We start from the raw sequence: 53,483 nt of genomic DNA on the forward strand, positions 1-53,483 counted from the left end.
TCAGTTTTATCAGCTCTATCAGCCTTTACTATTCGATGAGATCCTTCAATATTCAATCCCAAATTCTTCAAGTGGTCATAAATAGAATGTTCTAGTACATCCTCATTTATTGGTGCTATCGTAGTTGGCATAATTGTATGTTCGTAAGCAAAAATTTTTCCATCCATATATCGAATTCTTTGAATATCATATACAGGCGCATCAGATTCAATTAGTAACTTTTCCATTTCTTCTTCTGTTGGAAGTCTAGCCGAATAACTTAAAATCTTGCTAGTTACTTTATTAGCTTGATGAGTATAAGTGGCACCTAATGGTTTTTCTAAAGCTGAAACACTTTTATATTTTGTATCTAGATTAAAATCTTTTCTGACAAAAGTTCCAGCACCCCGTTTAGAGTAAATCATTCCTTCAATGACTAATAAATTCAAAGCTTTATGCACCGTACTTCTCGTAGTATTGAAATCTTTAGCAATTTGAGATTGATCAGGTAAGATATCCCCCGCCTTATATTGTCCATTTTTTATTTTTGATTTAATATTTTCAGCAATCTTTTTATATTTGTACTCCATAATTTTTCTCCTATATCTTATAAAAGATTTTATCATCATTTAACATTGACTTCATTTTTATTTTAAAAGACTAGTCTTATTTATAAAATGATGTGGACATATAATTACAGTGATGATATATTGTAAGCGGATACAAGAGAGGTGAATTTAAGGGAAGAATTATTAGTAAATAATCTTCAATTTACTAATTTAAATGATTATTAATACATATTCTGGGGGAATATAAAATGAAAAATGGATTTTCTGAATTTTTAAACAAGAAAATCATGCCATTTGCTAACAAATTAGCCGCGAATAAGGCTTTAATGGCCATTCGTGATGGTGTTGGATTTGCTATCACCTTAATCATTATTGGATCTGTTCCACTTATTATTAATAGTTTACCTTTTGACAATTGGACACAAACTTTACAAGGAATCAAAATTCCATACTTTGATAATTTAAGTAATCTTTTAAATATGATGACCAACATGACTTTCGGAATTATGGTAATTCCAACTGTCTTCGGTATTGCATATAGCTTTACTAAAAGCCATATTCACGATGAATTAAAGTCGATTGGTTCAGGTTTCGTTGCTTTAGGTTCATATTTAACAATTACACCCGTTATCACAAATAAAGCTGGACAAACAGGTGTCGATTTAACTTATTTAGGAAGTAAGGGACTTATCGTTGCTATTATTCTTGGCTTGATTTCTGCTAAGATCTTTTCGATGTTCATTGAACATAATATCGAGATTAAAATGCCTGAAAGTGTTCCACCTGCAATTTCCAAAACTTTCAGTGCTCTATTACCGGGATTCGTAATCATTGCTATGTGGATTTTAGTTGCTATTATTATCGGTATGTTTGGATTTAACAACATACATGAAGTTATTCTGAAATTATTAAATAAACCACTATCATTTTTAGGTGGCACTCTAGCTAGTACCCTGATTGCTGTTGGACTAAACAGTTTAGTTTGGAGTATTGGTGTTCATGGTACTGTTATTAATTCAGCTATGAATCCTATTTGGTTGATGAACTCCGATGCCAATAGGTTGGCTCTACAACATGGTAAAGAAGTACCAAATATTGTAACCAACTCATTTATGGATAACTTTACTTATATGGGTGGATCAGGTGCTACTGCCTGTTTAATTCTTGCTTTATTCATCCTTGTTCTTATGAAAAAGGCAAGTGCCGAAAGTAAGGCCATTACTTCAGTAGGTGCAGCTCCAGCTATCTTTAATATTAATGAACCCGTTATGTTTGGATACCCAGTTGTATTCAACATAGCCATTATCATTCCATTTATTCTTGTACCTATGGTTTTTGCGACAACTACTTACCTAAGTATGAAATGGGGATTGGTAGCTAAGCCAACTGGCACTGTCTTAAATTGGACAATGCCACCCATTATTTCAGGATACTTAGCAACCAATAGTATCAGTGGTGCTGTCATTCAAATTATTAATTTAGTGATTGGTACTCTAATATATTTACCGTTCGTTGCCTCAATCAACAACAAGCAAGTTTTAACTGAAAAATTAGACGAAGAAAAAGCATAGGAGAATTATAAATGTCGACAAGATTAATTAGTGCTACTGCAAGTGAAATATCTAAAATGAATAAAGAGGAACTTTTAACTTCAATTAAGGCTAGCGAAGGACGTGTAGTTTTAAGTGAAAATGTCGTCATGCATGAGCCCGTTGAAGATGGAATAACCATCAGTGAAATGACTAAAGCTTCAGGTGCCGATATGATTCTTTTAAATACCTTTGATACATTAAATCCCATTATTTTAGGAATGCCTGATCAAGAAAACGTTCAAAACGCTATTCCTAGAGACTCTGTTGTTAAGGAATTAAAAGAATATGTTGGAAGACCTTTAGGATTAAACCTTGAACCAGTAGATTTAAAAGCTGAAATGTTAGAAACAAGATTAGAAATCCCCAAGGGTCGACAAGCAAACGAAGAAACTTTAAAGCGTGCTAAAGAATTAGGCTTCGACTTCGTTTGCCTAACCGCTAATCCAGGAGTTGGAACTTCTAATAAAGCTATTACCCATGCGATTGAATTAGCAAAAAAGTATTTTGGTGGTGTTATTATCGCTGGTAAAATGCATAAGGCAGGCGGAAATGAGCCTATCTTTACAGAACAAGTTGTCAAAGATTACATTCAAGCAGGAGCTGACATTCTTCTACTTCCTTCAGTTGGAACCGTTTGGGGTATAAGAAAAGAAGATTTGAAATTGGCTGTTGATTTAGCTCATGATAATGGAATCTTGGCTATGAGCGCCATTGGAACATCTCAAGAATCTAGCCAACCAGATATTATCAAAACAATGGCACTAGAAAATAAAGAAATCGGTTTTGATATTCAACATATTGGCGATGCTCAGAGAAATAGATTTGAAAATATTTCCGAATTGAAGCAAGCTATTTCAGGTTACCGTCACTACATCGCCGGTATATCTAGAAGTGTTAAGAGATAAATATGTACTTAAATCTAATATAAAAGGAGTAACTCTTAGGTACTTAAGGGTTACTCCTTTTTAAAATTAAATTACAATTCCATATTTATTAGTCCCCATGTTATTGCAATGACACGATTCTTTATATAACATATTTAATGATGAAAGCTTCATATTAATAGAAAAGAGTGATTTCGTAATGGAAAAAACGTTGATCGTCAACGCCGGCAGTTCATCATTAAAATGGAAATTGTTTGAAATGCCATCCGAAAAAGTTTTGGCAAGTGGTACTGTAGAAAGAATTAATGCCCCCGCTTCCTTCTTCAAAATGAAATATAATGGTAAGAAGTTCGAAAAAACACAAGATAATTTAACTCAAAATCAAGCTGCTCAAATGGTCTTTGAAGAGTTACAAAACTTAGACATTATCAAAGATCTATCAGAAATTACAGCCGTAGCACATCGTGTCGTTGCGGGAGGTCAAGTTTTCAAGCATGCTGTTGAAATTACACCTGACGTGTTGCAACAAATCAAGGATCTTAGCGATTTTGCTCCCCTTCACAATCCTATGGAAGCTAAGGGAATTGAAACAATGGCCGAAACTTTGCCTAACGTTAAGCAATATGCCGTTTTCGATAGTCAATTCTTCACTGATCTACCAGAGAAAAATGCTATTTACAGTTTGCCATATGAGTTAACTAAGAAATATCAGATTCGTCGTTATGGCGAACACGGCATTTCTCACACTTACTTGACCAAAAGTGCCGCTGAATTGCTCGACAAGCCACAATCAGATGTCAACTTGGTAACCATGCATCTGGGCAGTGGTGCATCACTCGCCGCTGTTAAAAATGGTAAAGCCTTTGATACTTCAATGGGATTCACACCTCTCAATGGTGTAACAATGGGAACACGTTCCGGGGACATCGATCCAGCCTTAGTGCCCTTTTTGATGAAAGAATTAAAGCTTGATGATCCTAATAAAGTTCTAGACATTTTCAACCAAGAATCCGGCCTTTTAGGAATTGCTGAATTCTCTTCCGATATGCGTGATATCAAAGCTAAAGAAGATACTGACAAACAAGCTAAATTGGCTATTGATATTTTCGTTAACCGTGTCATTAAATATGCTGGTAGTTTCTTAACTGAATTGCATCGTGCTGATGCTCTAGTCTTTGCCGGTGGTATTGCCGAAAACAATGCCTGGTTAAGAAAACAAATCATCGATGAACTTTCCATTTTTAACGTAAAATTGGATGATAAGTTAAATGAAGCCGCTCAAGAAGGACTTATCAGTAGCCCTGATTCTGCTATCAAAGTTTTCTTAATTCCTACTGATGAAGAGTTAATGATGGTACGCCAAGTTGCTGAAATTCACAATTAAAATTTACTATAAAAGACGTTAGTCACACGGACTAACGTCTTTTTGTTTCTCAGCCTTGTGAAACATCGTATTGATTGACAATACATTTTGTCTGGTTTATTTTGTAGTTATGGTCAATTGGTGCAAATTAATTATATCAACAATGACTTTTTTTTAAGCATACATATTTTACTAACAGTAAGAATAGTTTGTAACACGAAGGGAAGTTAATTCAATTGAAGAAAATCAGTTCAGAAAAGGTAGAGAGAATCGGAACAGTCGCGAGCGCTATGTCTGTTCTAATGTACGTTTCATATATTCCCCAGATTATATCCAACCTATCTGGTAGTAAGGGAAATCCTATACAACCACTCGTTGCTTTTATCAACTGTACTATTTGGACAGCTTATGGATTACTCAAGAAAGAAAAGGATTGGCCAATTGTTTGGGCTAATATTCCCGGTATTTTTCTCGGAGCAGCAACCTTCATCACTGCAGTATTTAATTTTAGTTAAATCTAAAATTTATGACATACAATAACAATTCAAATAATCAAGTAAAAATTCACAAAATAAAAGCCAGAGCAGAAAATTCTGTTCTGGCTTTTATTACTTATCAATACCTATCTTGATTGCCAGATTCCATATAAATCACTAGCTTGACTAGGATAAGCAAATAGTTGCTGTTGTAAATCATTTGCAGTGACGTGTTGTTGGATTAGCAATGATAAATAATCAACTAATTGATCCGCATCTTGACTCAAAACCTCTGCTCCAACGATTTGTTGACTGCCTTTATTAAAGACTATCTTTAATTCAGCTAAATCATCACCATTACGAGCGTACGTTTGCCAATTCTTTATATCAATTGTTTTAATTTCTAATTCTGGTTTATTAGAAGCCTGCTGCGTACTAATTCCAACTTGTCCCAACTTAGGTATACTAAACACGGTTAAAGCTGGTGTTGGATACTTAATAGGAAATTGCACTGGTTTTTCCAAACTATTACCTAAGCATTTGCCTTGATAGATAGCGTAATTACTTAGTTTAGGAACAGAAGCATCACAGCAATCTCCAAGCGCAAAAATCTGAGGGTTACTAGTTCTTAAATTTTTATCAACCTTAATACCTTTCAAACCAACCTTAACGCCAGCAACAGATAAATTTAAATCTTCCGTATTTGGTATTCTTCCAGCTACACAATAAACTGCACCCGTTTTAAACTGACTCTGATTTGTAGTTACCTGATAAGAACCATTTGACAGTTCAGTAATCTTTTGAATAGTATTATCAAATTTGAATACTACTCCAGCATTCTCCAAACGTTTAATTAAAATTTGGACTAATCCTTGGTCAAGTATTCCTAGGGCACGCTGATTATGTTGGACAATAGTAACTTTTGTTCCTGCTTCAGTAGCTATACTAGTTAACGCAAAAGCAATAATTCCCGCACCAACAATTGTTATATTATCAGGTAAATTCGATGTTTTTAAGAAACTAGCACTATGTTCCATGTACTGACTTCCCGAAAATTCTAATTCTCTGGGACGTGCACCAGTAGCTAGAATAATTCTTTTAGCCTGATATTTTTGCCCATGGACTAAAATTGTATTTGAATTTACAAAAGTCGCATGACCCTCGATAGTAGTTATTCCTGCTTTAACTAAGTTATTGCCATACCGTTGATTAGCAGCCAGAACTATCTTGGCACTGTGATTGGCCATTTCTGACCAACTGAGTGGTGCAACATTTTCAACTAACTGGGCCATTCGGAAATGCGTTTCGGCACTGGCTAATAACGCACGTTTAGGAGTACTTCCACGATTGATTGTTGTTCCGCCCCAATCGCGTTCTTCAACAATTGCTACTTTAAATCCACGAGCTGCCAAATTCAAAGCGGTGGAGCCACCACCTACTCCTCCTCCAACAATTAGAACATCATATTGCATTTAATCACTCCCTATTTGAATACTTGTCCAGCCTTATATTGAAGATCTTGTGGCGTTTCTTCAATGGTACTTTCGTCATTCTTTTTTGAATGACTTTGATCATACCAAACAACTGCAGCTTCTTCTTTAGGGAATTGATCAACTGTTTCAGGACTAATATTCAAATGATCAGAAACCATTTGAGTTGGTAAGGTAGCCAACCACTTGTTTAGAGAAATATCTGAATAAACAGGATTCTTGAAAACTTCTAGGAAAATCAAAGGTTCATCACCGATGTTCTTAATATAGTGTCCTGCAACAATTGGAATTACACCGACATCTCCGGCTTGGAAATTAAATGTTCTTGCAAGTGAAGCTGAATTGAAGACACCAACCTTAGCATGGCCTTGAACAAAATAATCCCATTCTTCTGATTTTGGATGCCAGTGAAGCTCACGCATACCACCTGGTTGAATTTCTACAATTGCAGCCGAAATGGTTTGTGCAACAGGGAAGACTTTTGAATCAACAATCCAAACTTTACCAGCCTCAAATTCATGTGGTTTCAAGTCACTCATATGGAATGTAAATGGTGATGGCACATCCCCATTAGGATTGTTCTTTTTAACTTCAGAAATTGGACCAGGAACCTCACCATTAAAGATATATTTCTCTTTACCTGGCAAGTTAGCTAACACACTTTCGTCAACCTTAAAATTAGCGGCAATAATATCTTTTGGAGTATGTGCCAACCAATCTGTTAATAAGAAAGTATTATTTTCTGAGAAATCAGGTTCACTAAAGACTAGTAAAAATTCACAACCCTGGTCTAAAGCTTGAATTGAGTGAGGAATTCCAGCTTCAAAATTCCAAAGATCACCAGCATTAATATCATCAATAAAACTACGACCTTCAGCATCCAAAGCTGTTACTCTAGCATTTCCAGCAATCATAAAGGCCCATTCTGCCTCTTTGTGCCAATGAAGTTCTCGATATGCTCCTGGTTTCAAGCACATATCAACTCCTGCTAAATCATGTGAAGCTGGTAATTCACGATTAGTAACTTCACGTGTCCAACCGCCCTCTTCAATTCTCATATGCGCATCAGAAAAGCTAAAACGTAAGTTAGATACCGTACCATGATCCGTTATTGGTGGTACAAGTAAATCGGGATTCTGCAAATCACGTTCGTAATTTCTAGGACCTCGATCAATCCAACCTGCGTTATCAACTGTACGTTCCGGTTCAACTTTTCTATTTGACATTTTGTATACCTTCCTTTTTTAATAAATTCATGGTATAGCAAGCGATTACAAAACACAAATATAAACACATAAAGTACAAAATTATTTTATAGTTTTTATTTATTAATAAAAATAAAATAGATAAGAATAATCTATAACAAAAAAATCCCGATATAATAGCAATCAAAGGATAGCTATTATATCGGGATCTCTTTATTTCAATAAACCTTTTTTAACTAAATAATCATGAGCCACTACACTGGCCTTCTTATTCTTAACGCTGACTTGATAATTCATCTTCTGCATATCTTCCGCAGAAATCTTACCAGCTAACTTATTCAAACTCTTAACAACCTCAGGATTCTTCTTAGCAAAACTTTCATTCATCAAAGGAGCCCCTTGATATGGTGGGAAGAAATGCTTATCATCCTTCAAAACTACTAAATGATATTGTTGAACTTGCGGATCTGTCGTATAACCATCTACTAAATTAACACGATCATTAGCAATCGCCTTGTAGCGTAAAGATGGTTCCATTCGTTTAACATTACCAAAATCTAAATTATATTTCTTCTTCAATCCTAGATATCCATCAGCTTGATTGGAAAAATCAGGATCAAATCCGGCAATAACTTTATCACTTACTCGTTGTAAATCACTTAACTTTGTAACGTGATACTTCTTGGAAAATTCCTTGGTTACAGCCAGATCATAACCATTTTCGTATTCCATTGGTTTTAAGAAACTCATATTTTCTTGTTTCGATAATTCTTGTTTAGCAATTTGATAAGTTTTTTCCGGATTCTTAGGCGTCGGTTTATCGTATTTTACTAATGCTTCCAAAACCGTTCCTGTAAATTCTGGATAAATATCAACATCTTGTCGTTTCAAAGCCTTATACAAGAAAGTTGTGGCACCAAAATTAGGTTTCAAAGTAACTTGTGCTTTAGGATTATCTTGCTTGATTAAATCCTTATACATATTAATTAAGATTTCTGGCTCACTACCTAATTTACCGGCAATCGTAATTTGAACTGGTTGTGGCTTTACCATTTGATAAACCTTATTACCACCAAATCCTAGTAGTAACAACAGTATCACCACGCCACCAGTATAAATCCGACGTTTCGATGAACCAATGAATTTCAGGAGACCACTGAAGATAAAGGCTAATAGGGCCGACAAAACACCACCGATAATTAAGTAGTAATTATTATTTTGTTGAATTCCCAACATAATATAATCACCCAAACCACCAGCACCAATGAAAGCGGCTAATGTGGCTGTACCAATAATCATAACTAAAGCAATTCTAATTCCAGAAATAATCATCGGTAAAGCTAAAGGAAATTCCAAACGTTGCAATCTCTTCCACTTAGATAGTCCAAAGGCAACCGCAGCTTCCTCCAAATTAGGATCAATATTGGTCAATCCTGAATAAGTGTTTTGATACAACGGCATAATGGCATACATAGTCAGTGCTACTACTGCTGGTACAGTTCCAATTCCCACGATTGGAATCAACAATCCTAACAAAGCTAGACTGGGAATAGTCTGAATAATCCCGGCAATTTGCAATCCTACTTCACCAAAGCGACGATGGTTTCGTAATAAAATAGCCAACGGAATTGCAATTAACATGGCAATCAACAGTGAAATGAAGGAAATACCAATATGTTCATATAACGATTTTAATATTTCAGCACGTTGATTAATAACAGTCTGTAATAACATTTGCATTATTGATTGTCCCCCTCTTTTTCAAAGTAAGCTAACAATTGCTGAGGGGTCAATGAATAAGCTTTATCCTGATATCTAAATTTTATCTCAGCATGATCTTTTAAACTGTTAACTAATTCGCCAAAATGCTCCACCTCAGGATAATCAGTCGAGTTGGGAATTTCTGTTAAAACTTTAGAACCAATCAAGAAGTCCATGTTCCACCAATGCGGTGTCTTAGTACCAAAGAACTTCTTAACGAAATCATTGGCTGGGTTTTGCATAATCTCATGTGGTGTCCCTACTTGTTGAATTTCGCCTTGATTTAAAATAGCGATCTTTTGGCCCATTCGTAAGGCTTCTTGCATATCATGAGTTACAAAGACAACCGTCATTTTGTATTTATCGTGCAATTTCAAAACTAGATCCTGTGATTTACGTCTCAAAACAGGGTCCAAGGCACTAAAAGATTCATCCATCAATACTAATCTGGGACTAGTTGCCAAGGCACGAATTATAGCAACACGTTGTTGCTGTCCACCGGATAATTCATCTGGCATTCTTTTAGCGTACTTTTTAGGATCAAGTTCAACTGATTCCAATAATTCGGCAGCACGCTGATGACGTTCCTGTTTGGAAACACCTTTTTGTTCCAACTGAATAGCAATATTATCTTCAACATTTAGATTGGGAAATAAACTACTATCTTGCAAAACATAACCCATATCTAATCGTAACTTTTGTACGTCGTAATCCTTAATTCTCTTATCATCGAAATAAACATCCCCATCAGTAGGAACTGTTAATTTGTTCAGCATTCTCAATAAAGTAGTTTTACCACTACCACTGGGACCAACTAAAACAAACAGTTCACCATCATCAATCGTTAAATTGATATCATGTAAAACGACGTTCTTCTCGTATTTCATTCCAACATCTTTATAGGTAATCAATTTATTTCCCCTCTCTAAAATTGACTTACTTTAATAATAAATATCTTCCAACCTTTAGACAAAAAATTAGCATAATAATATTTATTTAAATAGCAATAACTTTCCATTTCTTTACTTTTCACAGAATAAACTATACATACACGTTACAGTCAAGCTTTTCATATATTTATAATTTTTGGGAGACCACCTATAATAGTATTCTTATAAAAAGATAAGTACATTTATTTAATTAAGTCTTCTAATCAAAAAACATTATTTTTTTAAGTGACCAAAAAAGACCAACACCATAATCATTTTTGATTATAGTGCTGGTCTTCATAATTTTTATAGTAGAAACGAGCTACTCAAGCCAGATTCCTGTGCTTTGCCTGATTTCACAAACTGTCTGCTTCGCAGCTGATTCGCAAAATCCTGCAAATTCTCAAAATCTAAACAGTTTGTTCCACTCTCTAAAATTCGGCATTACCTGGTGTTCTTGGGTAAGCAATGACGTCACGAATATTTTCCATACCTGTGATGTACATAACTAATCTTTCAAATCCAATACCGAAACCTGAGTGAACTGTACCACCATACTTACGTAATTCTAAGTACCACTTGTAGTCTTCTTCGTTCATATCAAGCTCTGACATTCTCTCTTCAAGCTTATCAAGACGTTCTTCACGTTGTGAACCACCAATCAATTCACCAATTTCAGGAACTAACAAGTCAGCTGCAGCAACGGTCTTACCGTCTTCGTTAGCACGCATGTAGAAGGCTTTGAATTCCTTAGGATAATCAGTAATAAAGACAGGCTTCTTGTAAACTTTTTCTGATAAGTAACGTTCATGTTCTGATTCAAGGTCAAGTCCCCAGTAAGGTTTAACTTCGAATTCAACATCAGTAGCTTTTTCAAGAATATCGATTGCATCAGTATAAGTAACATGAGCAAATTCTTCGCCAGCAGTAGCTTTCAAACGGTCAATCAATGTATTATCAACGTTTTCGTTCAAGAAATCTAATTCTTCTTTGGCGTTGTCCATTACATAGTTGATAACATATTTAAGCAACTCTTCTGAACAATCCATCTCATCTTTAAGATCAGCAAATGCCATTTCTGGTTCGATCATCCAGAATTCAGAAGCGTGACGTCCAGTATGTGAATTTTCAGCTCTAAAAGTTGGTCCAAAAGTATAAACATTTCTGAAAGCCAAAGCGAATGGTTCAACTTCTAGTTGTCCACTAACAGTTAGGTTAGTTTCTTTCTTAAAGAAGTCTTCATTATAATCAACTTTGCCATCGTCAGTCTTTGGTACGTTATTCATATCCAATGTTGTTACTTGGAACATTTCACCGGCACCTTCAGCATCAGAACTAGTGATGATTGGCGTGTGAACATAAACGAAACCATTGTGTTGTAGATATTCATGAATAGCAAAAGCAGCTAGTGAACGAATTCTAAATACTGAATAGAAAGTATTTGTTCTAGGACGCAAGTGAGCTACAGTTCTCATGAATTCATATGAGTGAGCTTTCTTTTGTAGTGGGTAATCTGAATCTGAAGCACCCTCTTCAACTACTTCAGTAGCATGAATTTCAAATGGTTGTTGTGCCTTAGGAGTAAGAGCAACTTCACCAACAACTTTAATTGTTGTACTGATTGGGAACTTAACAACATCAGCATAGTTGTCCATGTCACTAGTAATAACAACTTGAACATTCTTAAAGAATGAACCATCATTTAATTCAATAAAACCTACTCGTTTTGAACCTCTAATTGTACGGATCCAACCATTAAGTGTTACTTGATCACCGTCAGCAAATTCTTTTTTATATAAATCTTTAACTAAAACGTTTTGCATTGATTTCTCCTTTTCACATTTGGAATACTGTAGACGAAAAAAAGATCCTCCATCCCCAATAAAAGGGACGAAAGATCTTTCCGCGGTACCACCCAAGTTTTTTAAAAAACACCTCAAAAGTACATTAAATACTCTCCAATTATAACGTACTGGGTCACGTCTAAACCTACTCTCTAATGATTTCAGCTAGAATAACAAAGATGTTCTTCCTATATACCGACACGTTAAGTTCTCACTTGCCTTAACTCCCTGTGGATAAAGTATACAGTACTCCTTCTTTTAATATCTTTTGATATATTAATTTTCTTAAATGTAGCATAACTTTGACCAAATTGTAAAGTAGAATATAGATATTGAGGAGGAAGATCATGAAAAATTTTTTTAAATGGTTAATTGGTATCATCATCGCCCTTGTCGTCGTAATGTTGATCTCCGTTGTTGTTGTTAAAAATAAGGAATACCAACCTTCAACAGCAGCAATGTCAGCCAGCAAAGTTAGTACCACAAGTAACAACATAACTGAGTTTTCAGGAAACAGTCAAAATCCTAAAGTCATTTTCTATCCTGGTGCTTTAGTAGAACCCAAGAGTTACAGCATTTGGGCTAAGAAAGTTGCTCAAGCGGGATATTCGGTTTACATCGTAAGATTTCCATTAGACTTAGCTGTTCTAAAGGCCAACATGGCTAATCAAATTTCTAAAAATAACGGATACGTTATCGGAGGCCACTCACTAGGCGGAACTATGGCTAGTCGCTATGCTCATAATAATCCTAAGAATCTAAAGGGAGTCTTTTTCTTAGCCAGTTATCCTGAAAAAAAAGGTGATTTACGGAAAACTAAGGTCCCAGTTTTATCAATTACCGCTTCAAATGATGGAGTTTTGAAATGGAAGAACTACAATAAGGCCAAAAAGTTACTACCAAGTAATACACTTTATGAACAAATTTCTGGTGGTAACCACGCTGGCTTTGGTAGCTATGGCAAACAGAGTGGCGATAAAACGGCTTCCATTAGTAATCAGAAACAACAAAATATTGTAAGTAAATTATTAATAAATTGGCTAAATAAAAAAATTAGCAAATAAATTAAAACGTTTTCATAATTTCCCACAAAAGCGCATACATCTTTGTTATACTGTCACTAGTCGCTACAATTTTTGGGGGAAACATGACTATTTTATTTGATAAGAAATTAACCTTAAACGAGGATTCAACAACTTTTATTGAGAATTATATTAATTATGTAAGAACTATCAATCCCGAAGACCTATATGAAGGTAAAAAGGATAAAAATATTCTAAAAAACAAATTTATTTTTCGAATTCATCAATTAGCTAATCTTGATTCGGCTATTGTCAGCTTAAATATACTTGATAAGAAAATTAATGTCCTAGCCCGTATTCCCGGTTTTGAAACTGTCGTGATCGGCTCCTATCCACTAAATTCTCATCTTAAAAAGATTATGTCTCAAGAAGTTTATCCCACAATAAAAATAACCGGTGGTAGATACAAAAAAGTTGTTCCGACTGATTTTGATAAAGATATTATAAAAAATGGTTTTGAACCATATGGAATAATCCTTCAGCTTCATCAAGTTGAAAATGTTGTATATAAATCAAGAAAAATCGATGTAATTTACAAATATGTCTTTAAAAGTGAACGTAGTCTTGTCAATGTTTCAAAAATCTTAATGTTATGTTTTGCCCTCTTCGGCCTTGCATTAGGATTAGGCTTCATGTTCTTAGGTTTCTTCATGACCGGATTAATGGTAATTGTCGCCTTCTTCGGTGTTAACTCCTATACCTTGATCCTATCCGATACTTATAAACCTAAACAAGAATTGAATCAAACCCAAACAAATTAATATAAAAAGGTGTTCATATTTTGAACGCCTTTTTATTTTCCCAATAGAAGAGTTATATTACTTTTAGGAAGTGAAAAAAATGTTGAAAAGTTATGTCATTGTCATAAGTGGTGTCACTGCCAGTGGAAAAACCACATTAGTTCAAGAACTAAATCATAAACTACCTGATAGTACCGTTATTTCTTTTGACGACTACAGTATAGATGCCTTACCCTCTGCACCACCTATTGACACACCAATTCAGGAAGCTGTTAACCAGTATGATATCAGTATGTTAATGGATGATTTCCTTAAAGTTTACAATAAACATCATTTCATACTAGTCGACTTTCCATTTGGTTATAGGCATGACACATTGAAACCCTATATCGACAAAGTTATCTATGTTAAAACACCCCTAGATGTTTGCTTTGCCCGTCAAATCCTACGTGATTACACAAACAATGATGGTGAACAGATACGTGATTGGGCTAAAACTTATTTAGATTTTGCTAGACCAATCTTTGTTAATCACGACAAATATATTAGTAGCGATGCAGACTTGGTTGTTGACGGTCTCTTGTCACTGGACAAAAAAGTTGAACTAATTCTAAATAAGTTTAAACTGTATAATCTTTTCTAAGCTCTTTAAAAAATAATAACTACAATCAAAATAATTTTCTTCTTCAGAAACTAAAACGGCATCCATTTAGGAGTGTAATTATATACACTTATTCTAAATGGATACCGTTATTTTTTAAAATTCAGAAGGAAATAATAAACAGAACCGTTTACCAGTCTGGAACAAAAGTTGAAAATGCAGTCAGCCGCGCCCACAGCGTTCCACCAGCATTTTCAACTTTTGTGGAAGACGGAATTTCTTACTATTAAAATGTGCTTACTGTTTCTTGATACTTATCATTATGAACATCCTCATTACCAGTTAAACGAACCACGTCCCTTAAAATCATTAACTCCTCATTAGTTGGAATAACTAATACATCACTTTGAGAGTCTTCTGAACTGATTTTACGAGTTCCTTTACTATTTCTATTGGTATCATCATCTAACTTAATACCCATATAACGGAAATGTTCCATAATCATTGATCGAATATCCGGATTATTTTCACCAGTTCCTGCAGTAAAGATAATTGCATCTACACCGTCCATCAAAGAAATATATGAACCGATATACTTAACTATTCGATTTATATACATATCTACAGCTAATTTAGCTCTTGGATTTTCATCTTTAACTGCCATTAAATCTCGAAGATCAGGTGATATACCTGAAATGCCTAATAAGCCGGATTCGTTATTCAAGATGTCTGTCATATCATCAGCGTTAGTAATATTTAGCTTCCTCATAAGGTATGTTACTAGTGATGGATCAATATCCCCTGCACGTGAACTCATCATTAAACCTGACTCTGGAGTAAAGCCCATCGATGTATCTATTGATTTTCCATTTTCAATAGCATCTATAGAAGCTCCACTACCTAAGTGGCAAGAAATAATTCGAAGTTTATCTATTGGCTTTCCTAAAAATTCAGCAGCTTGTGTAGATACATATCGGTGACTAATACCTTGTGCCCCAAACTTACGAACGCCGTACTTCTCGTAATATTCATAAGGAACTCCGTACAAATAGTTTGCCGGTTTTAGTGTTTGATGGAATGAGGTATCAAACGCTGCAACTTGTATAGCATCTGGCAATAATTTTTCAAATGCTTCAATTCCCGCAACTTGACTAGGATTATGTAATGGTGCCAATTCCGATAATTCACTAATTTGCTTTATAACTTTAGAATCAACTACAACAGAATCCTTAAAAATAGTACCACCGGCAACAACTCTGTGTCCGACACGTGTGATCTCATCATAACTTTTAATTGCTTTTATTTTAAGCAAAGTATGCAACGTTTTCGTCACGGCAGATTCATGCGTTGGCACATATTTATTTTCGCTTAATTTCTTTCCATCAAATTTTATTTTAAATACGGAATCTTCTTTACCTAAACGATCGACCATACCCTCAGCGATACATTTCTCATCTTGTAAATTAAATAGCTTCCACTTAAATGTTGAACTTCCTGAATTAACAATTAGTACCTTTGACATTTATATCACCAACCAATTACTAAAATATTATATTTATTCATCAATTAATATATTATATATTGTAACCGTTGTCAACGATTGGAACGTACCATTTAATCATGTGGTTATAACCATAGTTAATTTATACTTATTATTCCAAATATACATTTAATATATATTCTCTTGATAATATTTAAGAATACTAAGCGTTCTTATTAACGAAGGAGCAACATATTGAAAAAAAAGTTTGTTTTGAGTTCCATTCTTTTTATTTTACTTATCACCGGCTTGACTCCTTTTTATATCCACAATAAAACGAATAACAGCGGCCATAGCACTTTAATCAAAAACAAAATAGTCAATAAAACTAAAAATAAAGATGCTAATACTTTAAAGAATGCAAAAGAAATCAATGACAAATTTTATAGTCATAAAAAGATTAATCAAAGTGCCGAAAATGCTTTAGTTGGCTATCCCTCGACATTCTCAAGATTGATTAACATAAGTCAGTTAGTCGTTGTTGGTCAAGTAACTAACCTCCATAGTTTTGTAGACCGAAATATGCCCAATACTATCGCAGATACAAAAATTAAATACGTTTTAAAAGGCGACAAAGATCAAACAAATAAAACTATAAGAGTAATGTTTCCAGGAGGAAATATAACACGTAAGGCTTTATTATCCACCGTTTCTGATAAACCATTTATGAATATTTCACCTGAAGAAGCTAATTCTGAAGAAATTGTAACAGTAAATAATCCTGACATGCCTCTACCAAAAGTTGGTGAAAATTTTGCATTCTTACTTACTAAAGAGCCCTCCGAAGCCGACAATATCCCAGGTGAATTCTGGTCAATTGATTTCGCCAGCAAAGGATTATTTCCTGAAAATGCACAGGGAAAGTATGAAAGAATTGTAAAAGAACCTTCTATCAAGGATTCTTCTGGAAAACCATCTAGAGACCTTTCGCAAGAGGACGATATTAAAATGAACCGTGGAATGAACGAATTGATTAATAAAGTACGTACTGACAAATAACTTATTAGACATAGAAAAAGCTACTCCGAAGAATACGGGGTAGCTTTTTCTATTAACTGAATATTAAATACTTTTTCTATTTATAATCATTTATACCTTTTTGCAGACGATTCAAACCATCCTGAATCATTTCTGTTGGACTTGCAATATTCATACGAATAAAGTGTTGTCCGTCTCCACCATAAACATCCCCAGGCGTAACGATCAAACCAGTATCCTTACGAATGAAGTCAGTCAATTCATCAACATTTTTCGTAATTTTAGAAACATCGAACCAAAGTAAATATGTGGCATCGCCTTGAACCCATTTGATGTCTGGAATATTCTCAGCTAAGAAATCTAAAACTAACTTTCTATTTTCCAAAACTTTTTGTTTCAATTGTTGTAACCACTCATGGCCTTTTGTATAGGCCGCAATTGTTCCAGGAATGGCTACCAAGTTAGGTTCTGCTAGTTCTTCACTATTCAAGCCGCGGCTCACTTGAGCTCTTAAATTAGCATCTGGCACAATTACCGTCGAAGCATGTAAAGCAGCCACGTTGAAAGTCTTACTTGGTGATACAGCGACAATAACATTCTTGAGATACTTTTCTTCTAATCCGAAAACAGGATTATAGCCTTTTTCATTGAAAGTAACATCCCCGTGAATTTCATCACTGAACAATTTAACATCATACTTCAAAGCTAAGGCTGCAATCTTAGTTAATTCATCAACTGTCCAAATTTTTCCTACCGGATTATGAGGATTACATAGAATCATCATATTAGTTAGCGGATCACTCATTTTCTTTTCTAAATCATCGAAATCAATCGAATATTGATGAGTCGCCTGATCATAAACTAAATCATTTGAAACCACATGACGACCGTTATTTACAATCGAATTATAGAAGATATTATAAACCGGTGCTTGTACCAAGACATTGTCACCTAACGAGGTTAACCGACGCACTGCCGAAGAAATAGACGGTACTACTCCGGTTGCAAAAATCATCCAATCCTCTTGTGGACGCACATGGTGCTCTGCTTCGTACCAATCAGCTACAGCTTTACGATATTCATCAGGAATCTCTTCATAACCGAATAATCCCATCGAAATCTTATCTTGCAAAGCTTGAATGATTTCTGGAGCTGTCTTGAAATCCATATCAGCAATTGTCATTGGCAATTCATTTTGTCCGACATCCCACTTAGCCGAATTACCAGCGCGTTTTTTATTCAATGTTTCAAAATCGTAATTCATCAGGCCACTCTCCTTAAACTTTTTGAGTTACTTTGATTGAGGTCTTAGTCTTATCAATTTCAGGGTCATCAAAAATAATATTGTCTACAGATTTAACTTGGATTGAACCACTGATTGGATTCTTAATACTCATAACATCAGTTGTAATTTCAGCATCGATGTTTGAACAATATTCAAAGGCCAGATCAGTTCTGAGCAATTTACAGTTAACCATCTTTAAGCCATCGATATAACAAAGGCCTTGATCACTCTCAATTGTACAATTAATCAAAGTAATATTCTTAGTGTTCCAAGCTAAATATTCACCACTAATTTTTGAATCATAAATTGTAACGTTGTCACAATTCCAGAAGGCATCTTTTGATACAAAACTGGAATTGTGGATTTCAACATTCTTGGCACCATCGAAAACATAGTTACCGACAACATTTAAGTTTTCAGCATATATATTTTCACTATCTTTACCAAAGTAATTACCGTTTACTTCAACGTCTTTCATCTTGATATCTTTACAAGTCCACATTGTTTCCTCAGCATCAGCAAAATGAACATTGTTCAATCTAATATCAGAAGCACGACGGAAAAGCTTTGGTGCTTGCAAAGCTGAATCGTTGATTTCAATATCATCGGTATACCAGATACCCGAACGTGACATTGTTTCAAAAATAGAATCATCAACCTTAACATGTTTAGCATACCAAAGTGGGTACTTCCACTTGAAAACGACATCGTTTAAATCAATATTGCGTGCTTCTTTTAGTGGAGATTCACCTTCACCAAATGTTGTATCTGTTATTTGAGCGTCGTGTTCTTTGAATAAAGGACGTTCACCATCAAAATAACCTTCATTTATTTGTTTCTTCATTTAATTGCCAAACCTTTTTGTAAAAAATTTTTCTAACGATAATAATTATTATCCATCGTCATTGATATGTTAAATACTTATTCTAAATACATAACTATACCTTTTTGTTATGACTAACTATTTTCTACTGATTGTAAGGCATATAGTTCAGCATATTTACCACCTAAAGCCAATAGTTCTTCATGTGTACCTCGTTCAACAATCTTACCTGCACTCAAAACTAAGATTTGATCAGCATCTTGAACCGTCGACAATCTATGAGCAATCGAAATAGTCGTTCGATCATCACGCATTTTTTTCAAACTCTTCGTAATACTTTGTTCAGTTTGAGGGTCAATATTAGCAGTCGCCTCATCCAAAATCAAAACTTTAGGATTTCTAACAATCGTTCTTGCAAAAGAAATCAATTGTCGTTGTCCTGTTGAAAAACTACCACCACGTTCAGTTACTGGCGCATGGTATTTTTCGGGCAATTTCTCAATAAATTCATCTGCATCAACAAACTTGGCTGCTTGTTCAACTTGTTCATCGGTAATTTTGTCATCAAACATTCGAATATTTTTGGCAATATCACCATAGAACAAATATGGTTCCTGAATAACCAAGCCTAATTGTCGACGTAATTCTTTAGTCGAGTAATCACGAATATCATGATCATCAATCAGAATTTGACCTTCGCCGAATTCATAAAAACGCAGCATAATATTGATAATTGAACTTTTACCACTACCAGTGTGGCCAACAAAAGCAATATTTTCACCCGGTTCAACCGTAAAGGAAATATCTTTCAAAATTGGTTCATCTGGATTATAGCCGAAAGTAACATGACGGAACTCGATTTTACCTTCAACAATTTTTTCTTTACTATCCTCATTTTGCTTAGGAGCATAAGAATCATTGTTGAACATTCGCATAATTCGATAACCGGCAACCAAACCATCTTGGAAGAACGACATATAATTCATTACGTTAGACAAAGGATTGAAGAAGTTTTGTTGGTATGACAAGAAGGCATAAATTACACCCGCTGCTACCAAACTATTCATACTCTTCATTCCAAAGCCTAATAACGCAACTAATTCAGCCAAAGTAAACATCAGATTGATCATTGGATTCAATAAAAACGAATTGACATTGATCATCTGCGAACGCATTTGATAATAGGCATTATTCTTATTTTCAAATTCAGCCGTTTTACGTCCCTGTTGACCAAATTGTTGAATAACACTGATACCCATCAAGGATTCATTCAATTTAGTATTGATTTGACTCAAATACTCACGTAAACGTTGATAAATTTTTGAACTAATATGTTGATAAATCCAAACAACTAAGTACAAAAGTACAACGAACAACGCCGTAAAGATTGCTAAAGGTACACTAACTGATGCCATAGCAATAAATGACGATACCATTGAGAATAACGCGATGATGATCATCAAAAACAAAGTCCAAAAGTTGTACAACGTTTTAGTATCATTAGTTACTCGTGAAACGATTGAACCAGCTGGAGTAACATCAAAATACTTCAAACCTAAAGTGTGTAGTTTATGAAAAAGTTGACTTCTAATTTTTTCCAAAGTCCGCTCCGCACCCATTGAGAAGAAAAAATTCTGAATGAATTGCACGATGGCTTGAATAATAGTTCCAATCGCATAAAGAATTGCAAAACCGATAATCAATTGCACACCGGTACTCTGGTTAGTCAAATAATGATCCATGTAATACTGCAACATTCTGGGCAACATAATATTAATAACACTCAAAACAATGGCAAAGCCAATAGCAATCCCAAATTGCATTTTAAATTCCCAAGCAAATTGAAAAAGCCATTTCAGAATCTTATTTCGATCCTTGTGCGACAATGATTGTACAGTTTTTAGGATATTCTCTTGTTCATTATTTTTCATCATTCAGCCTCCCCTCTAACTCGGCTGTCTTTTCTTGTAAATGGAAGGTATCGTAATACCAACCTTTTTGAGCCAACAACTCTTGATGAGTACCCTTTTCAAGAATAGTTCCATGATCCATAACCAATATCTGGTCAGCTGCCTCAACAGAACTCAAACGACTGGCAGCAATAATAGTTGTCGCATTCTTACGATTATGAGCAATTCTTTGTTCAATATTACGTTCAGTTTTAAAATCGACCGCAGACAAAGAGTCATCCAGAATCAACAATTTAGGATCACTCAAAATAGCTCTAGCAATTGCTAAGCGTTGTTTCTGACCACCAGACAAGGACACTCCTAATTCACCGACCTCTGTATCGTAGCCATTCGGCATCTTTTCGATATCAGCATCAAGATCGGCTACCCGACTGGCATCCTCAACTTGAGCTTGATTAGCTTCCATATTGGCAAAACGAACATTGTCTCTAATGTCAGTTGAGAATAAGAAATTAGTTTGTGGCACATAACCAATCGTGTTTAAATAATTATCAATATCATACTTACGAATATCATTTTCGCCCATCTTGATTGAGCCATCATAATGATCAAAATCACGCATCAATAGACTGATAATGGTTGATTTACCACCACCAGTTGGACCCACAATCCCTAAAGTTTGCCCTTCTCTTAATTCAAAATGAACATCATGCAAAGCTGTGGCACTATCATCGTCAGGATAATGGAAAGAGTGAACATTAAAGTCCAAATTACAATCTGTAATTGTTTCAATTGCATGTTTAGGACGAATTAGTGAAGATTTTTCACCTAATAAATCACTAATACGATCATAACTAGCTGAACCACGTTCCAAGACATTGAACAAACTACCAACAGCGTACATTGGCCATGTTAATTGAGTCATATATGTAATGAATGAAACTAATTGACCAATTGTGATCTGCTTATTCAATACTGCTAGACCACCGAAGATGATCGTAATCACGTATGAAATCCCCATGATCAGTGTCGTCAACGGATCAAATAAAGCATCCAAACGATAAGAACGACGATTGGCCTTGATGTTATCATCAACATAATTGTTGAAATCAGCCTCATCTTCACGTTCTTGACCAAGAGCCTTTAAAACTTTAATACCAACAATACTTTCCTGAGTCTTATTATTGATACTAGAAAATTCTGCTTGTGATTTAGAAAAGGCATCATGAACCTTGCCTCCTAAAATATTAGCCATAATTCCCAAAAGAATAAGTGGCAATACCGCTAGAATTGTTAACTTCCAACCAATGAATAACCCCATAGCTAGAATAGTAGAAGTTCCGGTAATTATGGAGTCGGCCAAAGTTAAAATACCTGGTCCTGCAACATCACGTACCGCATCAATATCATTGGTAGCATGCGCCATCAAATCACCAGTACGCCATTTCTTATAAAAAGTAGCATCCATCTTCATAAATTGACGATAAAGTCGACTTCTTAAATCCCTCTCTAAAACGAAAGAACTTCCAAATATCATTTTTCGCCATAAAAATCTTAAAAGATATTGTGCAATCGCTGTCCCCAAAAAGATCAACATACTTACTAATAGAAAATTACCCGTGACGTTACGTTTACTAACCGCGTCAACGACATTTCCGATAATCTTAGGAGGAATAACATTTACAATTGCGACAATGATTAAAGCTATGACTCCGATTAAATATTGTTTCCATTGGTTTTTAAAAAACCATTTGAGTCGTGAAAAAATCCCCATGTCATCTCACCTACAATCTAAAAATTACATTATTAATACCTTACACCCTCAAGTTAACTTTAAAGCAACTCAGAAAACGTTTTCTGGCTATAATTTTAATTTTATTATAAAAAAATAGCGGTATTCTCATAATTAAATAAGAATACCGCTAATTAACATCAAATTAAACTATTATCTACCAAAGCAATTCAGTGTTTTTAACATCGTTAATTGTCTTTGTACCAGCCAATTGCATAGTAATGGATAATTCCATGTTCAAGTGTTCAATTACATCTGTTACACCTTGAGCACCACCGAGGTTCAATCCATAAATGATTGGACGACCAATAGCAACTAAATCAGCACCACTAGCCAAGGCTTTGAAGACATGTTCACCACGACGAACACCACTATCAAAGATAACTGGTACACGTTGATCAACTGCATCAGCAATGTCTGGTAAAACTTCAAATGAAGCTGGACCACCATCTAGTTGACGGCCACCATGGTTAGATACCCAAACACCATCGGCACCAAACTCAATAGCTAATTCAGCGTCGTCAGGTGATTGAATACCTTTAACGATAACTGGTAGACCAGACATATCCTTAATCTTTTGAATGTCTGTAGGTACGATTCCTTGTTTAGCTGAAGCATAAATTTCAGAGATTCCCTTACCTTCACCGTCACCAGCTGAATATCCAGCTAAGTTAGGCATTGGAAGTGGGAATTGGAACTTATTAGCAACATCAGCTTCACGATAACCACCTAAAGTAGAATCAACAGTTAAGACAATAGCTTTAGCACCAGCAGCAACAGCCTTTTTAATTAGGAATTCGTTAAAATTATCATCCTTACTCATATATAATTGGAAAAATTGTGGAGCATCAGGAGCAGCGGCTGCAGCATCTTCAATTGAAGTACTTGCATAAGTACTGATTGAGAAGATAGAACCGGCAGCAGCTACACCTTTAGCTGTGTCAGTTTCACCTTTAGCATGTGCTAATCCTTGAGCAGCTGAAGGTGCTTGAATAATAGGAGTCTTCAAATCAATATCCCATAATTTAGTACTTAGATCTGCATGATCGATACCTTGAAGTACACGTGGTTCAATCTTTCTCTTATTAAAGGATTCAGTATTTTGTTTCTTAGTCCATTCATCCTCAGAACCACCACTGATATAACCAAAGGCGCCCTTTTCATTACTCATATGATCCTTCACACGAGCCTCTAGACCAGCAATATTTAGAATATCTACATGATTTTCAGCAGTACTTGCTTCATACTTCTTTTTCATTAAAAATCCCATCCTTTTTACTTGTATTTGTTCAACAGGATCAGTTTAACCTACATTTGTAAATTTTGCTGATATTTGTTCCGAAAATATCAATTTTTCTTTTAATATTGATGAAATAATTTATTTTATATTAGTGTTAAATGCCGTCTTCCACAACAAGCCCGATTGGTCTGGAACGCTGTGGACACTGATTTGAGCCAATTGAAGATCACAATTGTCTCAAATACAGGTCTTCTACTAAGTGATAAATCACTAAGTAGAATCTCACGGCTGAGACCAATCGGACTTGTTGTTCCAGACTAAATCTCTATTTTTCAATTATCGTGGAATCTAAATAATAAATAAGAACAGTCTCTATTAAGAGATTCAAATTCATTTTGAATTCCTAATGGAGACTGTTCTTTTAATTTAAAATTTCTATTTGATTGTAATCTCAAGTTTACCTATGTCCTAAAACATTACTTAATCGTAGATAAGCCACAAAATGGAAACCAATTCCTGCTAACAGGAAAAACGCTCCTAATGGAACAAAGAATAATGAGCTAATGATAGCCAAGATATAAAGACTAACACTGACTAAAGGATCATATTTATTCTTAGCAAAAGCACTATTTTCCATCCGATTCGATTTTAGTTCGTGATGTTTTCCGATATACGAGTACAAAACGTAAAACATAAACGAAATAATAAGCGCTACTAAGTCATATGTAATGAATGCTACTCTGATATCATTTAAATTTCCACGGCTCAAGGTGTCCGCCACTAATGCCATTGGATAATTAATCAATGTAATTGTGAATAACATCAAGAGATTGATCAAATTCAAATTGCGATTGATGGCTTTGAGTGCATTGAAGTAATCATGATGAAATAACCACAACGTACCCACGTAAAAATATGAAACTATATAGGCTATCAAAATTGGCCATTGATGAAACATGGCGGTTAACAGATGCCCAGATTTAAAACTTGGAACCGTGAATTCCAAAACCAAAATAGTAATCAAAATGGCAAAAACACCATCGCTAAATGCTAATAATCTATCTTTTGTCACTAAAAATTCTCCCTCACTCTATAGCTTCATCGTCTGAACTAAGAATCTTATTAAAGACAATTGGACAGACTAAACAAGTAATAATGGCCGCCAACGTGATTGCTCCTGACTGAGCAGTAGTAATCAATTTCAAATTGCGTCCAACTTGTAGAATGGGCAAAACTAAAGTAATCGTTGTGGACGTAACAATTGCAGCGGCACTGGCATATCGTCTGCCAAATCGTTTACGAAAGACAAAGTAAACAATTGCCTTTGACACGATGAAAGCTACCAAAAATACTGGAATCAACAATAGAGCCTGTTTGTTAGTAAACAAAGTTCTCAAGTTTAGATTTACTCCTGTAGTAATGAAGAAAACTGGTATAAAAAATCCATAACCCATTGAGCTCAATTTTTCTTCAGTGTCAGGCTTTGGCTTCAACAATTTCATCACAGCACCTGCCAAGAAGGAACCCAAAATACTTTCAGCACCAATTTGTTCAGCAAAAGTAACCAAAGTGAAAATCAAGAAGAAAGCTAAACGGATATCTAATTGTGTCGTTGATTTATCGATTTTATCAAAGAAGACATAGATTCGATTGAAACGATGCAACAGAACAATTGCAATAATAAAAATAACCGGCAAGCCTAATACGGAAATGTAATGCTGTTGCTTAACAGCTGAATAAATTGTCAAAGCCACCAAAGGAATAAATTCCCCGAACGCTGATGTTAACAAAATCGTTTGCCCATAATTAGTATTCAGCAATCCAGCCTCTTTTAAGAGTGAAATGATAACACCTAGAGCAATCGTACTGAATAAAATGACTGCCAAAATAAATTCACTGAAAATTCCAGTAACGTACAAAATGCCACTTAAAATCATCGACATAATAAATATCGATATGAAACCAGCAAATGAATTACCCAAAGGCGAATAAACCGATTTATCCTTCTTAGGCTCCAATAGAGAAAAATCAATCTCCATCCCACCTAAAAAGATCAGCATGATCACACCCAAATTAGCAATGTATTGAACACTGACATCTGGATGAACAATATTGAGACCAGTCTTACCAATGATGATCCCCATAATAATTTCTGAAATAGCCGTAGGCATCCGTTGCAAATGAAACCTAGCCGTAATAAGAGGCGTAATCAAAGCAGCGAATAATACGATCAATAAAGCAAATTTTCCCATAACAAAACCTCAAAGAGCGAAGCAGGCCCGCTTAGATTCTGATCATTTGCAGGACTTTGCGAATTGGCTGCGTAGCAGACAGTTCGTGAAGTCAGGCAAAGCACAGGAATCTGGCCTGCGTAGCTCGTTTCCACTATAAAGTATAGAACCATAGTTATTCTAAAACAAAACACAAAATTATCCCAAAATAAAAAATCAATTAACAACAAAAACAATAATTATCTATCAATAAAAAGTCAAAAAAACCAACTTGAAACAGAGCATAGTTTTTCCCATCTAAAAAAGTCCAGCATAGCAACCACAAAAAATGATAACTACACTAGACTTATTTTTTGTTAATTGATTAATTACTCTACTTCAGTATTCAATTTTTCAGGTTCACCAATAACAAAATGATCAACAATAGCGATAACTAAGAATGCTAAGGCTACTAGACAGACACCGATCCAACCGATACGACTCCAAGCCCAAGTTGCGGCTAAAGTTCCGATGGAGCCGCCTAAAAAGTAACTAAACATAAAGATTGAATTATTACGACTACTCTGTTGATGATTCAATGACTGTACAATTGCTTGATTAGAAACTTGACTGAATTGTGTTCCCAAATCAAGCAATACGATACCAACTATTAGACCAATCATCCAGAATCCCACTAGCCAGAAAACTACAAATCCTAAACCAGACAAAATCATACTTAGACCGATTGTTAATTTGGGAGATTTCTGATCAACTAAGTTGCCGACCCATGGTGCTACCAAGATACCAGCAATACCTAGTAACCCTAATAGTCCAGCAATACTACTGCCTAAATGATATTGAGCTGCTAAATAGAATGCCAATGTAGACCATAAAACGTTAGACATCCCAAACATACAAAAACCATTTATAGCTGAACCACGTAATTCCTTTTGTTCAATGAAAAGTTTAGGCAAAGTCTTGATTACAGCAAAGTACTTCAAATCACGATGTCCTCGTTTATCATGAGGCATGAAAAGATGCACTATCAACAAGAAAACCAAATCCACTCCGGCCGCAATTAAATATATGTACTGCCAAGGCATGATACTACCAAGCAAACCACTAAATGAACGTGACAATAGAATACCTGTTAACAAGCCGCTCAACACGATACCCAGAACCTTACCACGTTGCAATACTGGAGCTAAATATCCAGCATATGGAATAATAATCTGTGGTGCCACAGAAGTTATCCCTATCAAGGCTGTTGCCACTGCAAATATCCCAGCATTCGGTGCCCAAAACGCTAATAATAACGAAATAATCGATAAAATCATCATGAATTGAATCAAATGATAACGATCAAAAATATCCCCTAAAGGAACAATCAGTAACAATCCAAAAGCATAACCCAATTGAGTGATCATGGCTAACATCCCCACAACCGATTTAGAAATATTGAAATCAGTCGCAATCAAGTTTTCAATTGGTTGAATAAAATTCAAATTGGCAACAATAACTCCAGTCACCACCGCCATCAATAAAATGGTCTTTTTTGACAAAGTCTCTGTCTCTTCCAAACTAATATCTCCCTATTCTGCAAATTTCTTCAGTGACGAATCAACCCATTGTAAAGCAGCCTTCATCTGTACTTGTTTTAATGAAATCACCCATTGAGCATTCTTTAAATCAGGAGCTGAGATAGGTGTCTCTTTCATATCAACTATCTGTTGAGATAACGATTTCTGATTTTCTAACAAATAATTTTTATATTCATTTAAAATTTCTCGACGCAATTCAGGTTCTATTTGATGAAAATTACGAAATTTAACACTGTAAGTGAATTCCAAATTAGGATTCAAAGGTACCTTTTGTATCATTAATTCCTTAAAACGAATCCGACCGCGATCAGTAATCGTCGCCACTTTTTTCGATCGTTTCCCCACATCGACTTGGTCATTCAAAGTAATATAGCCAGCTTCATTCAAACGTTTAAACAATGGATAAATCATTCCAAAACTGATTTTTCGTTGCCGACCCACAATTTGTTGTAAAATCTGCCGCATCAAATAACCACTCATCGACTCATCCATAAGTTGTCCTAAAACAAACAAGTCATACATTATCTCACTCCCCTTCAATATATCAGTCTGATATATAATCAACTTTTCTAATATATATCAGCTCAATATTGTTGTCAAATTGCAATTTAAGCTTGACCTCAAGTCGACTTTAAGTAATAAGGTTAATTTATCAACTAATTTACTAAGGAGAATAGACATGACTAAACCCTATATTATCTGTCATATGATGACATCAGTTGACGGTCGCATTGATTGCGATATGACCGTCCAACTTCAAGGAACACAGGAATACTACTCAACTCTCAAAGATATCGAAGCTCCCACTACTCTAAGCGGTCGTGTTACTGCTCAATTAGAATTGGCACAAACTGGCGAATTCGAATCAAAAACTAACGAAGCTCTTAATAAAGAAACCTTCAATAAAAACAATGACGCCGCCGGATACGAAGTAATTGTCGATACCAAAGGAGTTTTGCTCTGGGACGAAGATTATAACTACAGTAAGCCACACATCATTATTACTAGCGAACAAGTAAAAAAAGATTATTTAAATTACCTAGATTCTAAACAAATTTCTTGGATTGCAACCGGAAAAACTCAAATTGATTTAGCTAGAGCCGTAGAAATCTTGGCAGAACAATTTAATGTCGAAAGAATGGCAATTGTTGGTGGTGGACATATTGATGGATCATTTTTAGATGCCGGTCTGATTGATGAAATCAGTCTACTAATTGGACCTGGAGTTGATGGACGCCAAGGCATGCCTGCTGTTTTCGATGGTCGTCCCCAAGACCGTAAACCAATGCCATTGAAATTACAGAGTGCCCAAACGTATGAAGACGGTGCTGTTTGGTTACGATATTTAGTTAAAAAATAACGTTGAAAACAAAAAAGAAACGAATAAATAATCGTTTCTTTTTTGTTTTACCTAAAGTTTTAATACATCGGTAATTCAATCGTAATACCACTTTCATCAATAAAAAAATCAAATTTGTTATAGTTCAATTAATCCACTTAATTCCTTTATTGATAGCTTAATTTTTTTCGGCTTTTTGCGTTGCATATCTTTATCTACGTACAACAATCTATTGCTCTCTATCTTAAAATGAATTGTTTTTATTTGATTGGGTTCTAAAGAAACCTTCTTATAGTCCATTAATTGCTTTTGACGTGGGAGTACATCGGTTCCAAAGAAGCTTGAAAATAATAATATTGTTTCCTTACCATCCTGATTAGAGATATTTTTTACATCCACGGATACACGAGCAATATTATCTTTATAATTTACTTTTAAATTTTTATAATCAAAAAATGCATAACTAAGTCCATAACCAAATCTCAAAAGAGGGGATCCGGTTTCATCAAAATAATTCTCATTTTTTAAAACTCGTCTCTGATAATAGTAGACAGGTAATTGTTCTGCATTTCTAGGATAACTGATTGGCAATTTACCATTTGGATTCATTTTTCCAAATAAAATATTCGACACTGCTTTAGGACCTTGCTGTCCAGGATACCACGCTAATAATACGGCATCCGCTAATTGTATTATCTCAGTAATATCATAAGGACGCCCCTGAATCATAACTACAATGATCTGTTTCCCAGTCTTCTTTAATGCTTTTAATAAATCAATTTGATTACCTCCGAGACTAAGACTTGCAACATCTACATTTTCTCCAGTATCTGTGTTTCTCAAAATACTTTCGTCGCTCATAGCACCATTATTTAAAAAACTCATATCAAAGTTTCTCATCGATGAACCACCCATCGTTAGTACCACGGCATCAGCGTTACTGGAAATATTCACTGCATCATTAATCAATTTTTTATCTTGAGTAACTTCTCTAATATTACTTCCTTTAGCATATGTAATATCTGAGGTATATTCACTCAAGGAATCGATGAATGAAGTGTATTGACTATTTAATTGAGGTGCAGTGTAGTCACCTAACCAATGATAAATATTTTTTACATGTGGACCAATTACAGCAAGCTTGGTTCCCTTTTTAAGTGGCAGTACGCTGGAATTTTTATCTGATGGTACTCCATTTTTAACTAAAGTTATACTTTCAGATGAAAGTTCTAAATTTAAATCATTACTTTCATTTATTACTTCTTCTATATTTGTATCATCCTCATCAACGTACGGATCATCAAAAAGTCCCAACAGAAATTTTATTGAAAGCACACGTTTTACTGAATTATTTAAATCTAGTAATAATTGAGGATATTTTTCTATTGCATCCCCGATGTGCGTATATACGTCGTCCCAAAGGCTCAAATCAACTCCAGCATTTAATGCGGCAAATACTGACTCACTATAATTGCCATAAAGATCCACTAATCGGTCCAAAGCAGTACCGTCAGCCATGACAATTCCCTGAAAGCCATTTTTCTTACGTAATAAATTATCTAACAAATTACGATTTGCATGACAAGGTACCCCATCAATATCATTATATGCGGCCATCACTCCGACAGCTTTCTTGAGACTAGAAATAAGTGGACCATACACTTCCAAGAATTCCCTTTGTCCCATTGGAACTGTACCGGAATTATGCCCACCTAATGCTTCACCTTGACCAATAAGATGTTTAATTACAACCCCAACATGTTTACGAGCATTTTTTGATACCTTCTCATCTAAAAAATTGGTATCACTAATGAGATCACCTTGAAAGCCATCAATTATTGCCTTCGTGTAGGATCCCGTTAAGTATGGACTCTCACCAAAAGTCTCTTCCGACCTCCCCCATCTAGGATCCTTCAATAAATCCAGAGAACTTACAAGTGCCAAATTTCCACCTTTAAGTTGAAGCTCTTCAGCCTGTAATTCAGCCGACCTCTGTAGAAGCTCTGGATCGAATGTATTTCCTTTACCAATATTGGTTGGATATGTTACGGAATCCAATGCCTGATGTCCATGAGGCATTTCTTCGACAATTAAAGTTGGTATTCCTAAACGAGATTTACTAATGACATATGACTGAATCATATTTGCTAACTGTGCGCTTTCATTAGCACGAATACCATTATCATAATTCTTTTTAGACCATGGATCAGCTCTAAACAATCCATAAAGAGCACCTAATCCTTGTCCCCAATTGACATGATTTTTGAATTTATTAGTTAAATTAATACCTGATGAATCCTTATAATATGATTGCCATCCATAAAGATGTTGATTAACTTGTCCAATTTTTTCCTGTAATGTCATTCTAGAAATCAAATCATTGACCCGTTCTCTAATAGTTAGATCTTTATTCTGATAAGGAAACAAGAGCGCTACCTCCCTACATTTTCATTAATGAAATCTAATGCTAACTGACAATATGTCATATTCGACCAAGAAAACCACTCTCTTGTATACTTGCTTTGATCATTCATATCAACACTTTCATGGCATTGGGACGTTTTATTATTTGTTTCCGAAATAACATCAAGTTGATGAACCTTTTTATCTAAATTATCTGAAGTCAAACCTTCTATAGCGATACTAATCGGCCAAACATAATTAACTGGTGTATGGTTACTTCCAATTCCTTGCAACACTGTTCCCGAATAATAATAAGGATTTTTCGAGCTTAGAACGAATTCACGCGTATTTTCATATAGCGGGGCATCTTTTGAACAATACTTAATAAACGGAAGCGACAAAAGGCTCGGTACATTCGCATCATCCATTAACTTATAGTTCCCCATTCCATCGACCTCATAAGCATATCCAGTCGTATCATCTGATAATTGTACAATTGCATAACGATTTATTCCTGATTTAATTTCATTCAATAAAGTTAATACTTCATTCTTTAAAGTTGCAAATCTTTCGGGAACCTTATCCAATAATGGCGTTAAAACAGAAACAACAAACATATTAGAAGGAATATGATAACCATAAACACATGCATTGTCACTTGGTCTAAATCCATCCCAAATCATACCTGTGTACTTGACTGGTGTTCCTTTTCCATCATTTGATAAAGTATCATTCGAAGGACAATCCTTGCGTTTGAAATAGTATGGTGAAGTATTATGATGCTGCTCAGTTTTGAATACATCTATAATTATTGAAAGATTATTCCAAAATTCTTCATCAAAAATATCAGTATTTCCTGTTTTTTCATATAAATTATTTGCTAAAAATAATGGTGCACATAACGAATCAATTTCAAATTTTCTTTCCCAAACGTGATCTGAAACAGGAATATTCGAATCATCATCACTCCAATGTGCTCCCGATGAAGTTTGATTAAACGCATTTGCATAAGGATCCATTTTTACAAAACGTAATTCTCTCTTTAATACTCCTGTTAATAAATCATATAAATCTGGTATTTCATTGATTAATGATACATATGGAAGAACTTGAAATGTAGCATCCCTTAACCACATAGCAGGAATATCTCCCGTTTTTACAAAATATGATCCATCGTCTTCATACTTCGTTGCTTTGGTTAAAACATCGGTTAATAGATCTCTAAACAATCTTGTGTTTCTAGTATTGTTTAATTCATGATTAGATGAATATTGATTAAGACTAACAATTACTGATTCAAGCACATTACCTTTTACTTTTTCCCTCATAATTATTCTCCATAACTAACTAAAACACCCTATATGAATAGAGTGTTTTAGTTTTTTTATTCAATTGGATATATTCCAAAAGTTCTTATTTCACCTGGACCAAATGATGATAATTCATATTCTTTGACGTTATCAACGCCATTTTCAATCACTTGATTATTGAGGTCTAAAATTTTGATGTTGCAATTGTCATACAATGAGATACTACCGGGATTTTTAAGCGTGTTTTTAAATGGATTATATAATCTTACAACTAGGCCTGTCCCATCTGTTGTTGATGTAAATGAACTTTCTACCAAATTATCAGCTTTTACATTAACCAATGATTTATGATTTAACGTTTCAATATTCTTATTAATTCTGAAATATTGAACACGCATCGTAAACTTGTCTATATCCTGATTTTGGTAGAACAAATCATCAACACTTAATAAGTTATGTTCTCTTTGTAGTTTGGAAGGATCAAATTTCTTATCAACAATGATTCCGCCTCTGAATGTCATATCTCCTTGAAGTTGACTATCAGGTGTCGGAACATATTTAGTTTGCAGACCAGATGCATCACTCGGTCTCCTTAACAGATCAGGTCTACCTAAGAATCCGACTCCTCTAAATAATGTCACAGCAAGGCTACTGAACGAATCACCAATAACTTGAAAATCCTTTTCTCCCAATCCAATAAATGAAACACTCGATTCAGAATTATGTATGTTAGTAAAATGAAGAAATGGTCTAATTGAGGTTGGCTCTTCATGATAGCCAATATCCTTCCAATCTTTCAAATGTGGATCAATCACCGGACGCTCAATTGTTCCAAATGGTGTATCTGAATAGCTATTCTTAGCATTTATATCAGTATTAATCACCATTCTTAATCGATGATCTAAAACATTATTGGCTAGATTTAATGCCACACCAATTACTGGGTTATTTTTCTCCAAAGTAAGTTGTAAATTATATTTTAACTTCTTACTCTTTTGTTTCTTACTTCTTTCTTCTAAATCCGCTGGTAATGACCAATCTCCCTTAATGGAAAGTGAACTGTAGAGCTCACCTTTAATTCCCTTAGTCTCAGAATCATTGAAATTCAATGACAGAATCCAATCCTTATATGCAGGTGAATAATCGTACGTGTCTCCTTCATCTCCACCATCTTCAACAGTAAGAAAATCATGATAAATTTTTCCGCTATTCTTATCAGTCAATGTAAGACCAGAATGATTCATTGAAATTAGATAATATTCGTTTTCAATTACATCAGAATTTTTAGGTACAATATTTTTATCAACAACATTCTCTTTTATTAAGATTCCAGTCCAATCAGTAGGCTGAATGGTTAGCACTACAGCAATTGTTGTCTTGTAATAATAATCTGGTACCATTTCTTTTTCATTATGACGCAATACTGCTCTATTAATCTTATCTTGCTTAATAACTTGATATTCTACTTTGTCCCCTTTTTCGTTAACAAGTTTGAAATCAGGATTTTGGGTAATAACATATGTTCTATGAACTTTTGTAATAGGCGAAACGGTAGGATTCCAGAAGAACAAATCCATCTTATCGGTAACATTGCTACTCAATTTGCGAAGAAGATAGCCTTTCAATGACAATCCTAGTTGTAAGGCGACTTCTCCTCTATGATAAATGTCACGATTAGTTTCATCACTATTGCATCCCCCCGCGGAATCGTGAGCCTGACCTCTAAAAATGGTCTTCCAAATTTGAGAAATTATTCCTGGCTTTGTTTCAATACCATGATATTGTGCCATAGCCATTAATGGTTCTACCTCATACGTCATTAACCTTTCTAATCTGTCATACAACATCTTAAGATCGGCTCTGGAAGAATAAATTCCTCTATGTATTTTAGAGGTACTAGGATCTACAAACTCACCAGAATAAGTAGGTAACTCCTTTTCCTTAGAAAGTTCTTTAAAGTATTCGGGGTATGTTCCTTCTACCAATTTAAATTCATTTTGTGAATCGTTGGCTTCCTTTATTCTTTGCTTTAAATTAAAATCAACAGGTCTTTGATCGCCACCTACAGGAAGTACTAAATTATTGACGTTAGTATCTGTACTAATCTTATGTAACAAGTCAGAATAGTTTGGAGATTCCATTAAATCAACGCCAACAGGATATCCATTTCTTAGATTGGCAACTAGAACCTTTGAATTATCATCACTTGTCCAATAGAAGTATCTAACCGATTTTTCTTTAGGCATTCCTCTCCAGAAAACAGCATTCTTAATGCCAAACCCATTATAAATTTTTGGTATATCATGATTTTGACCAAATGAATCGGGCAAATATCCAATAGGAACACTTCTACCCAGTTCAGATGAAAGTTTAATTCCTTGCTGTAAATTACGGACCATCGATTCTCCAGACGTAACCATTTCATCGACTTGAGTGTACCAAGGACCTACAAATAGACGACCGGCTTTTATAAACTTTCTTAATTCTGGAGCATTCTCTGGTACACTTTCCAAATAGTCATCGATAATAGACATCTGTCCATCTAATAGATAGTAATCAATAACATTATTTTTCAAGGCTCGAAGTACTTCATCCATGTGATATATGAATTGGATTCGAGCATCTTGTCTGGTGAAATACCATTCGAAGTCCCAATGAGTATGAGCAATAACGAATACTTTTTTCATTGTTGAGTCTTCTTTCTTAGTATTATTTAAGCTGTTTCAGGACCATCACTTGGTTCTTCCTCAGTTTCATTTTTGAAAACCGTTTTATCTTCATCATTTTCTTGTTCGTTTTGTTTTGCAATAGCGGCACGCTCACTACGTTGATTCAAAATTACGAATGGAGCGTATAAGAACGTATCCAAAATAACTAATACAAGTGTTAATACAACCGGACTTGTGTGGAACGCACCGGTTAGCCAAGTACTAAAGAATATCGGTTCACTACCGGAATTCAAAACAACCAGCGGTACAACCCATCCAATCTTAGTAACGACATAACCAATAACAGCATTGATAAGTGGTACAAAAATCCATGGTAAGAACATAATAGGATTTAAAACAATTGGTAAACCAAAAATGATAGGTTCATTAATTCCAAAACATCCAGGGATGAATCCCAATTTTGCAACTTCACGTTCCTTTTCACCTTTGTGAGTAAAGATAAGCATAGCAATCAACAAACCAAATGTAGCACCAGAACCACCAATCATGGCATAAACATTTGTCATTGTATTAGGAGCGATTCCAATACCTGCGAAGCTCTGAGTTCTTGCATATTGTGCACAATTTTGTAGATAAATTGGTAACCAGAATGCTGAAACAACACCCCAAACGATGTTAAATCCATGTAATCCTAGGAACCATAAAATTTGTTCCATCAAAATTACTACGATAATTGCGGGTAAACCAGTACCAACAGATAATAAAGGTTTAACTAAAACAACCGTAATAATCTCAATGATTGAAGTGTAACCTAAACTTTGAATGATAATACGGATGATACCAAAAATCATTAATGCACCGGTGATAGGTACAAGAGATGCGAATGAATCAAAGATATTCTGTGGTACGCTATCAGGCATTTTGATCTTGAACTTAGTTTTACCAAAACGAGCGTAAATCCAAACTGCAATCATACCAACGACCAGGGCTGTAAACATTCCTTGGTAATCAAAGAAATTAGTAGAGAATCCTTGAATAACTTTTGCCTTAGGATCCGCAAAGTTAACATTATTTGGAACCATTACGAAGTATGCAGCCAAAGCTAAAATAACGGCAAGAAATACATTAACTTCTTTATACTTTTTCTTTAGCTCTCTCGCATAGGAATATGAAGAACATAAAACAACAATAATTCCGATAATACCTAATGTTGCTGCATTTAAGTAACCAAATAAATTGCTTATATTGGTTAAAATTTCACTATGAATATGTTGATTTTTAATTAATTGATCAAGTTGCATTTTAATAACATTTGAAAAAGAACCGACAATTGTGAACGGAATAGTCATGATGAAGGCATTCTTGATAGCTTGAAGAATGCTATTACCTTGAACCCATACTGAAGCTTTTAATATAGGCTCTTGAACTTTTTTAACATCAAACTTCATTATATATTCAACCCCTTGATTTATTTGGAAGCGCTTTCTACAACACCAATTATATCTTGATTTATTTTTATGTAAAGACTTTTTAATAAATTTGTATAGATGAATTTTAACTATGTTTCGATAATTTGTATACAAATTATCAGTGAGTGATATAATTGACTATAATAAAGGCAATTGAGGTGAAGAAATTTGTATAGATATAAAGAAGTTTATTCTGATATAAAAAGAGATATTTTACGAAATCATTATCGTGCGGGAACATTAATGCCTACTCAAGACGAACTTGCAAAAAAGTACAATATTAGTCGTATAACGTTGAGAAAATCATTAGACCTACTAATAGACGAAGGCCTAATACACACTCAGCAAGGCAGTGGTACATATGTACGTCCGCAATTAGATGAAAATTCACCTGAATTACTTCCTTTAGACCTTCCTATTGGAGCAACCTACTCTCATCGAGATCAAAAGATAACGAGCAAAATATTATTTTTTGGTGCAAGATTGCCCAATGAAGTTGAACAAAAAAATCTAAAGATAAAAGCTAACGAACCTGTTTATGAAATTAAACGTGTTCGTCTACGTGATGATAAAATCTACAGTTATGAACACACAATTATGCCCACAAGAATCGCTCCACTAGACGAATCCATTTTAAAGGGAACTATTTATGGTTACCTCGGTGGCAAGATGAAAATCTTCATGACAGATGCCAGAAGAGTTGTTTATGCCGAATCCGCAAGTAAGGAAAGCGCTCAAGCTTTAAATGTTGACGAAGGTGCTTCTCTACTGGTTATTGAACAAATTGCATATGATCAGAAAGGTGAAGCTTTTGAATATTCCAAATCTAGATTTGATGAAAATCACTCAAAATTTGTAATTGATGTACATAGAAACGAATTTTGGTAATCAAAATTTTTACAAAAAAAGTGCTTATATTGATCAATCATTGGGAAAGAATCTCAATACAGATCGATATGAACACTTTTTTATTTTACAGATATTTTTAAAAGTTAAAAAGAGATCAGACATAAACATATCCAATCTCATTATAATTAATTAACAATAACAACTTTACCGAAGTTATGCCCGCTTTCCAAATACTCATGAGCATCTTTAACTTGATTCAATTTATAAATTTTAGTTGGTGCAACTTCAACTTGATATTGTTTTATATAATCCAACATCTCATTGAGTTTTTGACTATTAACTTCACCTGATGATAATGATGTCAACAGAGCGCCTTCATGAATATCAACAATCGGATCAAATCCATCCATATACCACTGACCACCTAATTCACCAGTGTTACAGACGATTCCATATGGCAAAACATGATTAAATGTATCTTTCAATGTAGCAGGTCCAACCAATTCTAAGACTTTATTAAATTTTTTATCGGTTTGTAAACGCCCATTCTTATCCTCAATCACTGAATCATAACCAGCTTTCAGAAGAACGTCTTGTTTCTTAAGACTTCTAACTGAGCCAGCAATTTTCATAGTTGGGTATTTAGATTTAAGTAATCGTAAAGCTGAAATACCAACACCGCTGGCACCAGAACGAATTAAAACTGAATCATCTGACTTTATTTGAAGATGTTTCAACGAACCAAACGCGGTATAAAAAGTTTCTGGAACAGCAGCCAAATCAGACCATTTCAAATCAGTCTGAACTGGATAGATCTGTTCGTTTGGTAGTAACACATACTCAGCATATGAACCATCGAAGTCACGTCCCATTTCACCCATAATGGAAATGACTTTTTGTCCGACTTTCAATTCATCCGAAGTACTATCAGTTACGACACCAACACATTCAATACCTAAGATACGTGGAAATTTGACACTTGGTGACAATCCTTGACGCGTAAAAATTTCAGAATGATTGATACCAAAGCCTTTAACCTGAACTAGTGACCAACCTGGTTTTACTTGAGGAGTTGGGACATCCTCATAATTCAAAACTTCTGGCCCACCGGCTTTTCTAACAACAATAGCTTTCATTAACTTTCCCTCCCATTAACATTATTATATGGCTAATCGAACTAATGCTAGGGAAATAATGCCTACAACTACAATCAATAATAATTTTTTAGTTAGAACAGCTGTTAGAACCGTTGGTATTGAGGCTATTAAATTAGCGTAATCAATCTGTGGCAAATGACCAAGGTTTTGATGAAAAAGATTCTCAAACCATAGGGCAGCCATAATGGTGATTGGTACAAAACCAAGGAATTCGACTACTTTTGCAGGTAGATTAAATTTTTTCAATAAAACAAATGGTAGAACTCTGGACAGCCAAGTCGTCAAACCACAAGCAATTAATGTCCATAAAACAAATTTAGTTGATGGCATGTTTCAAAATCACTCCTAACGCACAGCCAATTAAGGTTACAACTAGAATTAACAAATCACTGGAAATAAAAATCAAGCCAAAATATACCAATGGTAACATGATAGCTACAACGATCAACTGTACCTTTAAAGAAATTGACTTGTCACTAATTAATTGTAGATACAATAAACCAATAAACATCGCTACTAAGGCAAAATCCAAGCCTAATTTTTCTGGATTACTGATGACTTTACCCAACATAGCTCCAACCATCGTCGATGCTGCCCAAACTAAATAGGCTAATAAATTAACCGTGTTGAACCACTTAAAAGATAGTTTGCCATCGGTATAATTAAGCTTGTTCATACTCAAAGCAAAACTTTCATCTGTAATCAAACTACCTATAATAATATTTTCAAATATCGAATTCTTTTTAAAAAAATTGGCCGTAGTCATGCTCATCAAGATCATTCGTGAATTGACCAAAAAAACTGACAAAACAATTGAAACAATTGGTGTGCCAATTGCCAGTAAACTAACCAAAATAAATTGTGCTGACCCTGCGTATACGATTACTGACATCAAGGTTGCCATTAATACACTCATCCCCGCAGATGCCGCTACAATACCAAAGGAAATGCCAATTCCAATATAACCAAAAACAGTTGGCAATGTATCCTTTATACCACTCTCGACACTTAAACTGTCATCCATAATAATCCCCCTTTTTATGTATAAGACATTATAATAATTTTAATTTACTTACATGTCAATTAGACTAAAAACTCTATGTATGTTAATAACATACATAAGAACTTTTTTATGCATTAAAATGGAATAAAAGCTTATACAAAAGAGGCATAATTATGAAATTAGGAATGTATCACGGTCGAGCTGCCGTTATCAATGACAATCAACGTTTACAACTTATCAATGGTATCGAAAATGTGCAGTCTATTTTACCCAATCTAAACAAGAAATTATTTTTAAGTCGTGAACGGACTCTACCAGAAATGAACGCTTTTTCTTTACCTATAACTAATCCTAAACAAATTTTTGCAGTTGGTTTTAACTATCGAGATCACTTAAACGAGTTACATACTAAAGAACCTCAGGTTCCTAATATCTTTACTAAATTCATCAGTTCTTTAACTGGACCCAATCCCACTGTCACAATTCCTAGTTCTAAAACAGATTGGGAAACTGAATTAGTTATCGTTATTGGTAAAGGTGGTCGCAATATTGAACAAAGTATCGCCAATGAACACATTGCCGGTTACATGGTTGGACAAGATTTATCTGACCGTCAATTACAATTTGCCAACGATAATCCACAGTTTTCTCTAGCTAAATCTTATGAGAATTTCTCACCCATTGGACCTTGGCTAACTACTCCAGATGAAATCACAAATTTAGAAGATCTAACCATAACCACTGAATTAAATGGCGTCGAAAAACAACACAGCAAATTAGGTAACTTAATTTTTGGACCGGAAAAACTGGTCAGCTACTTATCTTCTATTACCGAACTATATCCGGGAGATCTTATCTTTACTGGTACTCCTGGTGGTGTCGGTACAGGACGAAATCCTCAAGAATTTCTCAAACCGGGAGATCAGTTAATTAGTAAAATCGAACAACTAGGACAACTAACGATTAATTTAGAATAAAGTTTCAATTAACACTAAAATATTTTTTGGAAACGCTATAATTAAATTAGCAAATTAAGGGAGGATTTTTATGAAAAAAGCAATCTTTGAAAAAGTCGGCCAAATGAAGGTCGAAGATGTTGAAATACCAAAAGTTCAAGCACCAGATGACGTTATTATCAAAGTAATTCGTGCTTGTGTCTGCGGTTCAGACCTATGGTCTTATCGTGGTTTAGAGGACAAATCTGAAAATTCTGAAAACTCTGGACATGAAGCAATCGGTATTGTTCAAGATGTCGGTGCCGATATTACAACTGTCAAAGCAGGCGATTTCGTAATTGCTCCATTCACACATGGATGTGGTCACTGTCCCGCTTGCTTAGCTGGTTTTGATGGTGATTGTCAATCCCATACTGATAACTTCAGTAATGGTAATCAAGCTGAATACATCAGATTTCAACATGGACAATGGGCTTTAGTCAAGATTCCTGGAAAACCTAGTGATTACAGTGAGAGCATGCTTAAATCACTTTTGACTTTGGCCGATGTTATGGCTACTGGTTTCCATGCCGCAACTGTTGCCAACATCAAACATGGTGACACGGTAGTTGTTATGGGTGACGGTGCTGTTGGACTTTGTGGAGTTATCTCTGCTAAATTACTTGGTGCTAAGAGAATAATTTCAACTAGTCGTCATCCCGATCGCCAAGCTTTGGCTGCAAAGTTTGGAGCAACTGATAATGTCGCTGAACGTGGCGATGAAGGTGTTAAAAAGATTTTAGCCTTAACTAATGGCTTTGGTGCAGATGCCGTCCTAGAATGTGTCGGTACTGAATTATCTACTGAAACGGCTTTGAAAGTTGGACGTCCCGGTTCTGTTGTTGGTCGTGTCGGCTTACCACATACTGGAAAAATAGACATTGCTCCATCATTTGGTAAAAATATTATCATTGCCGGTGGTCCTGCATCCGTTACTACTTATGACAAGAGTCGTCTATTAAAGGCTGTTCTAGATGGTGAAATCAATCCTGGACTAGTCTTCACCAAGAGTTTCAATCTTGATCAGATCAATGACGCTTATCAAGAAATGACTGATAGAAAAGTTATCAAATCATATGTCGTCGTTAGTGATTAATTGGTAATTAAATAAAGGCATTGCATAGAATTACGTCTATGTAATGCCTTTTTGTTATGTATGAAATATAGAAACTAATCTCTAAAATTTTTTCTTTCTAAAAATTGCGTAACCTAAAACAAAAAATAACAATGAATAAAGAATATTTCCAACTAATAGTTGCGAATTACTTAAATGGCTGACAAAATGATATGAACCGTAGTTATAATACTGCTTTGTTAAGTTAATCATATTTAGTGGATTCCATTTAACCACATCAATATATTTTAAATTTGCCATCATAAGACTAGAAGACGCACTTTGTCCCAAGAAGACAATTGCTAAATTCAAAGTAATTACTATTGAATTTACATTCACAATACATGAAGTAAAAAATATTATACTAATTATCAAAGTGGATGAAACAATATCGACTAAAGTAGTTATTAATAAGTTTGATAATAATGTCTGATGATACTGATTGATCATCAACCAAGAAAGATGCACATTTAGCGGTGTAAGTTGTAATAACACAGTAAAAATAACCGCTAAAATATGCAAAATAACATTATAAATAAAAACAATCATTAACTTTGAACCATACACTTGTAGTTTGTTGTCAGATTTATACAACATTGTCAAAATAGTATTATTTTGAAATTCCAAAGTAAATATCGTAGATGATACAACAACTAATGCAAATAAAATCCATTCACCTGAATCATAACTCGCCATGATCAACAGCTTTTGTTCAGAACCATTCATTGAAATACCCATAATGATCATCAAAACAAGCACAATTAGTGGCGCAATCCAAGTTATTTTCTGATGAATTAATTTATAAACTTCCTTATTTAAATCACTTATCATTTTCCACTACTCCCTTCAGACTCGACGCTTTTTAAAGGCCCAATAACCAATTATTAGAAAGATCATTGCGTAACTAACTGTACCCAACACCAATTCCACATTGGTCAACGAAGTATATTTAAAGTATTTGGAATCAGACAATTGATTAACAATATAAATCATATTCAACGGATTCCATCTTATTAGCTCACTCCAATTGTGAAACAAGGACATGAGAATGTTGGAAAATGTAGCACCTAGAAAACCGAGCATTAACCCTGCGACTATAACAATGGCATCAATTTTAACTAAAGAAATTAACAATAACGATAATGTAACGATAAAAATTGAATACAGGAATGTCCCAAATACATTAAATAATAGTGTCCTTAAAACATTAACGGTCAATAATTGTTGACTAAATGCGACTTCTAAAATAGTGAACATTGCTCCGCAAAAACTAAGTAATACGCTATATAGCACCAGAACAATAATTTTCGAAAAATAAATATTGAATCGATTTGAGCTCTTATAAAGCATAGTAACAATAGTATTGTCACGATATTCCATAGACATAAAGGCCGATGAGATTGTAACTAAAATTATCAGCGTCCATTGACCAGCTCCAAATAATTGGATTACATCCCTTTCATTGTGATGCCCCGTAATCAATGAATAATACATCAAAATAAATAATATTAAGACTCCCCAAAGGGGCTTCTTCTGATACCAAAACTTTTTCATTTCCTGACATAGATTATTCCTCATTATCTGAACCTTCTTTGTCAGTTAATATTTTCACTATTTTTTCCTCTAGATTTAACTTTTCAGGTTCTAATCTAGTTAAGTACAATCCATTTTGAAAAACTAAATTCTCCATTAAATTCACATTCTGAGAGTCTATTTCTAAATAATCTCCAACTCGTTGATTGCAAATATTATTGTGATTAAGTAAGTCTTCTATCAAATTTTCTTTATCTACCTGAACAAAATACTTTTTGCTACTATCTTGATTAAGCGAAGCCATTGATCTGTTTAAAATCACTTTTCCCGATCGTAAAAGCACCACTTGTGTCATAACTTTTTGCAATTCGCCCAGTATGTGACTGGAAATTAGGAACATACATCCCTGTTCAGCATACTTTCTAATAACATCACGAATCATAATAGTCGATTCAATATCTAATCCATTCATAGGTTCATCCAATATCACAAGTTCGGGATCATTTAATAATGCTATCCCTATTCCTAATTTTTGCTTCATTCCCAATGAATAGTCTTTAGATTTTTTATCAATAAAATTTTCCATCTTCAAAGTGCTAACGATTTCTTCCAAGTCATTATTGCTTTCTGAGTACAATAATAAATTTTGCCGCCCCGTTAAAAATGGATATATTGCCGGATGTTCTATTAATGCCCCTACTTTTCTTAAAGCCTGATGATTATCTTCAGTAACATTTTTCTCATCAATCGATATATCTCCTGTAAATTTAGTCAATCCCAATATAGTCTTCATGAAAGTCGTTTTTCCTGCACCATTAGGTCCAATCAGGCCGACAATTTCCCCTGGACTTATATTTAAAGAAACATCATGAATGATTTTCTTACCCTCAATGAACGTAGTTACATTCTTTATCGACAACATTTTTATTCCCCCATTCGTATCCTTGTTAACTTTAATTCTGTACTAATCAATCTAAGCAACAAGCAACTAATTTAAAGAATTAGTCAAAAGTAAATAGATATTTGCGCAACTTAAATGTTCGCAATCACCAATCATTAGTGATTCAGCAATCTTTTAACCGTTGCTTCTGATTTTTAATTCAAAACAATCTTCATCGTTATAACGATTATTAAAATTGCAAAAAAAACACCTCCCACTTTAATGGAAGGTGCCCTTTTATTAATCATCTTTTTTAGTTAAACGACTTAAAACAATAATTCCCATTAACATATAACAAATGGTAAATACTCCTAAAATCAAACTGAAAGAATTAACGATGCATGGTACTGAATAGAGTGCATAGATGAATTGGAAAGGATTGATCACCGTCAGAATATAATTCCATACCCCTTCTGGACGTACATTTAATAGTAATAAACCACCGAATAGAAACAAATTTATAATCATATAGAAGGTTCTTTGCTTACATTTAAATAGTAGTAGTAAGGACATCATCGAAATACTAATGATTGTTGTTAAAAATGAAACCAAGAATCCATATAAGAACGTATATGGTGACACTGGTGTGATAAAACAATCGATCACCAAATTAAAAATAAAAATCTGTATTTGAATAACAAACAATTGGACAAAAAATGCCGTAAACAAAATTGAAAAATTAGAATCAATCAAATTTGACGGCCGTCTAAAAAAGCCGCTTTCTCGAACTCGAATTAGATTCATTAAAAATCCATTCAAGACCGTTGTTACAACAATATACGCCCAATAAACATATAAAACTTCATTTCCCCGAAAATTAAGATTATTGTTCAAAAAAGCTATAATTATCGGCACTATTAAAGTATAAAAGAAAACAATCTTTTCCTGCATAACCATTTTTAATTGCAGTTTAAATAATTTCCAATCTTTCTCAAACAAATTTAGCAATCCCCTATAACAATTAAATATTTACTAACAAAATTAATATAGGTCTCCATTACTGTCAATTAGCTGTTTGATATAACTTTTTATTAGAATTTTTTATAAAAAAAGAGCCGTCCTCTCAGACAGCTCTAAACATTATTCTCCGCCACCAAAGATGTGGTCCAAAATGCCACTAAACTCTTTACGATTCTCTTTTGTATGTGGTTCACTGCTCAATTGCAAACCTGAATGGAAGGCTGTAATCAAGAATTCCCAGAATGTTCCATAAAGACCTAGTTCTTCATGATCCGCTGGAGCAATCGTGTAACGAATAGCATCTTCATCGCCGGCAATAATTTTTTGAACCCAATGTGGTTCACGTAAACTTTCACGACCAATAGCTGCAAAATCTAATCCTTCATCAACAACTTTCTCAGCATCAGCGGGTGTTTGAATATCGCCAACACCAATTAACGGTAAGTCACCAATATGTTTTTTAATAGTTAGGTTCAATGGCGTAGTAACGGATTTATCATTAAGTGATTTTCTCCAAACATCTCCCATTGAAACATGAAGATAATCGAGCGGCTTTTCTTTCAAAGCATCGACTAGTTTCAAAGTATCTTCGAATCTAATACCTGGATCTTCAATCTCTTCTGGAGAAATACGATACCCCATCAAAAATGGTCTGTCAGCATACTTTTCAATAATACTTTCTACTTCATCAACTACTGCCAATGGGAAAGTCATTCTCTTTTCAACTGAACCACCCCATTTGTCAGTCCGACGATTTGAATGTGGTGAGAAAAATTGTTGAATCAAATATGTATTAGCACCATGAATTTCAACACCATCAAAGCCTGCTTCAATTGCACGTCTTGTAGCCTGACCAAAATCATTAATCGTTTGTTCAATTTCCTCTTCCGTCAACTCACGTGGTACTTCTGAATTATTTCTGGTTGCTTTGACAGCACTTGCGCTGACTGGTTGTTGTCCTCGTAAAATAGCAGTCGAAGACATACGGCCGGCACTAAAAATTTGTAAAATAGCTTTGGTACCATCTACATGCATCGCTGAAGCCAATTTTTTTAAACTAGGTATGAACTTATCATCCTCGGCACTAAGCTCACCTTCAAAACCTTTACCCAATGCATTTACGTTGGCAACGGCAGTCACAAACATCCCTGCACCACCGCTGTGCATATGATAATAACGTAATTCATCTGATGTTACTTCACCATTTGAAAAACTCATTTCCTCGGTCATTGGTGGAATAACAATACGATTCTTTACTGTAACCCCCTTCTTCTCAAACGTGTATGGTTTCAAAAATTTATAATCTGCCATTACAATCCCTCGCTTTCTAGTTCAGATTATCACAATATCGACATTTGTAAACCTTTTCATTTATATTGGAATCCACTAAAAAAACTTTTTCTATTTTTAAAAATAATTGGTGTTTTTTTGTTTAAATTCGTGTATGATATTGAAAGAAATTTCGAATGAGGAAATGCTTATGAACTACTTACTATTGTTGGTCTCCATCGGTTTTGAAGTTTTGGGAACTTCACTTTTGAAGAAAACAGATGGTTTTACCAACCTCTTACCTACAGTGGGAACTTTAACGTCATACTTTATATGTCTATTTGTTCTTTCCCACGTCCTTAAAAGACTACCACTTAGCCTTACATACGCTACATGGGGTAGCGTTGGCTTAATTCTCGTTACTATCGCTGGTATTGTCTTCTATCATGAAACACTATCAATTTACTCAATTGCAGGATTATTCTTAGTTGTCTCAGGCACAGTTTTAATTAATGTATTCTAGTCAGAATACATTAATAAACAATAAATAAAGGATCTAATAACTCGTCTCTGGGTTATTAGGTCCTTTATTTTTGAGATATTTTACTTTCTGTGTTTTCTATAATACCAAACACCTAATCCAGCAACTACTACAATTGCAGCAACTGTTTCGATAATAACCATATTGGATTTAGCATGACTATTCTTAACTGGTGTCTTCTTATTGATCTCACGACTTTGTTTACCAGTGACGGTAAATTTACGTTGAAGTTTCCAAGTATTTTGACCATCATTAGCCTTCACATCCAAATACATCATATAAGTACCTGGGTTCAATCTCTTATTCTTGTTAGTACCGATAACGGTATTAACATTGATAGGATAAGCAAAGTAACTATTTGGAGCAATTGACATATTTGATTTTTCTGATTGCAAGAGAACATCCTTACTATTATTCTCCGATGTTACCTTTGCCTTAATATCAACCTTTTCTTCCAATCTTGGCACATCATTATCTAATAGTGCGTTGACTGAAATTTGACCATTTTGAGTATCTTCATACGCTTTGACCAACTTCAAATTTGGCTCAACCGTGTCAGTACTTTGTCTCAATTGTAGGCCCAAAACATAATTATACTTATTCTTTAGCGTTACACCTTTAGTGTTACTCTTGCTGACTTGATTATTCTGTTCGATAAAAATACCACCTAACAAAACGCCATCAAAATTTCCTTTAGGGGCATTAATATCAACAATTACTTCTTTAGAAGATTTTGCATCAACCATAACACTCTTAGGATATGTGACTAGTTTTTCAATATCATATTTTAAAGATGAATCAGCTTTAACATTATGTTCGTTATAGACTATTACCCCATTGGTATCAGTCGAAGCCCGGTTCACCATTACAGTATAAGTATGCGTTTTAGTATCGTTATTATTAATTTTAAATTTAGCTTGTAGTTTTTCATTTGGCGTCACTTTCAAATCAAAGTAGCCGACTTTTTTGTCGATCTGATTATTTGAAAGTTCTGGCACAATATTATAAGTCACTGCCGGTTGAGCTTCTGAGGTAGCGGCCGAAACATCTTGAGTACTCAAACAACCAAAAGTTATGACACTAATTAAAAACAACATGAAAATCCAAATACGCTTCTTCAAAATATCATCTCCCGAAGAAAAAAAGAGAGCATGCAACAATTAAGTTACAAGCCCTCAATTTTTATATTTAAGCAGGTGCATTAGCCAATGTCCATGTTAATGTTGAACTGTAGGATCCGCCAATATTACCAGCTGGGACCTTAAGTGAAGCATCAGTAGCTCCATATGTTCCAGAGTAAGCACCTACACCACTACCAGCTGCAGCACTAAGAACAGTTACTGGAGAACTTGATAGTGAAAGATTTGCGACAAGTGTTGGAGGTGTTGATACATTATCAACATCATCTGCTTTAATAGGATCTGTTTCTTTATTATCTAATGATAGTTGTGCATTCTTTAAGGCTGCGCCGCCTGTTGCCGTGAATGGTGATGCTGCAACAGTTACAGTATATCCAGTACCGGTACCGGCATCAGCAATATCCAAGATTCCTGATGTGGAAGTTGATGTATATGAAGCATCATTTGCTGAAGCTGCTACTGTACCAAATTGAAAACTAGGGGCCGAACTTAAGGTAATCGTTCCAGGCGTAATATCGGCCGTAGCCGTACTTGTAACTGGTGTTGCTGTCGTTGCTGCTTGAGCAACTGCACCCAACGAACCAATTCCTAAAACAGCTGCCCCTACTAGCATGCTATTTCTTACGAGTTTTTTCATAATATTTTCCCCCTCATAAACGACTGTTAGTCGCTATGAAGCAGAGCCTTAATGTGATGGATCAATCGGACTCTGCTGGATTGGAGAAGTATCCATCACATAGAGATCTCTTTCAATCTCTGCATACGTTATATATTTTTTAAGATAAATAAACAAGAATAAGCTCGTCAAAACGTTGGAACTGTACAACAAGTAAATTATAATGAGGGCATATCTAGAATGGAGCCAATAGTATGACAGATACAGCAACCAACGACCGATTAAAGATCAGTGTCGTTAACATCATCTGGAGTTTTGATACCACTAATAATAAAGTATTGATTCTTCTAGTTAAAAATTCACTCGGACCTAATGTTGACAAATGGGGTCTACCTACAACAATGTTACGTGCTAATGAAGATGCCGAGGAAGCCTCTTTAAGATTAATCAACGAAAAAATCGGTATTCAATTACCTGATTTTTATACTGAACAATTAGCCACTTTCAGTAATGTTAACCGTACACCACAGGACCGTGAAATTGCCTTAAGTTACATGACTTACTTACCTTACATGCCAGAACTAACAGCTGGTTATGGTGCCAAAGAAGTTGCATGGTTCAATGTTAATTATGATCAAAATTGTTTTTTGTTGAAACATCATAATCTAACTTTCAAAACTTTAAGTGAAAAAATATCGGATAAAGACTTCTACGAACATTTGGAAAAATACAATGATGACAAGCATTTGAGTGCCGATCATGCTTTAATTTTACGCAATGCCTTCCAAAGAGTTACAAATCGTTTGGATTATTTACCCACGATTCTTTTGATTTTAGGTGACGATTTCACTCTCAAAGAAGCACGTGAGGTCTATTCAATATTTTGGAAGCAATCCTATCAATCTATTGATAATTCTAACTTTCGTAAAACCCATACACATCTTTTTGTTGAAATTGGAACTGAACACGGTAAGAGTGGACGCCCTGCAAAATTATACAAGTTGCGTGAAACGCTTGACCCTAAATAAGACTAATGATAGTCTTTGTTTTACATTATTAAAGGTAACTTTTACCTTTAATAATATTATTTATTTGTTTTTATAAATTTAGGAGGTATTTCCTGTTTTGGACACACAAACAACTGAAAAAGGTGGACTTAAACTTTTAATGGTCATCGGAACTGCTTGGCTTTTTGATGCGGCCGATGTAGCATTATTATCTTTTATCATGCCATTGATCAAAAAAGAATGGTTTTTGAATGACAATCAAATTGGATTAGTCAGTTCTATTACTACTGTCGGTATGATGTTCGGTGCTATATTATTTGGCTACTTAGCTGACAAATTCGGTAAGAAGAACATTATCATTATCACGCTCTTAATTTTTTCTGTTAGCAATTTGGTCTTAGCCTTAACGACCAATGTTGAACAATTCATGCTTGTTCGCTTCATTACTGGTATTGGTCTGGGTGGAGAATTGCCCGTTGCCACAACTATCATTGCCGATTCCTTCTCCGGTCATAGACGTTCAAAAATGTTAATTCTAGTTGATAGTTTTTGGGCGATTGGTTGGATTTTGGCTTCTCTTCTAGCTTTCCTTTTCATGCCACTATACGGCTGGAGATTCACAGTTATCGCTACATCCATTATGGCTCTATACACCTTGGTAATTCGTCGTCATTTACCAGAGCAAACTAATGTTAAAAATAAACGCTTAAACCTGCGAATTGCACTAAATGAAATCTGGTCTAAAAAGTATCGCCGTGCTACTATTTGTTTAAGTATACTGTGGTTTATCATTATGTTTACCTACTACGGTATGTTTCTTTGGTTGCCAAGCGTATTGATCAAACGAGGATTCTCAGTCGTTCACAGTTTCGGCTATACATTAATAATGAGTTTTGCTCAATTACCTGGTTACTTTTTAGCAGCCTATCTAATGGGCAAATTGAGTCGTAAAAGGGTTTTAGGAATCTATTTGGTTGGAACCATCATTGGAGCTTTCCTATTTGGAACTGCACAAAATGTCTTTATGGTCGTCTTTAGCAGTTGTCTACTTTCCTTTTTCACCTTAGGTGCTTGGGGAATTCTGATTGCTTTAACACCAACTCAATATCCTATGAATATTCGTGGTGTCGGTATTGGATTCACTCAATCAATTGGACGTATCGGTGCTACTATCGGACCTTACCTAATTGGTTTCTCATTAAGTATTAATTTAAGTATTTCAACCATCTTTTTCTACTTCGTCGGTTCATTAATTATCGGTATTCTTATATTAGTCTTCGGAATGGTCGACAATGATCAAAAAAATATTCAAATAGAAAATTAAACTAAAAAAATTCACTCCAATTTATGGGGTGAATTTTTTAATTTAAACTTGTTTTGATATTACTAAAGAAATTTGAATTACAATTCATCTGTTTCTGAATTGTCTTTTGTCAAAATCTCTATTTTTCCATCCACATGGAAATAATCTTCAATCAATTGCTTTAATTCTTTAATTGCTTCATTAGCTCTTTGAGCCTGCTCTTGATTAATGGACTCGATAACCAAAACTGAATCCGTTGTTTCTTCAGTTAACATTGTTCTTTGAGCCTCACGCCAATTTAAGCAACGACAAATGGCACCGTCATTATCATAATAAATAATTTCGCCTGGTAAAGCTGGAGCATCTTCATCAGCACCTAATGGCTTAAAACCTTCTCCACCTTGAGCTTCTCCAAGATGTAAGTCACCTGCCATAGCGTTTAGATTTTCACCACCACAAGGTACCGCATATTTCAAAGAAACACTATTATAAATATCAACTAACGGATTAATTGGTGAAAAAGTTCTTCCTTGGCTTACCCGTTTCAACAAGGCCTCAATTGAACAACGTGCACCCTTTTTAGTCTTGAATTCGCGAAAGGCTTGACGCCATTGATCTACTACTTCACTCTCACGGAAAACCTCATCATTGATAAATTTCTTTGATTCTTCAGCACCATCACTCAACAATTTAGCAAAATATGGATCATCTTTCTCATCAACGTGATTATTTATTTGATGAATTGCCAAAGTACTAATTTGTGCATCTGGAAATAAATCCCAAAATTTTTGATCAATAACTACTTTTGTCATTTTTCTACCCTCAAATTCTTTTTCATTAAGAAATCAGTTTGTACTGAATCTCCCATTACAAATTTATGTTCACTAAATCTTTCAAAGCCCATCTTTTGATAAAATTTTTGAGCTGGGTAATTGAACTCCCAAACACCTAACCAAATATTATCTTTAGATAATTTTTCGGCCTGCTCTTCAGCAAACTCAAACATTTTAGTACCTAATCCTAAATGTTGATAAGCTGTTTTAAAGTAAACCCGCTCAACTTCCATATAATTATCTGGCATTTCTTCCGATTGAGCTGTTAAAATATTAAGTTTCAGATAACCTGCTAATTGTTCGTCTTGGTAAATGAAGTAAAATCTTGAATCTTGATTCGTTAATTCAGAAGTAAGCTGTTTAGTATTATAAGCTTTTTCCAAATAAGCATTCAAATTCTCTTCTGTATTGTCCTGACCGAAAGTGGCCGTGTAAGTCTCTCTGCTTAAATCCTGAAGAACTTCTAAGTCGTTTACATTGCACCGTCTAATTTTCAATATTCTCTCTTATTACCCTTCTTAACATATTCCCAATCGGCTGCTACATTATCTTCAACTTTCTTCAACAACTTTAGAATTTGCTTTTGTTCGGCAGCATCCAAACCCTTTAAGGCCATTTGATTTGAGTAGATATCTTCTCGATAAATGATTGGATATATTTTTTTACCTTTATCGGTTACGTATAATTTTTTTTCTTTTTTATTATCAGCCGATTGCTTCCTGACAACAAAATCGTTTTTTTCTAACTTTTTAATAGCTCTAGCGGCTGTTGTCTTATCTACCTTGATCATTCCGGCTAATTTTTCCTGAATAATACCAGGATTTTCATAAATTCTTACTAAATATAAGTATTGTCCCTTAGTCAAATCATACTCTTTAAATTCAATATTGCTGATTGAATCTAGGGAACGTGCAATTACACCAATTGAGCGCAAAATTTCTACCACCAACTTACCTCGCTTTCAATAAAAGTATTGTACAATCTTTTTGTTGCACTTGCAACAAAAAGATAAATATAAAAAATGGCAACCCCTCGTTGCCATTTTTTAGTTCTATACTTTCTGGTATTGATGAATAATCAATACCAGTTTTTTAATCTCTAGAAAATAAAAAAAGAACATCACTGTTCTCATGTTAAGAT

48 protein-coding genes and 1 other annotated feature (1 of these 49 only partly in view) are annotated in these 53,483 nt (G+C 34.6%); of the genes, 15 read left to right on the forward strand and 33 right to left on the reverse strand.

Annotated features, from left to right (window positions below; all coding sequences use genetic code 11):
• Nucleotides 1–569, reverse strand: partial view of a GntR family transcriptional regulator gene (locus tag ATN92_RS11205; RefSeq protein ID WP_056950226.1) — the 5' portion only. The gene continues 148 nt to the left of window position 1, outside the view; 569 of the gene's 717 nt are visible here — the first part of the coding sequence; it begins with the start codon at nt 567–569; the stop codon falls past the left edge of the window.
• A 227-nt stretch (nt 570–796) separates the two neighbouring features.
• Here ATN92_RS11205 and ATN92_RS11210 point away from each other — a divergent pair, with 227 nt between their 5' ends.
• From ATN92_RS11210 to ATN92_RS11225, 4 genes are all read left to right on the forward strand, one after another.
• Complete coding sequence (locus ATN92_RS11210; RefSeq protein WP_056950229.1) at nt 797–2,119, forward strand: PTS sugar transporter subunit IIC; 1,323 nt, start codon at nt 797–799, stop codon at nt 2,117–2,119.
• Nucleotides 2,120–2,130: 11 nt separating this feature from the next.
• A complete protein-coding gene (locus ATN92_RS11215; protein WP_056950232.1) occupies nt 2,131–3,045 on the forward strand; it encodes a DUF7916 family protein in 915 nt (304 codons plus the stop codon).
• Between the two features lie 178 nt (nt 3,046–3,223).
• The gene (locus ATN92_RS11220; protein ID WP_056950235.1) at nt 3,224–4,408 is read left to right on the forward strand and encodes an acetate/propionate family kinase; all 1,185 of its coding nucleotides are present in this window, start codon (nt 3,224–3,226) and stop codon (nt 4,406–4,408) included.
• A gap of 224 nt (nt 4,409–4,632) precedes the next feature.
• On the forward strand, nt 4,633–4,902 hold the full coding sequence (locus ATN92_RS11225) for a SemiSWEET family transporter (protein WP_411762970.1): 270 nt from the start codon (nt 4,633–4,635) through the stop codon (nt 4,900–4,902).
• Between the two features lie 107 nt (nt 4,903–5,009).
• Here ATN92_RS11225 and ATN92_RS11230 read toward each other — a convergent pair whose 3' ends face one another.
• The 5 genes from ATN92_RS11230 to asnS form a co-directional block, all read right to left on the reverse strand.
• Nucleotides 5,010–6,335, reverse strand: coding sequence for an FAD-dependent oxidoreductase (locus ATN92_RS11230; RefSeq protein WP_056950238.1), 1,326 nt, complete (start codon nt 6,333–6,335; stop codon nt 5,010–5,012).
• 11 nt (nt 6,336–6,346) lie between these two features.
• A complete protein-coding gene (locus ATN92_RS11235) occupies nt 6,347–7,579 on the reverse strand; it encodes an oxalate decarboxylase family bicupin (protein WP_056950242.1) in 1,233 nt (410 codons plus the stop codon).
• Nucleotides 7,580–7,771: 192 nt separating this feature from the next.
• Nucleotides 7,772–9,298: an ABC transporter permease/substrate-binding protein gene (locus tag ATN92_RS11240; protein ID WP_056950245.1), complete on the reverse strand. Its 1,527-nt coding sequence runs from the start codon at nt 9,296–9,298 to the stop codon at nt 7,772–7,774.
• Nucleotides 9,298–10,230: an ATP-binding cassette domain-containing protein gene (locus tag ATN92_RS11245; protein WP_056950248.1), complete on the reverse strand. Its 933-nt coding sequence runs from the start codon at nt 10,228–10,230 to the stop codon at nt 9,298–9,300. Before ATN92_RS11245 ends, ATN92_RS11240 begins: the two co-directional genes overlap by 1 nt.
• A 449-nt stretch (nt 10,231–10,679) precedes the next feature.
• Nucleotides 10,680–12,071 (reverse strand): asparagine--tRNA ligase, encoded by a 1,392-nt coding sequence (gene asnS, locus ATN92_RS11250; protein WP_056950251.1) that lies wholly within the window; start codon nt 12,069–12,071, stop codon nt 10,680–10,682.
• Nucleotides 12,072–12,131: 60 nt separating this feature from the next.
• Nucleotides 12,132–12,364: a binding site (T-box leader), on the reverse strand.
• Nucleotides 12,365–12,439: 75 nt separating this feature from the next.
• Here asnS and ATN92_RS11255 point away from each other — a divergent pair.
• The 3 genes from ATN92_RS11255 (at nt 12,440) to ATN92_RS11265 (ending at nt 14,557) form a co-directional block, all read left to right on the forward strand.
• Entirely contained in the window at nt 12,440–13,156 is a 717-nt protein-coding gene (locus ATN92_RS11255) for an alpha/beta hydrolase (protein WP_056950254.1), read from the forward strand.
• Nucleotides 13,157–13,239: 83 nt separating this feature from the next.
• Nucleotides 13,240–13,935, forward strand: a complete 696-nt coding sequence (locus ATN92_RS11260; protein WP_056950257.1) for a hypothetical protein — start codon at nt 13,240–13,242, stop codon at nt 13,933–13,935.
• Between the two features lie 79 nt (nt 13,936–14,014).
• A complete protein-coding gene (locus ATN92_RS11265) occupies nt 14,015–14,557 on the forward strand; it encodes a nucleoside/nucleotide kinase family protein (protein ID WP_056950259.1) in 543 nt (180 codons plus the stop codon).
• 244 nt (nt 14,558–14,801) lie between these two features.
• On the opposite strand, the gene ATN92_RS11270 is transcribed toward ATN92_RS11265, so the two are convergent.
• A complete protein-coding gene (locus ATN92_RS11270; RefSeq protein WP_056950262.1) occupies nt 14,802–16,037 on the reverse strand; it encodes an acetate/propionate family kinase in 1,236 nt (411 codons plus the stop codon).
• A gap of 213 nt (nt 16,038–16,250) precedes the next feature.
• On the opposite strand from ATN92_RS11270, the gene ATN92_RS11275 reads away from it, so the two are divergent.
• A complete protein-coding gene (locus ATN92_RS11275) occupies nt 16,251–17,054 on the forward strand; it encodes a hypothetical protein (RefSeq protein ID WP_056950265.1) in 804 nt (267 codons plus the stop codon).
• Between the two features lie 76 nt (nt 17,055–17,130).
• On the opposite strand, the gene ATN92_RS11280 is transcribed toward ATN92_RS11275, so the two are convergent.
• From ATN92_RS11280 to ATN92_RS11320, 9 genes are all read right to left on the reverse strand, one after another.
• On the reverse strand, nt 17,131–18,297 hold the full coding sequence (locus tag ATN92_RS11280) for a MalY/PatB family protein (protein ID WP_056950268.1): 1,167 nt from the start codon (nt 18,295–18,297) through the stop codon (nt 17,131–17,133).
• Between the two features lie 13 nt (nt 18,298–18,310).
• On the reverse strand, nt 18,311–19,162 hold the full coding sequence (locus ATN92_RS11285) for a DUF3737 family protein (protein ID WP_056950271.1): 852 nt from the start codon (nt 19,160–19,162) through the stop codon (nt 18,311–18,313).
• A 113-nt stretch (nt 19,163–19,275) separates the two neighbouring features.
• Nucleotides 19,276–21,075, reverse strand: a complete 1,800-nt coding sequence (locus tag ATN92_RS11290) for an ABC transporter ATP-binding protein (protein ID WP_411762964.1) — start codon at nt 21,073–21,075, stop codon at nt 19,276–19,278.
• Entirely contained in the window at nt 21,062–22,825 is a 1,764-nt protein-coding gene (locus ATN92_RS11295; RefSeq protein ID WP_056950276.1) for an ABC transporter ATP-binding protein, read from the reverse strand. Before ATN92_RS11295 ends, ATN92_RS11290 begins: the two co-directional genes overlap by 14 nt.
• Nucleotides 22,826–23,000: 175 nt before the next feature.
• The gene (locus ATN92_RS11300; protein ID WP_056950278.1) at nt 23,001–24,101 is read right to left on the reverse strand and encodes a lactate oxidase; all 1,101 of its coding nucleotides are present in this window, start codon (nt 24,099–24,101) and stop codon (nt 23,001–23,003) included.
• 439 nt (nt 24,102–24,540) lie between these two features.
• The gene (locus ATN92_RS11305; RefSeq protein ID WP_056950280.1) at nt 24,541–25,155 is read right to left on the reverse strand and encodes a TMEM175 family protein; all 615 of its coding nucleotides are present in this window, start codon (nt 25,153–25,155) and stop codon (nt 24,541–24,543) included.
• A gap of 13 nt (nt 25,156–25,168) precedes the next feature.
• Nucleotides 25,169–26,335 carry a cation:proton antiporter gene (locus tag ATN92_RS11310; RefSeq protein ID WP_056950283.1) on the reverse strand — a complete coding sequence of 389 codons (1,167 nt, stop codon included), beginning with the start codon at nt 26,333–26,335 and terminating at the stop codon, nt 25,169–25,171.
• A 347-nt stretch (nt 26,336–26,682) separates the two neighbouring features.
• Entirely contained in the window at nt 26,683–27,831 is a 1,149-nt protein-coding gene (locus ATN92_RS11315) for an MFS transporter (RefSeq protein ID WP_056950360.1), read from the reverse strand.
• 54 nt (nt 27,832–27,885) lie between these two features.
• On the reverse strand, nt 27,886–28,416 hold the full coding sequence (locus ATN92_RS11320; protein WP_056950286.1) for a PadR family transcriptional regulator: 531 nt from the start codon (nt 28,414–28,416) through the stop codon (nt 27,886–27,888).
• A 157-nt stretch (nt 28,417–28,573) separates the two neighbouring features.
• Between ATN92_RS11320 and ATN92_RS11325 the strand changes: the two genes are divergently transcribed.
• Nucleotides 28,574–29,254 (forward strand): dihydrofolate reductase family protein, encoded by a 681-nt coding sequence (locus tag ATN92_RS11325; RefSeq protein ID WP_056950289.1) that lies wholly within the window; start codon nt 28,574–28,576, stop codon nt 29,252–29,254.
• Between the two features lie 117 nt (nt 29,255–29,371).
• On the opposite strand, the gene ATN92_RS11330 is transcribed toward ATN92_RS11325, so the two are convergent.
• Genes ATN92_RS11330 through ATN92_RS11345 form a run of 4 tightly spaced genes read right to left on the reverse strand, consistent with a single transcriptional unit; the run spans nt 29,372 to nt 37,063 of the window.
• Nucleotides 29,372–31,660 carry a glycoside hydrolase family 3 N-terminal domain-containing protein gene (locus tag ATN92_RS11330; RefSeq protein ID WP_056950292.1) on the reverse strand — a complete coding sequence of 763 codons (2,289 nt, stop codon included), beginning with the start codon at nt 31,658–31,660 and terminating at the stop codon, nt 29,372–29,374.
• Nucleotides 31,661–31,665: 5 nt separating this feature from the next.
• The gene (locus ATN92_RS11335) at nt 31,666–32,964 is read right to left on the reverse strand and encodes a glycoside hydrolase family 125 protein (RefSeq protein WP_056950296.1); all 1,299 of its coding nucleotides are present in this window, start codon (nt 32,962–32,964) and stop codon (nt 31,666–31,668) included.
• A gap of 56 nt (nt 32,965–33,020) precedes the next feature.
• Nucleotides 33,021–35,633, reverse strand: coding sequence for a glycoside hydrolase family 38 N-terminal domain-containing protein (locus ATN92_RS11340; protein ID WP_056950299.1), 2,613 nt, complete (start codon nt 35,631–35,633; stop codon nt 33,021–33,023).
• A gap of 26 nt (nt 35,634–35,659) precedes the next feature.
• On the reverse strand, nt 35,660–37,063 hold the full coding sequence (locus ATN92_RS11345) for a PTS sugar transporter subunit IIC (RefSeq protein ID WP_056950301.1): 1,404 nt from the start codon (nt 37,061–37,063) through the stop codon (nt 35,660–35,662).
• A gap of 189 nt (nt 37,064–37,252) precedes the next feature.
• On the opposite strand from ATN92_RS11345, the gene ATN92_RS11350 reads away from it, so the two are divergent.
• Nucleotides 37,253–37,972, forward strand: a complete 720-nt coding sequence (locus tag ATN92_RS11350; protein WP_056950304.1) for a GntR family transcriptional regulator — start codon at nt 37,253–37,255, stop codon at nt 37,970–37,972.
• 146 nt (nt 37,973–38,118) lie between these two features.
• On the opposite strand, the gene ATN92_RS11355 is transcribed toward ATN92_RS11350, so the two are convergent.
• Genes ATN92_RS11355 through ATN92_RS11365 form a run of 3 tightly spaced genes read right to left on the reverse strand, consistent with a single transcriptional unit; the run spans nt 38,119 to nt 40,114 of the window.
• Nucleotides 38,119–39,069 carry a zinc-binding dehydrogenase gene (locus ATN92_RS11355; RefSeq protein ID WP_056950307.1) on the reverse strand — a complete coding sequence of 317 codons (951 nt, stop codon included), beginning with the start codon at nt 39,067–39,069 and terminating at the stop codon, nt 38,119–38,121.
• Between the two features lie 24 nt (nt 39,070–39,093).
• A complete protein-coding gene (locus ATN92_RS11360) occupies nt 39,094–39,420 on the reverse strand; it encodes an AzlD domain-containing protein (protein WP_056950310.1) in 327 nt (108 codons plus the stop codon).
• Nucleotides 39,407–40,114, reverse strand: a complete 708-nt coding sequence (locus ATN92_RS11365) for an AzlC family ABC transporter permease (RefSeq protein ID WP_056950313.1) — start codon at nt 40,112–40,114, stop codon at nt 39,407–39,409. Before ATN92_RS11365 ends, ATN92_RS11360 begins: the two co-directional genes overlap by 14 nt.
• Nucleotides 40,115–40,266: 152 nt before the next feature.
• Here ATN92_RS11365 and ATN92_RS11370 point away from each other — a divergent pair, with 152 nt between their 5' ends.
• Nucleotides 40,267–41,070 (forward strand): fumarylacetoacetate hydrolase family protein, encoded by an 804-nt coding sequence (locus tag ATN92_RS11370; protein ID WP_056950316.1) that lies wholly within the window; start codon nt 40,267–40,269, stop codon nt 41,068–41,070.
• Between the two features lie 70 nt (nt 41,071–41,140).
• Nucleotides 41,141–42,184, forward strand: a complete 1,044-nt coding sequence (locus ATN92_RS11375) for a zinc-binding dehydrogenase (protein WP_056950318.1) — start codon at nt 41,141–41,143, stop codon at nt 42,182–42,184.
• Nucleotides 42,185–42,265: 81 nt separating this feature from the next.
• Here the strand turns inward: ATN92_RS11375 and ATN92_RS11380 are convergent, their stop codons facing one another.
• The 5 genes from ATN92_RS11380 to ATN92_RS11400 form a co-directional block, all read right to left on the reverse strand.
• Nucleotides 42,266–43,033 carry an ABC transporter permease gene (locus tag ATN92_RS11380; RefSeq protein WP_056950321.1) on the reverse strand — a complete coding sequence of 256 codons (768 nt, stop codon included), beginning with the start codon at nt 43,031–43,033 and terminating at the stop codon, nt 42,266–42,268.
• A 15-nt stretch (nt 43,034–43,048) separates the two neighbouring features.
• A complete protein-coding gene (locus tag ATN92_RS11385) occupies nt 43,049–43,780 on the reverse strand; it encodes an ABC-2 family transporter permease (RefSeq protein WP_056950324.1) in 732 nt (243 codons plus the stop codon).
• A complete protein-coding gene (locus ATN92_RS11390; protein ID WP_056950326.1) occupies nt 43,770–44,657 on the reverse strand; it encodes an ABC transporter ATP-binding protein in 888 nt (295 codons plus the stop codon). Before ATN92_RS11390 ends, ATN92_RS11385 begins: the two co-directional genes overlap by 11 nt.
• Before the next feature lie 258 nt (nt 44,658–44,915).
• Nucleotides 44,916–45,614 (reverse strand): hypothetical protein, encoded by a 699-nt coding sequence (locus ATN92_RS11395; RefSeq protein ID WP_056950330.1) that lies wholly within the window; start codon nt 45,612–45,614, stop codon nt 44,916–44,918.
• 141 nt (nt 45,615–45,755) lie between these two features.
• Nucleotides 45,756–46,946, reverse strand: a complete 1,191-nt coding sequence (locus ATN92_RS11400) for an NADH-dependent flavin oxidoreductase (RefSeq protein WP_056950333.1) — start codon at nt 46,944–46,946, stop codon at nt 45,756–45,758.
• A 169-nt stretch (nt 46,947–47,115) separates the two neighbouring features.
• Here ATN92_RS11400 and ATN92_RS11405 point away from each other — a divergent pair, with 169 nt between their 5' ends.
• Nucleotides 47,116–47,427, forward strand: a complete 312-nt coding sequence (locus ATN92_RS11405; protein WP_056950336.1) for a DMT family transporter — start codon at nt 47,116–47,118, stop codon at nt 47,425–47,427.
• 80 nt (nt 47,428–47,507) lie between these two features.
• Here the strand turns inward: ATN92_RS11405 and ATN92_RS11410 are convergent, their stop codons facing one another.
• Both ATN92_RS11410 and ATN92_RS11415 read right to left on the reverse strand, forming a co-directional pair.
• Nucleotides 47,508–48,566 carry a WxLIP family cell surface protein gene (locus tag ATN92_RS11410; protein WP_056950339.1) on the reverse strand — a complete coding sequence of 353 codons (1,059 nt, stop codon included), beginning with the start codon at nt 48,564–48,566 and terminating at the stop codon, nt 47,508–47,510.
• Between the two features lie 67 nt (nt 48,567–48,633).
• Nucleotides 48,634–49,221, reverse strand: a complete 588-nt coding sequence (locus ATN92_RS11415; protein WP_056950342.1) for a WxL domain-containing protein — start codon at nt 49,219–49,221, stop codon at nt 48,634–48,636.
• A gap of 233 nt (nt 49,222–49,454) precedes the next feature.
• Here ATN92_RS11415 and ATN92_RS11420 point away from each other — a divergent pair, with 233 nt between their 5' ends.
• Together ATN92_RS11420 and ATN92_RS11425 are read left to right on the forward strand one after the other, a co-directional pair.
• Nucleotides 49,455–50,228 (forward strand): NUDIX hydrolase, encoded by a 774-nt coding sequence (locus tag ATN92_RS11420; RefSeq protein ID WP_056950345.1) that lies wholly within the window; start codon nt 49,455–49,457, stop codon nt 50,226–50,228.
• 139 nt (nt 50,229–50,367) lie between these two features.
• Nucleotides 50,368–51,531: an MFS transporter gene (locus ATN92_RS11425; protein WP_056950363.1), complete on the forward strand. Its 1,164-nt coding sequence runs from the start codon at nt 50,368–50,370 to the stop codon at nt 51,529–51,531.
• Between the two features lie 77 nt (nt 51,532–51,608).
• On the opposite strand, the gene ATN92_RS11430 is transcribed toward ATN92_RS11425, so the two are convergent.
• Genes ATN92_RS11430 through ATN92_RS11440 form a run of 3 tightly spaced genes read right to left on the reverse strand, consistent with a single transcriptional unit; the run spans nt 51,609 to nt 53,289 of the window.
• The gene (locus ATN92_RS11430; protein ID WP_056950348.1) at nt 51,609–52,322 is read right to left on the reverse strand and encodes a B3/B4 domain-containing protein; all 714 of its coding nucleotides are present in this window, start codon (nt 52,320–52,322) and stop codon (nt 51,609–51,611) included.
• Nucleotides 52,319–52,840 (reverse strand): GNAT family N-acetyltransferase, encoded by a 522-nt coding sequence (locus tag ATN92_RS11435; RefSeq protein ID WP_321197805.1) that lies wholly within the window; start codon nt 52,838–52,840, stop codon nt 52,319–52,321. The genes ATN92_RS11430 and ATN92_RS11435 overlap by 4 nt, the downstream gene beginning before the upstream one ends.
• Complete coding sequence (locus ATN92_RS11440; protein WP_056950353.1) at nt 52,837–53,289, reverse strand: MarR family winged helix-turn-helix transcriptional regulator; 453 nt, start codon at nt 53,287–53,289, stop codon at nt 52,837–52,839. Before ATN92_RS11440 ends, ATN92_RS11435 begins: the two co-directional genes overlap by 4 nt.
• Nucleotides 53,290–53,483: the final 194 nt, after the last annotated feature.

The sequence above is a fragment of the Companilactobacillus bobalius genome, assembly GCF_009764355.1.

Bases quoted from the DNA above. Each gene is read 5' to 3' on its own strand.
- ATN92_RS11210 (WP_056950229.1), top strand. From the start codon at position 797: ATGAAAAATGGATTTTCTGAATTTTTAAACAAGAAAATCATGCCATTT.
- ATN92_RS11215 (WP_056950232.1), top strand. From the start codon at position 2,131: ATGTCGACAAGATTAATTAGTGCTACTGCAAGTGAAATATCTAAAATG.
- ATN92_RS11220 (WP_056950235.1), top strand. From the start codon at position 3,224: ATGGAAAAAACGTTGATCGTCAACGCCGGCAGTTCATCATTAAAATGG.
- ATN92_RS11230 (WP_056950238.1), bottom strand. From the start codon at position 6,335: ATGCAATATGATGTTCTAATTGTTGGAGGAGGAGTAGGTGGTGGCTCC.
- ATN92_RS11235 (WP_056950242.1), bottom strand. From the start codon at position 7,579: ATGTCAAATAGAAAAGTTGAACCGGAACGTACAGTTGATAACGCAGGT.
- ATN92_RS11240 (WP_056950245.1), bottom strand. From the start codon at position 9,298: ATGCAAATGTTATTACAGACTGTTATTAATCAACGTGCTGAAATATTA.
- asnS (WP_056950251.1), bottom strand. From the start codon at position 12,071: ATGCAAAACGTTTTAGTTAAAGATTTATATAAAAAAGAATTTGCTGAC.
- ATN92_RS11255 (WP_056950254.1), top strand. From the start codon at position 12,440: ATGAAAAATTTTTTTAAATGGTTAATTGGTATCATCATCGCCCTTGTC.
- ATN92_RS11260 (WP_056950257.1), top strand. From the start codon at position 13,240: ATGACTATTTTATTTGATAAGAAATTAACCTTAAACGAGGATTCAACA.
- ATN92_RS11265 (WP_056950259.1), top strand. From the start codon at position 14,015: ATGTTGAAAAGTTATGTCATTGTCATAAGTGGTGTCACTGCCAGTGGA.
- ATN92_RS11270 (WP_056950262.1), bottom strand. From the start codon at position 16,037: ATGTCAAAGGTACTAATTGTTAATTCAGGAAGTTCAACATTTAAGTGG.
- ATN92_RS11280 (WP_056950268.1), bottom strand. From the start codon at position 18,297: ATGAATTACGATTTTGAAACATTGAATAAAAAACGCGCTGGTAATTCG.
- ATN92_RS11285 (WP_056950271.1), bottom strand. From the start codon at position 19,162: ATGAAGAAACAAATAAATGAAGGTTATTTTGATGGTGAACGTCCTTTA.
- ATN92_RS11290 (WP_411762964.1), bottom strand. From the start codon at position 21,075: ATGATGAAAAATAATGAACAAGAGAATATCCTAAAAACTGTACAATCA.
- ATN92_RS11295 (WP_056950276.1), bottom strand. From the start codon at position 22,825: ATGGGGATTTTTTCACGACTCAAATGGTTTTTTAAAAACCAATGGAAA.
- ATN92_RS11300 (WP_056950278.1), bottom strand. From the start codon at position 24,101: ATGAAAAAGAAGTATGAAGCAAGTACTGCTGAAAATCATGTAGATATT.
- ATN92_RS11310 (WP_056950283.1), bottom strand. From the start codon at position 26,335: ATGGGAAAATTTGCTTTATTGATCGTATTATTCGCTGCTTTGATTACG.
- ATN92_RS11315 (WP_056950360.1), bottom strand. From the start codon at position 27,831: ATGGCGGTGGTGACTGGAGTTATTGTTGCCAATTTGAATTTTATTCAA.
- ATN92_RS11320 (WP_056950286.1), bottom strand. From the start codon at position 28,416: ATGTATGACTTGTTTGTTTTAGGACAACTTATGGATGAGTCGATGAGT.
- ATN92_RS11325 (WP_056950289.1), top strand. From the start codon at position 28,574: ATGACTAAACCCTATATTATCTGTCATATGATGACATCAGTTGACGGT.
- ATN92_RS11335 (WP_056950296.1), bottom strand. From the start codon at position 32,964: ATGAGGGAAAAAGTAAAAGGTAATGTGCTTGAATCAGTAATTGTTAGT.
- ATN92_RS11340 (WP_056950299.1), bottom strand. From the start codon at position 35,633: ATGAAAAAAGTATTCGTTATTGCTCATACTCATTGGGACTTCGAATGG.
- ATN92_RS11345 (WP_056950301.1), bottom strand. From the start codon at position 37,063: ATGAAGTTTGATGTTAAAAAAGTTCAAGAGCCTATATTAAAAGCTTCA.
- ATN92_RS11355 (WP_056950307.1), bottom strand. From the start codon at position 39,069: ATGAAAGCTATTGTTGTTAGAAAAGCCGGTGGGCCAGAAGTTTTGAAT.
- ATN92_RS11360 (WP_056950310.1), bottom strand. From the start codon at position 39,420: ATGCCATCAACTAAATTTGTTTTATGGACATTAATTGCTTGTGGTTTG.
- ATN92_RS11365 (WP_056950313.1), bottom strand. From the start codon at position 40,114: ATGGATGACAGTTTAAGTGTCGAGAGTGGTATAAAGGATACATTGCCA.
- ATN92_RS11370 (WP_056950316.1), top strand. From the start codon at position 40,267: ATGAAATTAGGAATGTATCACGGTCGAGCTGCCGTTATCAATGACAAT.
- ATN92_RS11375 (WP_056950318.1), top strand. From the start codon at position 41,141: ATGAAAAAAGCAATCTTTGAAAAAGTCGGCCAAATGAAGGTCGAAGAT.
- ATN92_RS11380 (WP_056950321.1), bottom strand. From the start codon at position 43,033: ATGATAAGTGATTTAAATAAGGAAGTTTATAAATTAATTCATCAGAAA.
- ATN92_RS11385 (WP_056950324.1), bottom strand. From the start codon at position 43,780: ATGAGGAATAATCTATGTCAGGAAATGAAAAAGTTTTGGTATCAGAAG.
- ATN92_RS11390 (WP_056950326.1), bottom strand. From the start codon at position 44,657: ATGTTGTCGATAAAGAATGTAACTACGTTCATTGAGGGTAAGAAAATC.
- ATN92_RS11400 (WP_056950333.1), bottom strand. From the start codon at position 46,946: ATGGCAGATTATAAATTTTTGAAACCATACACGTTTGAGAAGAAGGGG.
- ATN92_RS11405 (WP_056950336.1), top strand. From the start codon at position 47,116: ATGAACTACTTACTATTGTTGGTCTCCATCGGTTTTGAAGTTTTGGGA.
- ATN92_RS11415 (WP_056950342.1), bottom strand. From the start codon at position 49,221: ATGAAAAAACTCGTAAGAAATAGCATGCTAGTAGGGGCAGCTGTTTTA.
- ATN92_RS11420 (WP_056950345.1), top strand. From the start codon at position 49,455: ATGACAGATACAGCAACCAACGACCGATTAAAGATCAGTGTCGTTAAC.
- ATN92_RS11425 (WP_056950363.1), top strand. From the start codon at position 50,368: ATGGTCATCGGAACTGCTTGGCTTTTTGATGCGGCCGATGTAGCATTA.
- ATN92_RS11430 (WP_056950348.1), bottom strand. From the start codon at position 52,322: ATGACAAAAGTAGTTATTGATCAAAAATTTTGGGATTTATTTCCAGAT.